This window comes from Streptomyces himalayensis subsp. himalayensis (assembly GCF_013778455.1).
Classification (GTDB): Bacteria; Actinomycetota; Actinomycetes; order Streptomycetales; family Streptomycetaceae; genus Streptomyces; species Streptomyces himalayensis.
Map to the genome: position 1 here is coordinate 57,672 of NZ_JACEHE010000016.1, position 57,671 is coordinate 115,342.

General features: G+C 68.9%; 47 protein-coding genes and 1 pseudogene (1 of these 48 only partly in view). 30 read left to right on the forward strand and 18 right to left on the reverse strand.

Features of this window, described 5'->3' with window-relative positions; genetic code table 11:
• Together H1D24_RS24880 and H1D24_RS24885 are read left to right on the forward strand one after the other, a co-directional pair.
• Positions 1–4,413, forward strand: partial view of a golvesin C-terminal-like domain-containing protein gene (locus H1D24_RS24880; RefSeq protein WP_258564293.1) — the 3' portion only. The gene continues 4,734 nt to the left of window position 1, outside the view; 4,413 of the gene's 9,147 nt are visible here — the last part of the coding sequence; the start codon falls outside the window, past its left edge; the stop codon is at positions 4,411–4,413.
• An 86-nt stretch (positions 4,414–4,499) separates the two neighbouring features.
• Positions 4,500–4,955 (forward strand): hypothetical protein, encoded by a 456-nt coding sequence (locus tag H1D24_RS24885; RefSeq protein WP_181659901.1) that lies wholly within the window; start codon positions 4,500–4,502, stop codon positions 4,953–4,955.
• A gap of 248 nt (positions 4,956–5,203) precedes the next feature.
• Here the strand turns inward: H1D24_RS24885 and H1D24_RS24890 are convergent, their stop codons facing one another.
• Entirely contained in the window at positions 5,204–6,259 is a 1,056-nt protein-coding gene (locus tag H1D24_RS24890; protein WP_309484432.1) for a hypothetical protein, read from the reverse strand.
• A gap of 199 nt (positions 6,260–6,458) precedes the next feature.
• Between H1D24_RS24890 and H1D24_RS24895 the strand changes: the two genes are divergently transcribed.
• A complete protein-coding gene (locus tag H1D24_RS24895) occupies positions 6,459–7,052 on the forward strand; it encodes an SUKH-4 family immunity protein (protein WP_309484433.1) in 594 nt (197 codons plus the stop codon).
• 123 nt (positions 7,053–7,175) lie between these two features.
• On the forward strand, positions 7,176–7,826 hold the full coding sequence (locus tag H1D24_RS24900; RefSeq protein WP_181659902.1) for an MOSC domain-containing protein: 651 nt from the start codon (positions 7,176–7,178) through the stop codon (positions 7,824–7,826).
• A gap of 118 nt (positions 7,827–7,944) precedes the next feature.
• Here the strand turns inward: H1D24_RS24900 and H1D24_RS24905 are convergent, their stop codons facing one another.
• Together H1D24_RS24905 and H1D24_RS24910 are read right to left on the reverse strand one after the other, a co-directional pair.
• Entirely contained in the window at positions 7,945–9,108 is a 1,164-nt protein-coding gene (locus H1D24_RS24905; RefSeq protein WP_181659903.1) for an acyltransferase family protein, read from the reverse strand.
• A gap of 496 nt (positions 9,109–9,604) precedes the next feature.
• Positions 9,605–10,531, reverse strand: coding sequence for a class I SAM-dependent methyltransferase (locus H1D24_RS24910; RefSeq protein WP_181659904.1), 927 nt, complete (start codon positions 10,529–10,531; stop codon positions 9,605–9,607).
• Between the two features lie 332 nt (positions 10,532–10,863).
• On the opposite strand from H1D24_RS24910, the gene H1D24_RS24915 reads away from it, so the two are divergent.
• The 3 genes from H1D24_RS24915 to H1D24_RS24925 are packed head-to-tail and all read left to right on the forward strand — an operon-like array spanning position 10,864 to position 16,451.
• On the forward strand, positions 10,864–12,375 hold the full coding sequence (locus H1D24_RS24915; RefSeq protein WP_181659905.1) for a glycosyltransferase family 29 protein: 1,512 nt from the start codon (positions 10,864–10,866) through the stop codon (positions 12,373–12,375).
• On the forward strand, positions 12,372–14,735 hold the full coding sequence (locus tag H1D24_RS24920) for a glycosyltransferase (protein WP_181659906.1): 2,364 nt from the start codon (positions 12,372–12,374) through the stop codon (positions 14,733–14,735). Before H1D24_RS24915 ends, H1D24_RS24920 begins: the two co-directional genes overlap by 4 nt.
• Positions 14,736–14,738: 3 nt before the next feature.
• Positions 14,739–16,451: a hypothetical protein gene (locus H1D24_RS24925; protein WP_181659907.1), complete on the forward strand. Its 1,713-nt coding sequence runs from the start codon at positions 14,739–14,741 to the stop codon at positions 16,449–16,451.
• A 66-nt stretch (positions 16,452–16,517) separates the two neighbouring features.
• Here H1D24_RS24925 and H1D24_RS24930 read toward each other — a convergent pair whose 3' ends face one another.
• The 5 genes from H1D24_RS24930 to H1D24_RS24950 form a co-directional block, all read right to left on the reverse strand.
• The gene (locus H1D24_RS24930) at positions 16,518–17,786 is read right to left on the reverse strand and encodes an NAD(P)/FAD-dependent oxidoreductase (RefSeq protein WP_181659908.1); all 1,269 of its coding nucleotides are present in this window, start codon (positions 17,784–17,786) and stop codon (positions 16,518–16,520) included.
• A complete protein-coding gene (locus H1D24_RS24935; RefSeq protein ID WP_309484434.1) occupies positions 17,783–18,223 on the reverse strand; it encodes a GtrA family protein in 441 nt (146 codons plus the stop codon). Before H1D24_RS24935 ends, H1D24_RS24930 begins: the two co-directional genes overlap by 4 nt.
• On the reverse strand, positions 18,213–19,259 hold the full coding sequence (locus H1D24_RS24940) for a glycosyltransferase family 2 protein (protein ID WP_181659909.1): 1,047 nt from the start codon (positions 19,257–19,259) through the stop codon (positions 18,213–18,215). The genes H1D24_RS24935 and H1D24_RS24940 overlap by 11 nt, the downstream gene beginning before the upstream one ends.
• A gap of 260 nt (positions 19,260–19,519) precedes the next feature.
• Positions 19,520–20,848, reverse strand: a complete 1,329-nt coding sequence (locus H1D24_RS24945; protein WP_181660046.1) for a polysialyltransferase family glycosyltransferase — start codon at positions 20,846–20,848, stop codon at positions 19,520–19,522.
• A 95-nt stretch (positions 20,849–20,943) separates the two neighbouring features.
• The gene (locus H1D24_RS24950) at positions 20,944–21,942 is read right to left on the reverse strand and encodes a glycosyltransferase family 2 protein (RefSeq protein ID WP_181659910.1); all 999 of its coding nucleotides are present in this window, start codon (positions 21,940–21,942) and stop codon (positions 20,944–20,946) included.
• A 198-nt stretch (positions 21,943–22,140) separates the two neighbouring features.
• Here H1D24_RS24950 and H1D24_RS24955 point away from each other — a divergent pair, with 198 nt between their 5' ends.
• The 4 genes from H1D24_RS24955 to H1D24_RS24970 all read left to right on the forward strand — a co-directional run bounded on the left by H1D24_RS24955 (position 22,141) and on the right by H1D24_RS24970 (position 26,969).
• The gene (locus H1D24_RS24955; protein WP_181659911.1) at positions 22,141–23,472 is read left to right on the forward strand and encodes a DUF6716 putative glycosyltransferase; all 1,332 of its coding nucleotides are present in this window, start codon (positions 22,141–22,143) and stop codon (positions 23,470–23,472) included.
• A gap of 73 nt (positions 23,473–23,545) precedes the next feature.
• On the forward strand, positions 23,546–24,805 hold the full coding sequence (locus H1D24_RS24960; RefSeq protein ID WP_181659912.1) for an N-acylneuraminate cytidylyltransferase: 1,260 nt from the start codon (positions 23,546–23,548) through the stop codon (positions 24,803–24,805).
• 14 nt (positions 24,806–24,819) lie between these two features.
• Positions 24,820–25,758 (forward strand): N-acetylneuraminate synthase family protein, encoded by a 939-nt coding sequence (locus H1D24_RS24965; protein WP_181659913.1) that lies wholly within the window; start codon positions 24,820–24,822, stop codon positions 25,756–25,758.
• A 14-nt stretch (positions 25,759–25,772) separates the two neighbouring features.
• Positions 25,773–26,969 (forward strand): hypothetical protein, encoded by a 1,197-nt coding sequence (locus H1D24_RS24970; protein WP_181659914.1) that lies wholly within the window; start codon positions 25,773–25,775, stop codon positions 26,967–26,969.
• 139 nt (positions 26,970–27,108) lie between these two features.
• Here the strand turns inward: H1D24_RS24970 and H1D24_RS24975 are convergent, their stop codons facing one another.
• Positions 27,109–28,422 (reverse strand): IS256 family transposase, encoded by a 1,314-nt coding sequence (locus tag H1D24_RS24975; RefSeq protein WP_258564294.1) that lies wholly within the window; start codon positions 28,420–28,422, stop codon positions 27,109–27,111.
• A 336-nt stretch (positions 28,423–28,758) separates the two neighbouring features.
• Here H1D24_RS24975 and H1D24_RS24980 point away from each other — a divergent pair, with 336 nt between their 5' ends.
• Positions 28,759–29,130 carry a DUF6188 family protein gene (locus H1D24_RS24980; protein WP_181659915.1) on the forward strand — a complete coding sequence of 124 codons (372 nt, stop codon included), beginning with the start codon at positions 28,759–28,761 and terminating at the stop codon, positions 29,128–29,130.
• Positions 29,131–29,304: 174 nt separating this feature from the next.
• Here H1D24_RS24980 and H1D24_RS24985 read toward each other — a convergent pair.
• Positions 29,305–29,892, reverse strand: a pseudogene (locus H1D24_RS24985) (site-specific integrase); the annotation flags it as partial.
• 19 nt (positions 29,893–29,911) lie between these two features.
• On the reverse strand, positions 29,912–31,249 hold the full coding sequence (locus tag H1D24_RS24990; protein ID WP_220137198.1) for a tetratricopeptide repeat protein: 1,338 nt from the start codon (positions 31,247–31,249) through the stop codon (positions 29,912–29,914).
• 853 nt (positions 31,250–32,102) lie between these two features.
• Here H1D24_RS24990 and H1D24_RS24995 point away from each other — a divergent pair.
• Both H1D24_RS24995 and H1D24_RS25000 read left to right on the forward strand, forming a co-directional pair.
• On the forward strand, positions 32,103–33,575 hold the full coding sequence (locus tag H1D24_RS24995; RefSeq protein ID WP_181659916.1) for an asparagine synthase-related protein: 1,473 nt from the start codon (positions 32,103–32,105) through the stop codon (positions 33,573–33,575).
• Positions 33,576–33,601: 26 nt separating this feature from the next.
• On the forward strand, positions 33,602–34,318 hold the full coding sequence (locus H1D24_RS25000) for a class I SAM-dependent methyltransferase (RefSeq protein WP_309484435.1): 717 nt from the start codon (positions 33,602–33,604) through the stop codon (positions 34,316–34,318).
• Positions 34,319–34,548: 230 nt separating this feature from the next.
• Here the strand turns inward: H1D24_RS25000 and H1D24_RS25005 are convergent, their stop codons facing one another.
• Positions 34,549–35,739 carry an ISAs1 family transposase gene (locus H1D24_RS25005; protein ID WP_181659918.1) on the reverse strand — a complete coding sequence of 397 codons (1,191 nt, stop codon included), beginning with the start codon at positions 35,737–35,739 and terminating at the stop codon, positions 34,549–34,551.
• Positions 35,740–35,860: 121 nt separating this feature from the next.
• A complete protein-coding gene (locus H1D24_RS25010; RefSeq protein WP_181659919.1) occupies positions 35,861–36,697 on the reverse strand; it encodes an alpha/beta fold hydrolase in 837 nt (278 codons plus the stop codon).
• A 71-nt stretch (positions 36,698–36,768) separates the two neighbouring features.
• Between H1D24_RS25010 and H1D24_RS25015 the strand changes: the two genes are divergently transcribed.
• The 3 genes from H1D24_RS25015 to H1D24_RS25025 all read left to right on the forward strand — a co-directional run bounded on the left by H1D24_RS25015 (position 36,769) and on the right by H1D24_RS25025 (position 39,106).
• The gene (locus H1D24_RS25015) at positions 36,769–37,734 is read left to right on the forward strand and encodes an ArsR/SmtB family transcription factor (protein WP_181659920.1); all 966 of its coding nucleotides are present in this window, start codon (positions 36,769–36,771) and stop codon (positions 37,732–37,734) included.
• Between the two features lie 409 nt (positions 37,735–38,143).
• The gene (locus tag H1D24_RS25020; protein ID WP_181659921.1) at positions 38,144–38,653 is read left to right on the forward strand and encodes a hypothetical protein; all 510 of its coding nucleotides are present in this window, start codon (positions 38,144–38,146) and stop codon (positions 38,651–38,653) included.
• Positions 38,654–39,106 (forward strand): hypothetical protein, encoded by a 453-nt coding sequence (locus H1D24_RS25025; RefSeq protein WP_181659922.1) that lies wholly within the window; start codon positions 38,654–38,656, stop codon positions 39,104–39,106.
• 448 nt (positions 39,107–39,554) lie between these two features.
• Here the strand turns inward: H1D24_RS25025 and H1D24_RS25030 are convergent, their stop codons facing one another.
• Genes H1D24_RS25030 through H1D24_RS25040 form a run of 3 tightly spaced genes read right to left on the reverse strand, consistent with a single transcriptional unit; the run spans position 39,555 to position 40,897 of the window.
• Entirely contained in the window at positions 39,555–39,788 is a 234-nt protein-coding gene (locus H1D24_RS25030) for a DUF397 domain-containing protein (RefSeq protein WP_181659923.1), read from the reverse strand.
• Positions 39,789–39,843: 55 nt separating this feature from the next.
• Positions 39,844–40,029, reverse strand: coding sequence for a DUF397 domain-containing protein (locus H1D24_RS25035; RefSeq protein WP_181659924.1), 186 nt, complete (start codon positions 40,027–40,029; stop codon positions 39,844–39,846).
• Positions 40,030–40,042: 13 nt separating this feature from the next.
• On the reverse strand, positions 40,043–40,897 hold the full coding sequence (locus tag H1D24_RS25040) for a helix-turn-helix domain-containing protein (RefSeq protein WP_181659925.1): 855 nt from the start codon (positions 40,895–40,897) through the stop codon (positions 40,043–40,045).
• Between the two features lie 253 nt (positions 40,898–41,150).
• On the opposite strand from H1D24_RS25040, the gene H1D24_RS25045 reads away from it, so the two are divergent.
• The 12 genes from H1D24_RS25045 (at position 41,151) to H1D24_RS25100 (ending at position 53,726) form a co-directional block, all read left to right on the forward strand.
• Positions 41,151–41,669 (forward strand): ATP-binding protein, encoded by a 519-nt coding sequence (locus H1D24_RS25045; RefSeq protein WP_181659926.1) that lies wholly within the window; start codon positions 41,151–41,153, stop codon positions 41,667–41,669.
• Positions 41,670–41,674: 5 nt separating this feature from the next.
• Positions 41,675–42,304, forward strand: a complete 630-nt coding sequence (locus tag H1D24_RS25050; protein WP_181660049.1) for a Uma2 family endonuclease — start codon at positions 41,675–41,677, stop codon at positions 42,302–42,304.
• Positions 42,305–42,461: 157 nt separating this feature from the next.
• Complete coding sequence (locus H1D24_RS25055; RefSeq protein WP_181659927.1) at positions 42,462–43,715, forward strand: amidohydrolase; 1,254 nt, start codon at positions 42,462–42,464, stop codon at positions 43,713–43,715.
• A gap of 319 nt (positions 43,716–44,034) precedes the next feature.
• Complete coding sequence (locus H1D24_RS25060; protein WP_181659928.1) at positions 44,035–45,081, forward strand: BMP family lipoprotein; 1,047 nt, start codon at positions 44,035–44,037, stop codon at positions 45,079–45,081.
• 236 nt (positions 45,082–45,317) lie between these two features.
• Positions 45,318–46,367 carry a BMP family lipoprotein gene (locus H1D24_RS25065; RefSeq protein WP_181659929.1) on the forward strand — a complete coding sequence of 350 codons (1,050 nt, stop codon included), beginning with the start codon at positions 45,318–45,320 and terminating at the stop codon, positions 46,365–46,367.
• A 265-nt stretch (positions 46,368–46,632) separates the two neighbouring features.
• Positions 46,633–48,219 (forward strand): ABC transporter ATP-binding protein, encoded by a 1,587-nt coding sequence (locus H1D24_RS25070; protein WP_181659930.1) that lies wholly within the window; start codon positions 46,633–46,635, stop codon positions 48,217–48,219.
• Positions 48,219–49,355: an ABC transporter permease gene (locus H1D24_RS25075; protein WP_181659931.1), complete on the forward strand. Its 1,137-nt coding sequence runs from the start codon at positions 48,219–48,221 to the stop codon at positions 49,353–49,355. Before H1D24_RS25070 ends, H1D24_RS25075 begins: the two co-directional genes overlap by 1 nt.
• Positions 49,352–50,617: an ABC transporter permease gene (locus tag H1D24_RS42590; RefSeq protein ID WP_181659932.1), complete on the forward strand. Its 1,266-nt coding sequence runs from the start codon at positions 49,352–49,354 to the stop codon at positions 50,615–50,617. Before H1D24_RS25075 ends, H1D24_RS42590 begins: the two co-directional genes overlap by 4 nt.
• Entirely contained in the window at positions 50,614–51,030 is a 417-nt protein-coding gene (locus H1D24_RS25085) for a cytidine deaminase (RefSeq protein ID WP_181659933.1), read from the forward strand. The genes H1D24_RS42590 and H1D24_RS25085 overlap by 4 nt, the downstream gene beginning before the upstream one ends.
• A 271-nt stretch (positions 51,031–51,301) precedes the next feature.
• The gene (locus tag H1D24_RS25090) at positions 51,302–52,579 is read left to right on the forward strand and encodes a thymidine phosphorylase (protein WP_181659934.1); all 1,278 of its coding nucleotides are present in this window, start codon (positions 51,302–51,304) and stop codon (positions 52,577–52,579) included.
• Positions 52,580–52,698: 119 nt separating this feature from the next.
• A complete protein-coding gene (locus H1D24_RS25095; protein WP_181659935.1) occupies positions 52,699–53,292 on the forward strand; it encodes a Uma2 family endonuclease in 594 nt (197 codons plus the stop codon).
• A gap of 47 nt (positions 53,293–53,339) precedes the next feature.
• A complete protein-coding gene (locus tag H1D24_RS25100) occupies positions 53,340–53,726 on the forward strand; it encodes an STAS domain-containing protein (RefSeq protein WP_181659936.1) in 387 nt (128 codons plus the stop codon).
• Here the strand turns inward: H1D24_RS25100 and H1D24_RS25105 are convergent.
• Entirely contained in the window at positions 53,637–54,623 is a 987-nt protein-coding gene (locus H1D24_RS25105) for a sigma-70 family RNA polymerase sigma factor (protein WP_181659937.1), read from the reverse strand. The genes H1D24_RS25100 and H1D24_RS25105 overlap by 90 nt on opposite strands.
• A 232-nt stretch (positions 54,624–54,855) precedes the next feature.
• Positions 54,856–56,133 carry an MFS transporter gene (locus H1D24_RS25110; protein WP_181659938.1) on the reverse strand — a complete coding sequence of 426 codons (1,278 nt, stop codon included), beginning with the start codon at positions 56,131–56,133 and terminating at the stop codon, positions 54,856–54,858.
• Between the two features lie 63 nt (positions 56,134–56,196).
• Between H1D24_RS25110 and H1D24_RS25115 the strand changes: the two genes are divergently transcribed.
• The gene (locus tag H1D24_RS25115; protein ID WP_181659939.1) at positions 56,197–57,150 is read left to right on the forward strand and encodes a LysR family transcriptional regulator; all 954 of its coding nucleotides are present in this window, start codon (positions 56,197–56,199) and stop codon (positions 57,148–57,150) included.
• The last annotated feature ends 521 nt before the right edge of the window (positions 57,151–57,671 follow it).

Below are 57,671 nucleotides of genomic sequence, written 5' to 3' on the forward strand. Positions count from 1 at the left end.
TACGAATACAACACCTACGGTCAGCTGACCAAAGCGACGGACGCCAACGGCAACCCGACCACCAACAGCGGGTTCGGACCGACCGGCTACCCCGCCACGATCACCGACGCGCTGGGCGCCGACTCCTCGTTCACCTACGACGAACGCGGCAACGTCACCAAGATCGTCAACGACAAGGGCGCCGAGGTCACCCAGACCTACGACGTCTACGGCCGCCCGCTGACCAAGAAGGAGCCGAAGGACCAGGCCGCCGGCCTCTTCATCACCACACCGGCACCGGTCTACGACGCCAACGACAACATCGTCCAGGTGTCGCAGCCGAACGGCACGGTCTCCACTTCGGTGTACGACAAGGCCGACCAGGTCACCGAGACCGTCCTGCCCAAGGACGAGCCTACAGACCCGGTCCGGAAGACCACGACCACGTACGACAAGGTCGGCAACGTCCTGACCACCACCGAACCCAAGGGCAATCTGACGCCCGAGGCCGGTGACTTCACCACGACCGTCCGCTACGACGCGGTCTACCAGCCGATCGAGACGGTCAATGCCAGCGGCGACAAGGTGACGACGACGTACGACAACGTCGGCAATGTCACCAAGGTCGTCGACGCCCGCAAGAACGCGACGGCGGATCCCGACGACTACGCCGTCAAGTACACGTACGACCTGAACCACCGGGTCGTCACATCGATGGACGCTGCAGGCAACACGACCTCGTCGAAGTTCGACCTCGACGGTCTGAGCGTGTCGATGACCGACCCCGAGGGCAATGAGTCGCTGGCGAAGTACGACGAGCGGGGCGCTCTCGTCGAGTCCAAGGTCGTGCGCGACAAGGACGGCTCCGGCAACCCGGTGTACCGCACGGTCCGCTACGAGTACGACGAGGTGGGCAACCCCACCAGGACCGTCACCGCGCGTGGTGTGGCCACCACGGACGACCCCGACGACTTCGTCTCGGAGACCCGCTACGACGCGCTGAACCGGGTGAAGGAGGAGATCTCCCCTTACGACAAGGACGATCCGAAGTACGGCACACCGGACCGCACCTTCTACTTCTACGACTCCGTCGGGAAGCTCTCAGAGGTCTCGGCGCCGCCGTCCGACGGCCAGACCACCCGCAACATCACCAAGTACAGCTACTACGACAACGGATGGACGAGGACCTCGGAGGACCCGTGGGACATCGTGGCGTCCTACGACTACAACGACCTCGGCCAGCAGACGAAGAACACCCTGACCTCGGCGGGAGGCTCCCAGAGCCGGACAATCACCACCGACTACTACACGTCCGGTAACAAGAAGTCGCGCAGCGAGGACGGTATCCCGGTCGGCCTGGCCGCGGTGGTCGTGGACAGCTCCGACTTCAACAACACGGCGATCCAGGGCAACTGGACGCGTTCCCAGGCCGAGAAGCAGTACGGCTACGACACGTACTCGCATCCGGCCGGCACGGGCGCGGACAAGTTCGTGTGGCAGCTCAACATCCCGCAGAACGGTACCTACGAGGTCTTCGTGCGGTACCCGAACATGACGGGTGCGGCCACCGACGCCAAGTTCACGGTCGACCACGACGGCGGCAGCGTCACCAAGACCGTCGACCAGACCAAGAGCACCGGCACATGGGTCTCGCTCGGCAGCTATGCCTTCGTCGAGGACGGCCCGCAGAAGGTCACGCTCACGGACGCCGCCAACGGAACCGTGCTGGCCGACGCCGTCAAGCTGGTCCGGAACAACACGGGTGACACCGACAACGAGAAGAAGGAGTTCACCTACCGCTACGACGCCAACGGCAACTTGATCGAGGTCGGCGACCATTCGCCGAACCCGAAGACCGACACCTACCGGCTCGCCTACGACGGACTGAACCGGATCGCCAAGGTGGAGGAAGTCGCCGCGGGCTCGGTCAAGAACACCACCGCCCTCACGTACGACGAGAACGGCAATCCGCTCACCTCGACCCATGACCTGACCTGGTCGAAGTTCGAGTACGACATCCGGGACCAGGTCGTCAAGGTCACCAACGCCGACTCGCCGACCGCGGGGAACCAGCAGATATCCAGCTTCAGCTACACCGCTCGCGGTCAGCTGCTGAAGCAGACGAAGCCCAACGGCAACACCGTCGACTTCACGTACTACCCCGACGGTTCCATCAAGAAGCAGGTGGAGAAGAAGGCCGGCGGGACGACCGTCGCCCAGCACGACCTCGAGTACACGCTCAATGGCCATCGCGCCAAGGACGTGCTGAAGCTGATGAACGCCGACAACACGTCGGACTACATCGACAACACGTACACCTACGAGTACGACCCGCAGGACCGGGTCACCAAGGTCGCCAAGACCGGTGACTCCTCGTCCACGGAGACCTACAGCTACGACGGCAACGGCAACGTCGTCGAGCAGTCGGTAGGCGACGTCCCGACGACCCACCGCTACGACCGGAACCGCCTGCTGTCCTCGGCCTCCGGCGGTGTCACCAACACCTACAACTACGACCCCCTGGGGCGTCTCGACACGGTCTCGGCCGGCGGCCAGACCATCGAGAAGTACTACTACGACGGCTTCGACCGCACGGCGAAACACCGGGCCGGGTTCGGAGCCGCCGCGCGGACCACGACCTACACCTACGACCCGTTCGACCGCACCGTCACGCAGCAGACCGACGGGACGGAAGGCAAGACGACCGCGTTCACCTATCTGGGCATCGACTCGACGGTGCTGCGGGAGACGGTCGACGGAAAAGCCGACAAGTCCTACCAGTACGCGCCGTGGAACCAGCAGCTGACCCAGATCAAGCACAAGGACGACGGCACCAAGGAGCTGTCGCAGTACACCTACCACCCGCGTGGCGACGTCGAGGCCATCACCAAGGAGGACGGCAACACCCGCGCCACGTACGGCTACACCGCTTACGGCTCCGACGACAAGCAGCAGTTCTCCGGGGCGGACAAGCCCGATGAGGGCAACCCCGACAAGGAGACGTACAACGCCTTCCGGTTCAACGCGGCCCGGTGGGACAAGTCGAGCGGAACCTACGACATGGGCTTCCGCAACTACGATCCGGGGCTGAACAGGTTCCTCACCCGGGACATGTACGGCGGCGCGCTCGGCGACATGGCACTGGCCATGGACCCGTTCACCGGCAACCGCTACTCGTTCGCGGGCGGGAACCCGATCACGTTCGTGGAGCTGGACGGTCACCTCTTCGGAATGTCGTGGTCCGACATCGGTCACGCGGCACTCGACGTGGTCGGCCTGGTCCCGGTCGTCGGTGAGGTCGCCGACGTGGCCAACGGCCTTTGGTACCTGGCCGAGGGCAACTACGTCGACGCCGCCCTCTCCATGACCTCGGCGATTCCGCTGGCGGGATACGGCGCGACCGCCATCAAGGCAGGCCGGTACGTCGACAAGGGCATCGACGCGCTCGACGCGGCCAACGACGTCCGCAAGGCCGAGAACAAGGTCGACGGCGCGGTGGATGCCGCCACGCCGCCCAGGCCGAAGGACACCACCCCGGACGGTACGGCACCCAAGGACCAACCGGATGCACCGAGTTGCAAGGTCAACAGCTTCGTACCGGGCACACAGGTCGTCATGGCCGACGGCAGCACCAAGGCCATCGACGCCCTGGACGTCGGCGACGAGGTCAAGGCCACCGATGTGGAAGGAGACGACACCCGTACACGCGTCGTCACCGACACACGCTCGCACGAGGGCGACAAGAAGCTCGTCACCCTCACCGTGAAGTCCGAGGGGAAGACCGGCAAGATCACCTCCACGGAGGGGCACGAATTCTGGCTGCCCGACGCGGGACGGTGGGTCGAGGCCGGTGATCTCGAACCCGGAATGTGGCTGCGCACCTCGGCAGGCACCTGGGTCCAGATCACGGCGGTGGAGCACAGCAGCCGCCATGCCCGGGTGCACAACCTCACGGTCAGCGGCGTTCACGACTACTACGTGCTCGCCGGCGGCATCGAACTCCTCGTCCACAACGGCTGCGGCCCGGGCGGACAGGACCGGGCGCCGGCCGGCCACCAGTACCAGGGTGGTGTCTACAAGAACCTCAAGGACCCGGCCACCGGCAACAACGTTCCCGGGACCGAGATCAACCACATCCCGCCGGACTCGGTGACCGACTTCGCCTACGGCGACGGCCCGGCGATCCAGATGGACTACCTGGACCACCGCGCCGTGTACTCCACCGGTCGCTACCGCGCGTCGCAGGCCTGGCGCATGTGGCAGAAGGAGCTCATCGACGCCGGCCGCATCGACGAGGCGGTGCAGATGGATATCGATGACATCCGTCGTAGATTCGGCACCAAGTACGACGACGCCATCCGGCAGATGGTGGACGGGATGGCCAACAACCCGGCCTACCAGGCGCTGAGGACCGTACCGAGTCAGATCGGCTGACCGGCGCGTAAAGGTCCGTGATCGGTTCGTGGTGGGTCAGGGTGCACCAGCCCTGGCCCACCACGGTCATGTGAGGAATGAGGAACATGATTCTTGAAGTGACGCCCCCGTTCGGGGTGGGCCCCGTCCGGGTCGGGATGACCCTCGACGAGGCCGAGGCGGCCCTGCGCAGCGTCGAGGGCTACCGCGAGCCCGAGCCGACGGGCGTGCCGACGAGAGGGACCGCCGACTACGACAGCGGGATGTCCATCGGGGTGGAGACCAGCGGCGGTCTCGTCGAGGCGGTCCAGGTGTACCGCCCCTACGGCGACGTCGAGGTCAGCTACCAGGGCATCGACCTGCTGCGCACCCCGGCGCGGCAGGTGATCGAGCGGCTGGGAGCTCTGACGGAACTGGAGGAGGACGAGGGAGGCCGCAGCTACACGGCTCCGGAGTTGCTCCTCGCCTTGTGGCGTCCCTTCGTCGAGGACGAGAACCCGGCGGAGGAGCAGGGCCACTACTTTCAGTCCGTACTGGTCGCGCGGCCCGGCTACTACGACTGACGAGCGGCGGAAGGCCGGTGGCCGAGCCCGTGCCGCCCGACTCCGCCGGCTCGTACGAGTTGGGAGGGACCGGAGCGAGTGGCGCATGATGAACTCACTGCCCGCGGGGCTCGGCGGGATGAGCTGGGCGGCGGGCTGCCCGCCTCGGGCCGTACCTTCTAGCTATGTGGGGCGACTGGAGGAAGGCCCCGCCGAGAAGACGACAGCAGTCAGGCCGCCGGGACCCCCGCGAATGTCATACGGGTACGTCAGGGCGCGTCGGCGAGCTGCCACAGGTGGAGGGTGGTCTTGTCCTTGGAGACGGTGTACCAGGCGCCCTGCCCCGCCCATCGGGGCGATCCCGAGACGGGGAGTGGGTAGGCGATCCGGCCGCCCAGGGCCATCGTGTGTGGCTGGACGAGCCAGTGGCGGGGGACCTCCGCGTAGTGCTCGGTGCCGACCACGGCGGTGTCCTCGTACGGGAACGCCGCCTCGTAGTCCCAGCACACGCGGTCGTCCTCGCTTGGGGGAGGGGGCACGGCCTCCCCGGCGTTCAGACGCCGCAGTTCCGTGCCATCCTCCGCCCGGTGCAGGTAGAGGGCCCACTGCCCAGGATCGGTGGTCAGGAAGTGCTGCCCGGACGGGCTCACGGCGAGCAGGACTTCTTCCTCGAACCGCTGGAAGGTGAGCTTCTCGCCGTCCCAGTGTCCCCACAGCACGGGGGAGTTCTCCTCGCCCTCGAGGACGGTCAGTCCCATGTACGCCGGGTCCGGGTGGGGGAAGTGGATGGAACCCGACCCCACGGTCATCGTTGCGGCCCGGGTCAGTACCGTGCCGTCGGCGGGGTCGATGATCAGCCATTCCTCATCGGCGTCGTGCCCCGTGCAGTTGCGGATGTGGGCCCAGAGGAGCTTGCCGTCCGACGAGAAGGCCGCCGAGCCGCTGTCTGCGTGGCCGTGGTGGTAGTCGTCGGCGTTCTCGGCGAACGAGGCATGGGCCACGGTGCACACGGCGGCGGACCAGCAGCCGTGCCGGATCTCCCACCGCACGGCGCCGGTCGAGTCCACGGCTCGCAACGCGTGGACGCCGGCGAACACGGCGACGTCACCCGTGGGAGAGACCGTCACCGAGCCGTACCGGCGAGGCCAGGGCGCGGGGAAGCGGACCACCGTCCCCTCGCCGTCCAGGTCGTGGACGGCCAGCTCGGTGTCCCCGCGCTGCACGAGCAGCCTGCGTCCGGGCGAGTGCAGCATTTGGGGAGCGTCGGCTGACGCCGGGTCCAGCGGAGCCGCGACGGTGGAGACGAGACGAGCGGCGACGGTCACGGCGTCCTCCGGCACGGATGTCGCGAGGGTGTGGGAGCCTGACGCCGTCACCATACGGGGGAACCGCGGCGGCACAGGGGCGGGCGTCGTCGTCAGGACTGTGTGGACGATCGCGCAGACATTCGCAGGGGTGGACCTCGAATGTACGAACCAACTCTTCCCGACACTGTCGTAACCGACCTTCTCGAAGGGGGAGCCAGTGAAGTACGTGCTGCAGTGGCTGACGTCCACGTCATGGGATGAGGCCGGCATGCTCGACCTCGACACCGATGCTTCGGCGTCGGCGGCCGAGTGGCCTGAGCCTGTGCGAGAAGCCCTGGAAGTGGCGCGCGAGTACGGGCTGCCGGCCGAGGTGGACGGGATGTTCTACCCCAGCCCCCACGGCGGCGCGTTCTCAGCGGCGGGCGAAGGCGCTGTCGGGCGGTTCTGGCGGCTCGGCCAGCACGAATCGCAGCTCGGCGACTCGTACGTGTCCGAGTACGTGCTCGACGAGAAGGGACGGGTCGTGCTGCTGGACCCGTCCCTGCCCGAGCCGCGGTTGGTCAACTCGTCCCTGATGGCCTTCCTCGACGCGCTCGCCGCGTGGGACTACCGGACCGAGCACCTCGACGACTTCGACGACCTCGAGCCGGAGGATGACGAGGAGGAGGACGACCCGGCGGAACAGGCGCGGGTCGCCTTCGGAATGGAGATCGCCCGGAAGCTGGAGGAGCAGGATCCGGCCGCGTTCACCGGTGAGGGCGTCACCTGGTGGGACCGGGTGTACGAGGAGGTCGAGAACGACGTCATCTGACGGCGGGCCGAGACGCCCGTACTGACAACCGAACACTGAGAACTGCGGCCGGCTCGAGAGGGCCGGCCGCAGCATGTGAAATGTGTCGCCCTCCGAGGGCAGCGGACCGTAAAGTCGCCCCCCATGAAGCTGCTCTCCGTCAATGTCGGCAGGCCCCGCCCCAACCCGTGGAAGGGCCTCAGCGCGACGGGCATCGACAAGCGGCCCGTGGATGGCCCGGTCGCTGTGATCGCCCCCGGCCCCAAGGGCACCGGTACGGTCGGTCTCGTCGGCGACCGGGTCCACGACGTGAAGCACCACGGCGGCTCCGACCAGGCCGTTTACGCCTATGCCCGCGAGGATCTCAACGGGTGGGAGGCCGAGTTGGGCAGGCCGCTCGCGAACGGTGTCTTCGGGGAGAACCTCACGACCGTCGGCCTCGATGTCAACGGCGCCCTGATCGGCGAGCGCTGGCGCATCGGGCCGGACGTTGTTCTGGAGGCGTCGTGCCCACGGATTCCGTGCGCGACGTTCCAGGGCTGGCTGGAGCGTGACGGTTGGATCAAGCGGTTCACTCAGGCCGCGCTGCCGGGCGCGTATCTGCGCGTGATCGAGCCGGGGGAGATCCGCGCCGCCGATCCGGTGGAGATCGTGCGTCGGCCCGACCATGACGTGACCGTCGCGCTCGTCTTCCGCGCGATGACACGTGAGCCGGAACTCCTGCCGCGGCTGCTGGTCGCCGACGCGCTGCCGGAGGAGATCAAGGAACTGGCCCGCAGGCGTACCCACGCATAGACGCGAACTCGCAGGCGTACGCCCGCCCTTACGCGGACGTGATCGCGCACTGCTGCACGAACGACGACGCCGACCCGTCCTGACCTGCGGTACTCCCCGGCTTCGGCGTAATCCCGGCTCAGCGACCCCTGGTCGCCAGCCGCGACCGCAGCAGCGGGGTCATCCACCCCTCCACATACCGGTTCAGCAGCCACGCCAGCAGCAGCATCGCCGCGAGCGTCAGACCCAGGGTCGCGTACGACGGCAGGCCCAGGCCCCGGTGCAGCGCGGCCACCGCCACCCAGCCCAGGTGCTCGTGCACCAGGTAGAACGGGTACGTCAGGGCGCCCGCGACCGTCAGCCAGCGCCAGTTCGCCCAGTTCAGGGCGCCAAGTGCGATCGCGGCCACCGCCGCGAAGCCGAGCGTGACCACCAGGATGATGGCGAGCGACGAGCGGTACGAGAAGAAGTCCGGGTCCGTCGGCGCCTGCCACAGCCGCGTCACCGCGTAGTGCTGGCCGATCAGCCAGCTGACGGCGACGACGCCCCAGGCCGTGGCGTCGCGGCGGTCGCGGTGCACCAGGTACAGCCCGATGCCGCCGATGAAGAACGGTGCGTAATCGGGCATCAGGACGATGTTCAGCCAGGGCTCGTTCGCGGCGTCCGCGATGGCCGCGGCCATCGTCCACACCGCGCAGAACAGGAGGATGCGCTCGCGCGTGGCCCCGGGGAGCACGACGCACAGGGCGAACAGAGCGTAGAAGCGGATCTCAGCCCAGAGCGTCCAGCACACGCCGAGCACCCGGTCCACGCCCAAGGGGTACTGAAGCATCGTCAGGTTCAGCAGCGCATCGCTCGGCGACACCGCCTCGTAGGCGACCGGCGGCAGACCGAAGACCGCGGTGACGAGCACCACCGCCGCCCAGTACGAGGGCAGCAGCCGTGACGCACGGGAGGCGAAGAAGGAGCGCAGCGGCCGGCCCCAGCCGCTCATGCAGATCACGAAGCCGCTGATGACGAAGAAGATCTGCACGCCCAGAGAGCCATAGGCGAACCAGGTGTGGGCCGTGGGGAACTGTGTCCTTGTGGAGGATCCCCAGGCCTCGGATATCTCGCCGTCCCGGCCGCCGTAGTGGTACGCGGCGACCATCAGCGCGGCGACCAGGCGGAGCCCGTCCAGGGCGCGCAGCCGGCCTCCGGCGGACTTCCTCCGCGGCGGTACCGCGGTCGTGGCACCCCCCGGTCTCGCGAGACCCGTGGCGGCGGGCTGGGGCTTGGATGTGCTGACGACCGTCTCGGTCACGCTCGATACCTCGGATGCCTCGTACCGTCCGCGGGTCTGTTCGGGCGTCGTCGCGCCCGAGGCGCCGTCCTGCGCAAGGCACCCGCCACCGTCATGAGTCCGCAGGCGTCTGTCGCCGCCCTGCGGCCGGCGCCCTCGCGGCGCCGTTCGCCCACCCTAAGCGGCCGGTTGACGCGACAGCCCTCGATCAGGCCGGGCTTTGCCGGTCTGTCCCCAGCAGTTCACGTCGATGTCGCACGGGGGCCCGGGCGGGTGAAGTAGCCGGTGACGTAGTGGTGGTCCGGTAGAGACCGAGGCCGCAGCCGCATCAGGTCCTGGTGAACCCTGCGCCACAGTCAGCGGAATGCCCGGCTCCGAGTGTCCGGCGGTGCCCGGCTCCGAGTGTCCGGCGGTGCCCGGCTCCGAGTGGCCGGAGCCCATCACCCGCAACCGAGCGCCCGGAGCCCGGCACCCGCAACCGAGCGCCCGGATCCCGGCACCCGCAACCGAGCGCCCCTCAAGAAGCCCGCAGAAACGCCGAACGCGCCGCCCTGCCCAGGTACGTGAAGCGGGTGTCGCCCGCCAGGTGCTTGTCCAGGGCCTCCTTGATGCCCGGCCACTTGGGGTCGCTGTAGTCGTCGAGGACGACGATCCCGCCGGGGGCCGCGATCTCCTCCGCCCACTCGAGGTCCTTGGCGACGCCCTCCGCCGAGTGGTCGCCGTCCACGATGATCACGCCGTAGCGGCGGTCCGAGACGGCCGCGCGGGTCTCGGGGTCCTCCGAGAAGCCCTGGTGAATGCGGGCGGCGGCGCCCGCGGGGCCGGCCAGGGCCAGATTGGTGCGTACGGCGTGCTCGTCGACCGGCGTGCCCGTCGGGTCGGTGCGCTGATCGGTGCCGGGCTGGAGCTGCACGCCGGCGAAGGGGTCGACGATGGTCAGGCTCGGGCTGCGGCCGTTCCGCTCCATCATCCGGACGAGCCCGGCGGAGAACATGCCGTACAGCGTGCCGATCTCCAGGATCTCGTCGTTCGGCGGGTCGAGCAGCGGGATCGTGCCGAGCTTGCCGCAGATGTTCATCGTGCCGCCCGCGATCCGGCCCACGCCCAGCGACTCCAGCGCGACCAGCAGCCGGAAGGCGGCGGCCACATTGCGGACCGCCGCGTCGCGGTCGCCGCCCAGAGCCGCGACCTCGGACTGGAGGCGGTTCAGGGCGCTCGGGACGACCACGCGGGAGATGCCCGTCGCCCGGGGGCCGACAAGCAGGTCGAACGTCACCTGATGCTGCCTCAGGACCTGGACGTCACGCTGGACCGATTCGCTCGCCGATTGTTCACGGCGTACCGCAGAGCGGACCTGCCGCTCGATGCGCTGGTCGATGAGGTCGGCGAGGGGACGCAGCAGGCGCCGGGAGGCCGAACTGCGGAGCAGGGAGCGGCTTTTCATGGAACCGATGACCTCAATCAATCTCTCAAAGAGTTGACCCGGTGTCGCACGGATCACAGGTGGGGGAAAGGCTAGGCCTGTGTTCAACGAACGGAAGGCCCACGAAATTGGCCGATAGGGAAACTTCTGTCGAACTCCGAATGACGGCGGAACGGGGACGGGGGTGTGAAGGGCATTCACCCGCCCGACGGCGAATCCGCCGGGGAGACGATTTGCTCCCCGGTCCCACGCAGTTCACCGGAGTGTCGTCTTGGTTTCTTACCGTTCTCCGACCTTCCTCTACCTCTTGGCAGAGCCTTGCCATCTTTCGCCCCACCCAGAGCAGGAGCACCATGACGAGGGTTCGCAGCAGATGGTCACGTCCCCGGACCGGGGACCTGGCATCCGCGCCCACCGACGCCGGCCCGCCGACCGCCCAGGTCACACCGGCCGAGCTGGAGGACTGTCTGCGCGCATGCGCCGTGCACAGCGGCAAGCTCGTCGGGAGCCTCGACTCCCGGCGTACGGGCCTGGCGGAGAAGCTGCGCGAGCTGCTCGCCGTCTGGGCCTCGCAGTCGGGGGCCGCCCCGGCAGCCCCCGCGGCGGGCGGACTCCTCCGGCGCGGCGCCAAGGCCGTCAGCGGCGGTGGCGGCATCACCAACGACCTGCTCGACGCCCTCCTCGCCGTCGGCAACAAGGCCGTGGACTGCGGCTACGACGACGAGCTGAACCTCGCCCTGCTCATCAGCGACACCGTGCTGACCCAGCGCAAGAACTCCCGTGCCGGCTGGCGGCTGCGCGGCCGCCTCCTCGAGGCCATGGGCCGCCCGGCCGACGCGGCTGCGGCCTTCGAGCGCTACCTGGACCTGACGAAGGACGACGGCTTCGGCGTCCGCGCCCGGGTGACCGGCATCCGCACCGCGCTGGAGCGGCGCGCCGAGCTCCTCGCCCTGCTGGAGCGCACCGTCCCCGACGCCACCCGGTTCACCGCAGGACCGGCGACCGACGTTTGGGCCGACGGTCTCGCCGCGCATGCCGCGGGCGACTGGGACGGCGCCCAGGCCCGCCTGGTCGGCGCGCTCATCGCCATGGACCGCACCGAGGCCGCCGAGCAGGACTTCCAGGAGGCGCTCAGCCACTACCTGGACCTGTGCACCGGCATCGCGACCCGCCCCACGCCGGAGCTGACCGAGGCGATAGGCCTGTACGCCGAGTCACGCCGCATCCGCATGCGCGGCCCGGTGACCGACCCCCTCTTCGGGGGCGTGCAGTGGCTCAGCCTCGGCGAGTTCCGCAACCGGATCGCCGGGAAGTCGATCTGCCTCATCGCCAACTCCGCCAAGGTCGGCGAGAGCTCGATGGGCGCCGAGATCGACTCGTACGACCTGGTCATGCGCTTCAACTCGTACAAGATCGACCCGGTCCACACCGGCAAGAAGACGGACATCCACGTCTCCATCCATAAGCACGCCTTCAACTGGGACAAGCCGGTCGACATCCGCCTGATCACCGGCGGCAACTCGGCCGACTGGAAGTACTCGATGCGCAACAAGCTCGTCCCGGGCGCGCAGAACTATGTGGGCGACGAGTCGCTGCGCTGGCCGGTGCGCAACATCGGCGGCTGGACCACCGAGCAGTTCTCCGCCATCCCGACGTCCGGCTTCAACATGCTCTGGCTGCTCGACTTCCTCGACGTCAGCCCCACTCTCGATCTGATCGGCTTCGACTTCTACGAGAGCGGCGCCTACCGCGTCGCCGAGGCGATGAAGCTGCCGATCACGAACGTTCACGAATACAGCAGCGAGAAGGCGTGGGTCATGGAACGGGCCCAGAGCGTCTCCGGCGTGAGGATTTCCCTGCGATGAACGCGACCCAGACAACCGCCACCGTCCCGGCAGCGGCGCGTCCCGCGGCGGCCGCCCCCGATCAGGGCTCCACCCGCGCGCTCACCGGCAAGCGCCGCATCGCCTTCGCCAGCTTCGTCGACGAGAACTACCTGCCCGGCTTCCTCGTCCTGCTGCGCTCCCTCGCCCTGACCAACCCGGACGTGTGCGAGGACTTCATCGTCCTGCACGACGATCTGCGCCCGTCCTCCGTGGCCCGCATCCGCGCCCTGCACCCGCGCGTGACCTTCCGCCGTGTCGACGCCGACCACTACGACTCGTACAAGAAGGGCGACCAGGACAACTACCTGGTCCGCAAGGCGTACTTCATCCTCGACGTCTTCAGGATCCGCGACTACGACACCGTGATCACCCTGGACACCGACATGGTGGTCCTCGGCCCGATCAACGAACTGCTCGCCATGCGTGACGGACTGGCGGCCGTTCCGCAGTTCTTCTACGGCGACAAGACCCGCATGCTCAACAGCGGTCTGCTCGTGATCCAGAAGGAGTACCTGACCGACCAGTTCTGCGCGAAGCTGGACGAGATCGGCCGCAGCGGCTCGTACGAGCTCGACAAGCACGACCAGGGCATCCTCAACGCCCTGCTCGACGGCGACTTCGTCGACCTCGACCCGAAGTACAACTTCGTCAAGCGGCGCCTGTCCGGCGACCTGCCGGTGCCCGACGACACCGCGATCCTGCACTTCACCGGCCGGCACAAGCCGTGGCAGGGCGGCGAGGCCGGATACGAGCAGGCGCAGGAGCGGTGGCGCGAGTTCGACGTCGACGACGCCGAGCTGCACGCCTCCTACCTCTCCCGTCCCGGGACCCTGCACCAGGACCTCCTGGTGCACTTCGGCACCCCGCACGTGGAGCGCACCGGCGACGTCGACATCGCCCGCCGCGTCGCCCTCGCGCACATCGGCTCCGGCGACTACCAGGCCGCCGTCGACATCATGGAGCGGGTGCACATCCCGGTCGACGAGGCCTGGCCGCACGAGGTCTACGGGCACGCCCTCATGAGCGTCTCCCGCTACGAGGAAGCCAGGGTCCAGCTGCTGCTGGCCACCTCCGCGCCCAACCGCGCCGCCACCGCCTTCTCCCGCCTCGCCCAGATCGCGTGGGTCCACGGCGACGACACCACCGCGCGGACGTACGCGATGGCCGGACTCGGCGTCGACCCCACGCACCGGGCCAGCCGCATCTGGCAGCAGCGCACCATCGACGGTGTGCCGGCCCAGCAGAAGAGCGGCCCGGAGGACCAGCTGGCGCACGTCGCCTTCTACATGGACCGCCAGGGCAACGCGGGCGACAAGCTGCTCCCGGAGAGCGTCCGCCTCGCCTTCGACCCGGACACCACCTCGCGTCGCTGGCACTCGGTGCACGCCCACCGGCTGTTCGACGAAGCGGCCCTGGAGCGGGTCAACGCCCGCCGCGGCCTGGTCATCGGCGGCGGCGGCCTGTTCATCCCGGACACCATGCCCAACGGCAACAGCGCCTGGCAGTGGAACGTCCCCGACGAACTGCTGGAGCGCATCGACGTGCCGATCGCGGTCTACGCCGTGGGCTTCAACGCCTTCGACGGGCAGTCCTACCGGGCCGATCGGTTCCGCACCTCGCTGCGCAAGCTCGTCGAGCGCTCCGCCTTCTTCGGGCTGCGCAACCACGGCTCGATCGAGAAGGTGCGCGCCATGCTCCCGGCCCACCTGCACGACAAGGTGCGCTTCCAGCCGTGCCCGACCACGGTCACGCGTCAGCTCGTCGAGGGCTGGCAGGACCCGGCCCGGCGCGACGACACCATCCTGATCAACGCCGCCTATGACCGCGCCGGACTGCGCTTCGGCCACGACTACGCCTACTTCCTGGCGCAGATGGCCAAGGCCGTGAAGGACCTCGGCGACCTCGGCGAGGTGCAGTGCGTGGCGCACTCGCTCGACGACGAGAAGATCGCCTTCGATCTGCGCCGCGAGCACGGCATCTCGCTGCCCGTCATCCCGATGTACGACTTCGAGAACGACGAGATCCGCGACCTGTACGCGCGCACCAGGCTGGTCATCGGCATGCGCGGCCACGCGGGCATGATCCCGTTCGGCTGCGGCACGCCGATCATCAGCCTGATCTCGCACCCGAAGATGGCGTACTTCCTGCGCGACATCGAGCGCCCGGAGTGGGGCGTGTCGGTGCACGACCGCGACCTCGCCGCGGTGCTCGTGGAGCGCTCCCGGGACCTGCTCGCCGACCACGACAGGACCGTCGCCGACGTGCACGGCCGGCAGCAGGAGCTGTGGAAGGTCACCGAGGCGAACGCCGCCGAGCTGCGCACGGTCCTGGGCGGCTGAGGCATGGCGACCGTCCTGGCCGACGAGGCGCCGCCCGCCGCGCGACCGCGCGTCCGCCGGTCACCCCTGTGGTGGCCGGTGGTCGCCGTGCCCGCGGCGGCGGCCGTCGTGTACACCGTGCTCACCAGGCGCCTCACCGGTGACCTGCAGTACGTCCTCGGCGCGCTGCGCCTCGGCGGCGAGGCCGGCTACTCGCCGTCGGAGGTCTTCACCCACCGGCCGTTCTTCTACCGGTGGTTCGTCGCCCTCCTGGACGTGCCCACCTTCGGCGGGACGATCGCCCGGGAGACGCTCATCGAGGCGGAGGGCGCCCTGATCGCCGCCGCGGCCGCCTTCGCCCTGTACACGGCGTTGCTGCGCCGGGTCAGCGGGCGCGAGGCGGCCCTCACGGCGGGCGCCACCGGCCTGCTGCTCGTGCTGGCGCCGCGCACCGACTTCCTCCAGCCGGAGTGGACGGCGGTGGTGCTGACCGTGCTGGGCATCGCCGCGGCGCTCGGCCCGGCCCGGCCGTGGCCGGCGGCGCTGCTCGCCGCACTGCCGCTCGGGCTCGCGGTGATGATGAAGTACTCCACCGCCTCCACGGCCGCCGTCGGCGTCCTGCTCGTGTGGGCCGTCGACCGGGGCCGTGCCGTGCGCGTGGCCCTGGTCGCGGTACCCGGCGCGATCGCCCTGTTCGGGCTGAGCGTGCTCGCCGGGTCCCACGAGTGGCAGTGGACCGAGGACATGCCGCAGATCAACAAGTCGGCCCTCAGCCGCACCGGCATCGACCCCTCGTTCATCCTCGAACGCTCGGTGGACTTCCTCGCCGACCGGGCCGTGCTCAGCCCCGTGCTGCTGCTCCTGCCCGGTGCGCTGCTGCTGATCCTCGCCCGGGTACAGGGGCGCCTGCGCCGCCTCGAACTGCTCCTGATCGCCCTGCTCATCGGCGTGGGCGCCCTGGCCGTCGTGGTCGTGCAGGGCAACTGGTTCCTCTACCACGCGGTCCAGCTGACCGTCGTCGCCGCCGCGATGTGGGGCCTCGCCGTGGGTGGGGCGCGCCGCTCACCCCCGTGGTGCTTCGGCGTCGTATCGCTGCTGTTCGGGGCGCTGCCCGTGCTGTACGCCGAGGCGCCCAAGGGGCTGCAGCGGCCGGCGACGGTCTGGGCGCTGGGCCTGGTGGCCCTGCTGGCGGCCGTCGTGGACGCCCGGGTGGAGGCCCGTAGGCGGGCCGCGGCAAAGCCCGGTTCCCGGGGCGTGTGGCCGGCCGCGCTCGTCGCCCTTGCCGGTGTGGTGTGCCTGTCCGGGAGCATCTGGCCCGGCTCCCCGCACCTGGTCTCGCACGGCAAGGTCGGGTTGACCAGCGCGACGTTCCTGCGGAACTCGGAAACCAAGAAGGAGGACGCCGACCGGCTGCGTGCGCAGATCCCGGACGGCGCCCGGGTGCTGTACCTGGCCTTCGGCGACACCGTGTACTACGTCGACCACCCGGCCCAGTGCCGCTATCCGATCGCCACGTTCCTCCAGCGCTCCCGCTTCCTGGACGACGTCGCCGACCTGCCGTCGTTCAAGGAGAACGCCGACTGCGTCGACCACGACCCGGCGCCGTACGCGGTGCTCGACTGGTCCTGGTTCCGGCCCGGGAACGTCGCCCCGGAGCTGCAGCGGCGCATCACCGCGACGTACGACTGCCCGCCCGCGAGCGGCCGGTCGAAGACGGTGGTGTGCGTCCGCCGGTAAGGGACCGTGCAGGACAAGACAAGGGGCCCCGGTCGTGCCGACCGGGGCCCCTTCCGCATGACCGGGCTAGCGCGCCCCGATCAGCTTCGTCACCTTGCGGGCCAGTGCCACCGAGTAGCTCTGGCCGCGGTCCTGCGGGTAGATCTGCGCCATGGTGGCGAGCTTGACGCGGCTCATCGGCGTGTCGTGGCCGGGGATCAGCGACCGGTACTCGGGGGTCACGACCGGCTGGGCGAACCCGGCCTTCGAGAAGTGCCAGTCCTTGATCCAGGACTCGTCGAACTCCGGGTTGATCCGCTTCAGATACGGCACGAACGCCTTCAGCAGGTCGGCCGGCTCGGTCGTGAACCGCCAGTCCTCGCGCTCGACGTAGTTGCCCACGTAGAGGACGTGCCGGCCGCCGTACACGGACGGGTCGATCATCTTGGTGTGCTCGACCACCGCGAGGAACGGGAAGTCCGGCTCGTTGATGTTGAGCCAGTAGTACGGGATCACGCTGCGGTCCAGCTCCAGCACGAAGCAGGTCGCGCCCAGGTACTGGTTCTTCCACACCGTGTCGTCGGCGGGCAGTCCGGCGGCCTTGGCGAAGGCGGGCTGCGGGGTGGTGACGATCAGCTGGTCGAACTGGTAGCGGGAGCCATCCGCGCACTGCACGACCGCGGGTGCGGCGTCGCCGTCCTGCCGGATGGACTCGACCGCCTTGCCGAACTCCACCTTGCCGCCGCGCTCCTCGATGCCGTCGCGCAGCGCCGCGTACACGCGCTCGAACCCGCCGTCGACATAGCCGAGTTCGAACGTGCGGCAGTGGATGCGGGCCCACAGCCAGGCCATCGACACCTGCTCGGCGCGGTCGCCGAACTTGCCGCGCAGCAGCGGCTCCCAGATCGCCGCGGTCGCCTTCCGGCCCGCCCAGCGGCGCAGCCAGGACAGCGCGGTCAGGTCGTTGAACCGCTCACCGCCCCGGACCGCCTTCAGCAGCGCCGACGACCCGGCGAACCGCACCGCGTCCACCGGCGAGAACTCCGGGAAGCGCAGCATGTCGAACGGGTTGGTGAAGTCGATCAGCTTCCCGCGGCGGTAGATGCCCGTGGTCGGCTTGTGGAAGCGGAGCGCGTCACCGAGCCCCAGCTCCTCGATCAGGGCGATCATGGCCTTGTCGCTGCGGAAGATGTGGTGGTAGTAGCGCTCCAGCGGAACGCCGCCCACCTTCAACGACGCGGCCAGGCCGCCCAGTTCGTCGGCCGCCTCCAGGATGGTGACCTGGTGGCCGGCGCGTACGGCGTCCCAGGCGGCGGTGAGGCCGGTGGCACCCGCGCCGATGATGCCGAGGTTCATGCGAAGCTCCACTTTCTGTTGAGCACGAACTGGAGGGCCAGGACCAGCGGCAGCGAGCCCACCTTGACGATGTTGGCGTCGATCCCCAGCGCGTCGGTGAAGACGAGGAAGAGCAGATACGTCAGGACGATCCCGGTCAGACCGACGGCGTAGAAGCGCAGGAAGCGCACCACGATCCGGTCGCGCCGTTCGAAGGTGAACAGCGCGTTGAGGATGAAGTTGTTGGTGATGCCGAGCGTGGTGCTGATCGCGTTGGCGACCTGCTCGTGCATCCCCGCCCAGTTGTGCAGCAGCAGGAAGGCCACGAGGTCGAGCGTGACGCCGCTGCCGCCGATCAGGGTGTAGCGGATCAGCTGGCCCAGGGTGCGGCGCCGCTCGGCGGCCCGCTCCTGGGCCCGCGCCTCCGGCACGGCGTCGGCGACGGTCTCAGACGGCACCGGTGTCTCCCCGCTCGCCCTGCGGACGGCCGCCGGTCACCTCGCGCACCAGGTACAGCGGGCGCCCCTGGGCCTCGCTGTAGATACGTCCTACGTAGGTGCCGAGCACACCGAGGGACAGCATCTGGGTGCCGCCCAGGAACAGCACGACGCACATCAGCATCGTCCAGCCGGAGACGGTGATGTCGGGCCGGAAGAACTTCATGCCCAGCGCGTAGAGGATGCCGAGCAGCGACAGCGCCAGCACCAGGAAGCCGAGCCGGGTGATCATCTTCAGCGGCACCGTGGAGAAGCTGGTCACGCCGTCGATCGCCAGCTTGGCCATCTTCTTCAGCGGGTACTTCGTCTCGCCCGCGAACCGCTCGTCGCGGTCGAACTTCACCTCGGTCTGCGTAAAGCCCATCGAGGCGATGATGCCGCGGACGAAGCGGCTGCGCTCGCGGTACCGGCGCAGCTCGTCGGCGACGCGCCGGTCGATCAGCCGGAAGTCTCCGGTGTCCAGCGGGATGTCCACCTCGGCGCAGGAGCGCAGGACGCGGTAGTACAGCGACGCGGTGGCCCGCTTGAACGCGGAGTCCTGCCGGGTGCGGCGGCGGGCGTGCACGATCTCCGCGCCCTCGCGCCAGGCGTCGACCAGTTCGAGGCTGACGCGCGGCGGGTCCTGGAGGTCGGTGTCCATGACGATCACCGCGTCGCCCTCGGCGATGTCGAGTCCCGCGGTGATGGCGATCTGGTGCCCGAAGTTGCGGGCGAAGTCGACCACCCGGACGCGTTCGTCGTTCTTCGCGAGGTCCTTGAGGATGCCGAGCGAGCCGTCGGCGGAGCCGTCGTTGACGTAGACCAGCTCGTAGTCGAGCTCAGGGCGCTGGGCGAGGGCCGCGGTCAGCTCGGTGTGGAAGGCGGTGATGCCGTCCTGCTCGTTGTAGACCGGGAGCACGTACGAGATCAGTGGCCGCCGGCTTGGCCGCTGCCCCGGCAGCGTGAGCGGAACGGGGGCCGCGGTGTGGGCTGATGGACGGATGTCCTGCTGGGTCATCTCGGTCCGCCTGCCGGGTCGAACGGTGTCGGGGAGAAAACTGCTTGACGCATTGTCGGAAGCTATGGAGCGTTTATGAACCCCGGCCGAACAGACCACGTCCGGGAGTCGTCTTCCCTCTTTCTCTTCAGTTCTCCGGCTTTCCGATCACGGTAAAAGGTCCGCCCCCCGGCAGCCGGTCGGAGTGCCAAAGAGAAAGCGGGTGGATCAACCAGTGATCCACCCGCTCCTGTGCCGGTGCCCGGCTCCGCGATCGGCGCTCAGCGGCGTACCGCCTTGCGGAGCGCACGGGCCCGCCGCACGACCCGGCGCGCGGTGGCGCTGCGCGGCAGGAACGACAGCCGCTCCGGGATGCCGCCGGGCAGGCCGAGCGAGGTGAGCCGGCGGCGCTTGAAGTAGCGCTGCGTGCGGGGGCCGAAGTGCTGGGCGAGATAGCGTTCAGCGGCCGGACGCAGCCCCGACTGTATCTGCGGCTGCATGACGAAGCCGACGGCCGTGAGCAGGCCGGTCAACCCGCCCGCCTCCACGTCGAGTTTCTGGGCGTCGACGCCGGCGCGGTCGCCGAGGTCCGGCACCAGGGCGTCGACGATCGTGACCGGGACGCGGTTGCTGTTCTGGTACGGCGACAGGCGCTCCAGGAGCAGCTCGGTGCCTGTGCGGGCGATCGGCAGGTCGTAGAACGCGGACGCCGTGAGCAGGGCGGTGGAGAAGCAGCCGACGACGAGCGCGGGCCGCATCCGCTGGTAGAGGACCTCGGCGAGCACGGGCGTGTCGAGCACCGTGAGCTCGGCGCCGACCTTCTCCGCCTCCCGCTCCAGCGTCCGCGACCAGCGGGCCGGTGCGCTGGGGTGGGGCTTGAACACGATGCGGGTGTGTCCGAGCGCGAAGGCGCCGCGCAGCATGCGGGCGTGCAGGGCCTCCTCTTCCTCGGGGCTGAGGATGCCGAGCGCCGAGAGGTACTGGCCGAGCAGCAGCGCCGGTTCCGCCACCTTGGGCAGGGCGGCCGCCGACTCGTCCTCGCCCAGTTCCCCGAGCGTCTTCACGAACACATCGGTCGGTACGATCTCGGGCTCCACGCCGAACTCGGTGAGCAGCAGCGGCTTCAGACCCGGCACCAGGTCCAGGTGGAGCAGCCGCCGTACGCGCGTGCCGACCAGCGGGTCGATCTTGTTGCGGGTGGGGCCGTAGCTCATCAGCCCGTCCGCGTAGACGTCGACGGGGGCATCGGTGAAGATCTGCGCGATCGTCTGAGCGGGGTCGACCTGGAGGGACTCCACCGCCAGCTCGACGTCGTCGTCACCCAGGTTCCAGGCCAGCCGCAGATACCGCTCCCAGAGCGGAAGGTCCTCCGGGCGCGGGGCCCAACCGCCCGGGTGGAAGGGGAAGATGGTCTCGTTCCACGACAGGACCGAGTCGAAGCGGTCGCGCAGGCGGGCGAAGCCGGGCATCCGGTCGAGCGGGGTCGCGGTCTCGGGAATCGCCGCGTTGTTGGAGACGAGCAGGATGCGCCGCTCGGCGGGCGTGAAGCAGTTCGCGTCGACGGCGGCGGCCAGCGTGGCGGCACCGTAGAGCGTGGAGGCGTAGAAGATCTGGGTGGTGTGTCGACGGCCGCCGGGAGTGCGGGCGGAGCCAGCCGTGCGGGCGGAGCCAGCCGTGCGGGCGGAGTTCTGGAAGTCGGCCGTGCTCACGCCGCCGCCTCCCCGGCGGACACCGGCCGCCTGCGCAGACGGCGCAGCCGCGTCGCGCGTTCGACGTCCATGGCGTCGAGCGCCTCGTCCAGAACGTTCTGCGGCATGCGCTTCAGCGCCGCCGCACTCATGGCCTTCAGACTGCGCGCCACAGACGGTTCAAACCTTTCAATGGATCCCAAATGATGGGAAATAATGGCGCAATACGTGCGCACGGCCTTCGGCAGCAGGCTTTCCGCGTCGGGGTCGGCGGCTGTTTCCTCTACGACCTGGTCGAATGCCCGGATGAAATCCAGCTGGCGTACGTCGCCGATCTGCGTCAGGGACGACGCGACCCCGCGCCGGTAGAAAACGCCCAACAGGCTCACCGCGGCGAAGGATTCCGCCTCGCGGTGCAGCCGCCAGATCCACGGCCGGTCCTCCGCGGTGCGCAGCCCGTCGGTGAAGTGCAGCAGTCCCGCGTCGACGAGCCGGCGGTGGTAGATGCCCGCCCAGGCGTACGCGTAGTCGACGGACGTGGTCCTGTCGGCGGGCAGGATGGCGTCGCGCGACCGCATCACGACCCCGCGCATGCCGTGCGGCACACGATGAACGGTGCGGGCGCGGGCGGTGCACTGCACATGGTCGGTGCGCACGAAGTCACAGCCCAGCTCCTCGATGGCGGAGAGCAGCTGCGGGTAGTAACCCGGCGCGAGCCAGTCGTCCCCGTCCAGGAAGGTGAGGTATTCGCCGGTGGCGGCGTCGATACCCGTGTTGCGCGCGGTCGCGAGGCCCCCGTTCTGCTCGTGTCTGACATGAACGACACGGCCGGCGCCCCCGGCGCCCTGCAGTTCCTTCGCCGCACGCTCGAGGATGTTCGGGGTCTCATCCTTCGAGCAGTCGTCGACGAGAATGAATTCGAAGTCCTCCCGCGCGTTGGCGCGCAGGCTTTTCAATGTGTCGGGCGCGTATTGCTGGACGTTGTAGAACGGCACGATAACGGAGAGCTTGACCACCCCGGTGACGTTAGATGCCGCTCCACCCTGCGTCTTGACTCATGGCTTGATACCGGATGAACGACGTGTGGCGGAACGGTGAACGCAGGTTTTTTCCATGCCGTTCGGAGCTGGGTTCGCTGTTCGTCGATGTGCTGTTAACCGTTTGTTGCATTCGGGTTGGGCGGCGGCTCGGAATGCCTTCCTAGCGTCGTCGACGTGCCAGTAAGTACTTCGACGAAGTCCCCGCGGGTTGCCGTACTCGCCGATTCCGACACCCGGTGGAAATGGGGCGCGCTCACCGCGAACCGTACCGTTCCGGACAGTCGGCTGAGCGGTTTTCTGCTGCGTGGGCGTGCAACCCCGACGGCCCGCCAGTTGCGGGAAGTCGGAGTGCGCGCGGATGACCTGCGCGAGGTCACGGCCGTCGAATTCCTGCGGGAAATGGAGCGGGACCGCGCCGAGTACGACGTCGTCGTCCTCGCCCTCGTCGGCGGAGCCGTCCAGGCGATGCTGCACGGACTCGCCCGAACCTGGAAGGGACACACGAAGCGCCCCGTCGTCGTCACCGGCTATGTCGGCGTCGTCTACGAGAAGCTCGCCGACGGCCTGCTGCTGCGACACGGCGCCGACCTCGTCCTCGCCAACTCCCGCCATGACGCGGAGCGCTTCCGCGCCGTGTACGAGGGCGTGGGCGCCGACGCGTCGTCCGTCGTGGAGACCGCACTGCCGTTCCTCGGCGGCAAGCCGTACGAGAAGAAGGGCCAGGACGACAAGGACGACCCGTACACCGTCGTCTTCGCCGCCCAGCCCTCCGTGCCCGATACCGCCGCCGACCGTACCTATCTGCTGCGCCGCCTAGCCGAGCACGCACGCCTGCACCCGGACCGCGAGGTCCTGCTCAAGCTGCGTTCCAAGCCCGGCGAGCACACCACGCACATCGAGGAACTGCCCTACCAGAAGCTCGCGCAGCGGCTCCCCGGCGGACTGCCCGCCAACTGCCGCCTTGTCTACGGGCACATGGGCGAGGTCCTCGACCGCACCGACCTGCTGGTCACCGTCAGCTCCACGGCAGCGCTGGAGGCCTTGCACCGCCGCATCCCCACGGTCATCCTCACCGACCTGGGCGTGCGCGAGGCGCTCGGCAACCACCACTTCACCGGCTCCGGGTGCCTCGCCTCCTGGGACCAGCTCGACTCCGGCCACCAGCCCGTGACCGACGAGAAGTGGGTCGCCCGGCAGGGCGTCGCCGCCGACGGGGCGTACGAGACGGCCTTCGACGCCGCGCGCGAGCGCATCGCGACGCTGCTCGAATCGGCCGAGCTCCCACCCCTTCAGCCGTACTACACACCGGTCACCGCCCCCGGCTATCTGCCGCGCATCCTCGCCCGCCACCACCTCGGGCCGGACGGCGCCCCGCTGCCCGGAGCCCCCGTGTCCGACAAGGAGCCGGGCCGGGTGCGGCGGATCGTGCGCCGCGTCGCCCGAGGCGCCTACCGCCACGGAGTGCAGCGAGTGGCGCCCGTGATCCGGCGCATGGGCGAGCTGTGACCGCCCCGTCGCACGGCGGACTGTGACCGCCCCCGAAGACCACGCACCCCAAGGAACCGAGGAGACCTCTCCCATGACGCACCCCGAAGCGGGCACGGCGGCGCCAGTACGCCGGGTGCTCGCGGTGATCCCCGCACGCGGCGGCTCCAAGGGCGTGCCCGCCAAGAACCTCGCTCCGGTCGGCGGCGTGCCCCTGGTGGCCCGCGCCGTCCGCGAGTGCCGCGCCACCCGGCTCGTCACGGACGTCGTGGTGTCCACGGACGACGCCGCCATAGCGGCCTGTGCCCGCGAGGCGGGTGCCGAAGTGGTGCTGCGCCCCGCCGCCATCGCCGGTGACACGGCCACCAGCGAGGCCGCGGTCCTGCACGCGATGGACACCCACGAGGCCCTGCACGGCGCGGCGGTGGACGTGGTCCTGCTGGTGCAGTGCACGAGCCCGTTCCTGATCCGCGAGGACATCGAAGGGGTGGCGGCCGCGGTCGTGGAGAACGGGGCCGACACCGCGGTGACGGTGGCGCCGTTCCACGGCTTCATCTGGCGGGACGGGGCGGACCATCCTCCGGCGGATGGCGGGGAGTCGTCCGCCACCGCGGGCGGCCACGGCGTCAACCACGACAAGTCCTTCCGCCCCCGCCGCCAGGACCGCCCCCAGGACCTCCTGGAGACCGGCGCCGCCTACGCGATGGACGCCGCGGGCTTCCGCAAGCACAACCACCGGTTCTTCGGGCACACCGAGCTCGTACGCACCGACCCCGCCCGCGTCCTCGAGATCGACGACCCGCACGACCTCGCCCGCGCCCGCGCACTCGCACCGCTCTTCGACGCGGACCGGCCCGGCGCACTCCCGACCGCCTCCGACATCGACGCGGTCGTACTCGACTTCGACGGCACCCAGACCGACGACAGGGTGCTGATCGACTCCGAAGGACGCGAGTTCGTCTCCGTGCACCGCGGAGACGGCCTCGGCATCGCGGCCCTCCGCAAGAGCGGCCTGACGATGCTGATCCTGTCCACGGAGCAGAACCCGGTCGTCGCCGCCCGGGCCAGGAAGCTCAAGCTCCCGGTCCTGCACGGCATCGACCGGAAAGACCTCGCACTCAAGCAGTGGTGCGAGGAGCAGGGCATCGCGCCTGAGCGCGTGCTCTACGTCGGCAACGACGTCAACGACCTCCCGTGCTTCGCCCTCGTCGGCTGGCCCGTGGCGGTCGCGAGCGCCCACGACGTCGTGCGCGGCGCCGCACGCGCGGTCACCACCCTCCCCGGCGGTGACGGCGCGATCCGAGAGATCGCCAGCTGGATCCTCGGCCCTTCTCTCGACTCCCTCGACAAGTAAGGAATCTCTCCGTCATGAGCACCAACTCCCGTCTGCGCACCTTCGGTTCGAAGACCGCCGGCCCGGGTCAGCCCGTCTACATCACCGGCGAGATCGGCATCAACCACAACGGCGACCTGGACAACGCGTTCAAGCTGATCGACGCGGCCGCCGAGGCCGGCTGCGACGCGGTCAAGTTCCAGAAGCGGACCCCGGAGATCTGCACCCCGCGCGACCAGTGGGACATCGAGCGCGACACCCCCTGGGGCCGGATGACGTACATCGACTACCGGCACCGCGTCGAGTTCGGCGAGGACGAGTACCGCCAGATCGACGAGTACTGCAAGGAGAAGGACATCGCCTGGTTCGCGTCCCCGTGGGACACCGAGGCCGTCGCCTTCCTGGAGAAGTTCGACGTCCCGGCCCACAAGGTCGCGTCCGCGTCCCTGACCGACGACGAGCTCCTCCGCGCCCTGCGCGCCACGAACCGCACGATCATCCTCTCCACGGGCATGTCGACGCCGAAGCAGATCCGCCACGCGGTCGAGGTCCTGGGCAGCGACAACATCCTGCTCTGCCACGCCACGTCGACGTACCCGGCGAAGGCCGAGGAGCTCAACCTGCGCGTGATCAACACGCTCCAGGCCGAGTACCCGAACGTGCCGATCGGCTACTCCGGCCACGAGACCGGCCTGCAGACCACGCTGGCGGCGGTCGCGCTGGGCGCCACCTTCGTGGAGCGCCACATCACGCTGGACCGCGCCATGTGGGGCTCGGACCAGGCGGCCTCCGTGGAGCCGGGCGGCCTGCAGCGCCTGGTCCGCGACATCCGCACCATCGAGGCCTCCCTCGGTGACGGCGTCAAGAAGGTCTACGAGTCGGAGCTCGGCCCGATGAAGAAGCTCCGCCGCGTCCAGGGCGTCGTCGCCGAGGCCGAGATCGCCGCCGCCGCCGGCGAGCCGGTCGGCGTCTGAGCGGTACACGGCAGATGACTCCCCGAACCGGGTCGGCGGCCGGCTCCACCCTCGCCTTCGTCGAGAGCCCCGTACAGCTCCTCAACGTTCTGGAGTGGGCGCACACAGTCGCGCCCAGGGCCGCGCAGGAGCATGCGGAAAGCGCCGTGCCGCCGTCCGTACGGACACGGCACGAGGCCGCCGCCGACCCGGCCGGGGAGCAGGTCGACCGCGCCGCAGAGGCCCGCACCCGCACCCCCCTCACCCCCGGCGAACTCACGCTCGTCGTCCTGTCGCCCACCGATCCCATGACCCGCGGCCAGCTGCGCCGCATGGCGGAACTCGCCCGCAAAGAGGGCTACCAGGTCCGCTGGGAGGAGGCACGGGGCGGCCCGGCCGCGCCCTTCCAGACCATCGGCGGGCTCACCCCGCTCCTGCGGGTGGCCCGCCGGGTCGTCATCGGCGACCCGTTCTCCCGCTACGTACAGCTCCTGCTGACCATCACGCGCGCCCGCGACCTGGTCGTCGTCGACGACGGCACTGCCACCATGGAGTTCATCTCCCAGCTGGCCCGCGGCGAGCGCCTGGTGCGCTGGCACCGGCGCGGCGGGCGTCCGGGGGCGCGCGACATCGTCTTCGCCCCCGTGTCCGCATCGGCGCGCCGCCGTCTCACTCCGGGCGGCGGGCGGACGGTCGAGGTGTTCTCCTCCATGCCGATGGAGACCGTCCCCGAGGGCGTCCGCATCACAGCGAACGACTTCGCGTGGACCCGCTCCAGGTTCGGCCCGCCCCGGATAACCAAGGGCGCCGACCTGGTCGGCACATCGCTGGTCGAGACAGGCGTGGTGGACCCCGACCGCTATCTCGAGGCGGTCGCATCCCTCGCCCGCGCACACGGCGCCACGAGGTACTTCGCCCACCGCCGCGAAAGCTCCGAGAAACTCCACCGGTTGGCGGTCGAAACGGGCCTCGAGGTGGTCCGCCCGGACCTCCCCCTGGAACTGATAGCGCGCCGTGGCCCGATCGGCCGTACGATCCTGAGCTTCCCGTCGACGGTCGTCCACACGCTGCCACTGGCTTTGGCGGGCACGGAGGTGAAGGTCGCCGTGTGCGACATCGACCCGTCCTGGCTGACAGATCACGCCTCACCCCGAGCCCAGGGCTTCCTGTCCGGGGTCACGGGCACGGCTCGGGACGTGCACCGGTTGTCGACGGTGGCGCACACGGCCTGAGCCCGATCCTGGACCTGCGCATCGGCGGTGTACCGCCTCCCGGACGAGAACGGTTCGCCCGGCGGCCTGCCAGTGTGGGAGTGTCTCGGTTTTCGTGTATGCCCGATCTTTGATTTTCTGATGGTTTACTTCGGGTTGATCACTCGTTGGTAAGGGGGAGTCCGTCGAGGTCGACGCGGTCGCCGTAGAAGCCGGCGAGGACGTTTATGGCGGCTTTCCAGTTGTGGGTGCGTCCGGTCGGGTTGGGCCTGTTGGGCTCCCGGTGCCGGATGGCGAGGTAGAGGACCTTGAGGGCCGCTTCCTCGCTGGGGAAGTGCCCGCGGCGCCGACTGGCTTGCCGGACGCGGGAGTTGAGGGACTCGATCATGTTCGTCGTATAGACGATCTTGCGGACACCTGGCGGGAACTTCAGGAACTCCGCGAAATGCATCCAGTTCTTGCGCCACAGCCCGGTCATCGCTGGGTACTGCCCTGACCACTTCTCCTCGAACTCCGAGAAGAGCGCCTTCGCCGCGTCCTCGGTCGGCGCAGTGTAAACCTGCCGGAGTTCCTTGGTGATGGCCGACCAGTGGGCCCTCGAGGTGAACCGCAGCGAGTTGCGGACCATGTGGACCACGCACAGCTGCACGTCGGTCTGCGGCCAGATCGCAGTGAGCGAGTCGGGCAGGCCCTTCAGGCCGTCGCAGCACGAGATGAGCACGTCCTGCACACCTCGGTTGCGGAGTTCCGACAGCCACGTCATCCACTGTTTCGCACCCTCGCCCCCGGTGCCTACCCACATCCCCAGGACGTCACGCTCGCCCTCAAGGTTGATCCCCACGGCGATGTAGACGGGGCGGTTGGACACGGCACCGTCACGGATCTTCAACACGATCGCGTCGATCATGAGGACGGCGTAAATCTTGTCCAGCGGCCGGTTGCGCCACGCGTCGACCTCGTCCTTGATCTTGTCGGTCGCCCTCGAGATCAACCCGCGCGAGACGTCCATGTCGTAGATCTCGGCCAGGTGCTGCTGGATCTCCCCGGTCGTCAGGCCCTTCGCATACAGCGACAGGACCGCCTCGTCGAAGCCCTCGATCTTCCGCTGGTGCCGGGGCACGATCTGCGGTTCGAACGAAACGTCCCGGTCCCGCGGGACGTCGATCTCCACCTCGCCGATCTCGGTCCGCACCCGCTTCGACGACGTCCCGTTCCGCGAGTTCGCCACCCCACGGCCGGCCGGGTCGCCCTTCTCATAACCGAGATGCTCGCTCATCTCCGCCTCCAGCGCGCCTTCCAGCACGTGCTTCAACAGGCCCTTGAACAGGCTGTTGTCGCCGACGAGGTTCACGCCCTCCGCCCGGGCCCGCTCGACCAGCTGCCGGGCGATGTCCTTCTGCTCCTGCTGCTGCACCAACTCAGCCCCCGTCTGTACGACATCCGAACTGTTGTGGGAGCCACGAGAGTTGCCCATAATGATCCTTTCCAGCACCGGTCACCCCGATGCCATCCGGTCATACCGGGCATACACAAACTTCAGGACAGGCCCTCCCACTGGCGTGGGTGACGATTGGGTGGCGCGGACGGCTGATAACGGAAAGGGAAGTGTGTGGCAGAAGCCTGGTTCGACCGGAAATGCCGACATGCTTCGCGTGATGAATCCGACCGGCATGTACCCGAATGGCTATGTGCGGTTCTATAACAAGCACGGTCAGCCGATCGGGCTCGACGGGAAACCCGGATCAAAAGCGGCTACGCATATCCCGATGAATCCTGATGGCACTTATCCGCTTCCGGTGGGGTGGTAGGCATGAACCTGAACCTTCAGGGTCAAGCAGTTACCCGTGTCTGCTTCGATTCGGCTCTCACGGTCCTGACCAGCGGGGATTACGAGCTGCGCGTCGAGACCGAGGCGGTTCTTCAGGTCTCGTCCGGGGATCATGTGTCTTTCGATCCAGAATCCCCGGATGTTGTGGCCCCCTATCTCGTTCGGCTGGCCCGTGACGTGATTACTGGGGCCGAGGTGGGAAGGGTCGGGGATCTCGTGATCGAATTTGAAAGCGGCACGAATCTGATCGTCCGGCCGGATGATGATTATGAGGCTTGGGGGCTTGTCGGGCCGAAGGGGCGGCGCGTGACCTGCATGCCAGGGGGGGAGATTGCAGTGTGGAGTGGGGAGTGATATTCGGCCGTAGTCGGAAATCCTAACCTCCGCATCGCATCTCTTGGTGCGGGCAAGAGCAAATTTGTGGCCCCGCCGGGAAGCTCTCGGCGGGGCCACAGAGATGTCTGACGGCAGTAGTTGACGGCAACGTCAGTGGACCGTGGCTCCGCACAGGGCTGGGTCGTCGCCGTCGTCGGTCGATCTTCCCTGCGGAGTGGTGAACACGTACCCGCCGTGCTGCCACGGCTGTGTCACCGTCGCGCTGCTGTTCTTCGTGGTGATGCTTCAGCGAGGGGAGGCAGCGGGCGGGGAGGGCGATGCGGCGCTCGGAGGCCAGCGTCTTGGTGGGCAACGTGTGTCGAGGTCTTCCCAGCGCAGGCCGAGGAGTTCGCCCTTGCGGAGTCCGGTGTGGAGAGCGAGTTCGAACAGGGCGTGCAGGCGGTGCTCCTGGGCGGCGGTGAGGAACTGGCGGGCTTCGTCGGCGGTGAGGGGTTCGAAGCGGCCGGGCCTTGGGGTGCCGGTGCGGACGTTGCGGGCGACGTTGCGCGGGATCTCTTCTTCGCGTACGGCGTGCTCCAGCGCGGACTTGAGCACGGAGTGGATGTAGGTCAGCGTCAGCAGGGAGAGCAGCTTGCGGCAGCACTGGCCGACGGCGCAGCAGCGGGGCTGGTCGCGTGGTGCGTCGAGGCCGCGCGCGCAGCACTGGCAGGTGGTGCGGAGCTGGTTGAGCCAGGTGCGGACGTCCTTGGCGGTGAGCTTGGTGAGCTCCTTCTTGCCGAGGCTTGAAGGCGTGACGGGGTCAGGTAACCAGCGACGGTGGCGCGATCGTCCGTGCTCGGTCGTAAAGGTCGCGGGCGGGCGCGTTCTTCAGATGAGGGCGCAAGAGACCGAACATCGCCTTCACGCGGTCGTCGGCGCGGCCGGACTGCACCTTGGGGTAGTCGTCGAGGGCCTGGTGCCAGGTGGCGCAGGCCGCTTCCAGGTGGCCCAGTTCCAGCTGCCGCTCGGCCAACAGGCCACGACGGTGTACTCGTGTGCGCTGGTACACGCTGGGGCGGAGCCGGTCCGCTTGTTGCATGGCTTCGACGGCTCCGGCCTTGTCACCGAGTTCGTAACGGACCTGACTGACATGGTAGTTGAGCGAAGAGGGGTCGTACGAGCCGAACGCCTTTCCGCGTGACTCGGCGCGATCCATGGCTGCCTCGGCCTCGCGGATGTAGCGGAGCGCGCCAGTACGGTCGCCGGTCTGCGCGGCGGCATGCGCCTGTTGGCCGGCGAGGAAGGCCCGCATCCGGGGCCCGGCCTGTGGGGAGGCGGCGGAAGCGGCATCGGCCAGTTCCATGGCCTTCGCTCCGTGGCGGAGGTCGACGGCCTGGACGCTCATTCCTCGCAAGGTGGTGCAGTACGTAAGGTGGTCCTCTGCCGCGCCCGCCAGTTCCAGGGCCTTGACGTAGTAGCGCTGCGCGAGACCGTGCAGCCCTTCGTCCACGGCCATGTAGCCAGTCAGGTAGAGAAGGTCCGAGGCGGCGGACAGCATCGCCTTGCGTACGTCCTCGGGTGCGTCGGCGCGCAGGTAGGAGGCCACGGTGTTGACCATGAAAGAGGCCGCCATGGGGCGTGCGTGACGGCCGCCGAACTCGTCGTCCAGCTCCGAGACACGCTCGGTCATGGCGATGACCATGTCCACTTCGGTCATGCCGATGCGCGTCGTGCGGTCGGACTGGACGGCCTCGGCACGCCCGACCACATCAGGCCAGCCGGGAATGGTGACGGCCACGGAGAACAGGCCGACACCCAGGACACTGCGGCGGGACGGGTCCATATCCAGCCTCCCCAGGTCGATCACCCCTTCCACGGTATCCGCAGCCGAGGAGCGATCGCGGGGAACGGGCAGCCCGGCCTCGGCATGGGTGACGGGGCGGCCAAGGCGGCGCGAGAGGGCTTCGAGGATGCACGCGCGCACCGCACCGCGAGGGACGGTGCCGCCGAGCCAGTGGCTCACCGCCGAGTCGTCATAACGCAGGGGAGTTCCGGTCTCGGTGCCGATGCGGTTCACCGCCCGCGCGAACTGGCGGTGAGTCCAACGGCTCTCGGCGAGCAGGCGCCCGAGCGCCACGTTCGGTTCACGCTTGGCCATGCCCTCAACTCCCCGTGCTTTCAGGAACTTTCAAGGCTTTCAAGTCCTGGCGCTGCGGCAACGGTACCGCTGAGCGTGGTCGTGCGGTTGCGTAGAGACAACAGGGAACGGCGAGACCTCGCCGCGCAGCCGTCGTCTGAGGGACTCAAGGGATGAGAAGCGAAGCTCGGGCCCGACTGGCCCGGATGACCGAGAAGCGGGGCACGGACGGGATGTTGAGGATCGACACCTACGAGGACGCGGGCCTGCCACCGGGTTTGAATAGGTTCTCGCCGTGTCGCTGCCCGCAGCACCGCCCAACGTCGTCGGAGGACGGGGCAGCGAAGCTGAGCGCCGCAGTACGCGAGGTCAACGAGCGCAGTCGCGGAGAGCGACTGTGAGGCGGTTAGGCGCTGTCGTCGGCTGCTACGCCGGACGTCTCCTGATCACCACCATCTCTGGATCGGTCGGCTTCGTCCTCGGCGTGGCCGCCGCATCCACACCCACCTGACTCCTCCCCGTCACACATCCAGGCTCCCCACCCGTGACGAGGGAGGGCCCGCCGCCGGAAACGGCGGGCACCCCGCCCGGCTGCCTTCTTCGCAAGGGTCCGGAAGCCGGACGGGTCCAACTCCGCAGCACCAGCCGCGGAGTCCACTGAAAACCGTAAGGGAGAAAGCAATGAACGTGGACGAGCTGTTCACCGGCGACCTGATCACCGGCGTCCCGGCCGTCGAGGCCGCGCTGCTCGACAAGATGCCGGGCGGCGGCGACAACAACGGCGACCACTGCAGCAAGTGATCCAGGGCTGACGCCAGGCGGGGCGGGGCCGTACGCGGCCCCGCCCCGCCGCACGACATCGGAAAGGGACGACATGCTGTCGATGCGTCTGCGCTTGGACGATCTCCATGTGCCCAAGTGGAGGCCGGAAGGAGGCCGTTGGATCAACGGCGAGAGCTGGATCGAGCCCGCGAACGTGTCCACGTTGGTCATGGAGGTCAACGGCGACCAGGCGCCGCGCGTACGGGTCCGCGTGAAGGAGTGCAAGCGGGACGAGGCCGACTTCGTCGAACTCACCATGGAGCCCGAACAAGCCCGCCTGGCAGCAGGCGCTTTCGGCACAGCCCCGCTCTACCTGGCAGAAAGGGCCGGCGAGCTGCACGCCTCATGGGACCTGACACTGCTGCGGCCGCATCTGCGGGCTGACCGCCTCGTGCCGCGCGTCGTCGCCCGAACGCTGACGAGGCAGCACCGCTACACCTCCGAGACGCTGTTCGAAGGCGTCTACCGCCTCACCGAACGGGCGTCGGCCACGTTCACCACCTCGGGGCTCAGCATCCACTACCCGGAGTCGGCCCAACACGTACTTGAGCCCCGCACGCTGCGGCCCGGCGTGGACCCACTCGCCGCTCTGGACGAGTTGCTCACCGATGTGATCCGCCAGGCGTCGACGGCAACCGGGTGCGTGGGCGTCGAGCTGTCCGGGGGCGCGGACTCCGGGAACGTCGCCCTGGCCGTGCAGGCCGCTCGCTTCCCCGAGATGCACAGCTTTGGCCTGCTGGTGGGAGGAAGCACCGGCAGGCAACAGAGCGAGCGGCGCCGGGCACTTGTGGAGCACTGCGGCTTCCGGGACACGGCCACCCCCGCCATGCAGCACCCACCCTTCTGCCCGGGAGGCGTACGCGCTCTGCGCAAGCCGCACGATCCGGCGGGAGCCTTCTACCAGGAGGCATTCGATGTCGTGCGAGAGCAGGCAGCCGCCCGCCGGTGCGAGATCATGTTCACGGGCAGCGGCGGCGACGAAATCAACGCCCACCACTCCAGGACGCACGCCGAACTGCCGACGCCCGACCCCGTACCGTGGCTCGGCGGCAAGGCAGTCCGAGCGCTCGCCGAAGTCAACGAGCACCTCGCGCCCATCCCGGTACTGCCCGTACCGACCCTGATGGCGTTCGGGATGCACAACCCCGGATTCCTCCGGGCCGGGATCTGGCCGGTGAGCCCGCTCGCGCACCCGCGGATCGTGCGGTTCATGGAGCAGCTACCGCACGAACACAAGCGCGGCAAGGCGCTGTTCCGCGAACGGATCAGGGGGGCTGGGCTGCCCGAGTGGGTGGCCGCGCCGGCCGAACCGGAGAACTTCCTGGCCGTCCTGGAAAAGGGCCTGCGGTCCTATGGCCTGCCTGTCCTGGACAGCATGCTGAAGGAGTCCATCCTGGTGGACCTCGGATACGTTGACGGGAAGGCGCTTGCCGAGGCGCGGAGGAACGCCGACGCTGCCCCGGTCGTTCCCGATCTGCTGTGCGATGTGCTCGCCCTGGAGATCGGACTGCGAAGCCTCATGTGACCAGCCCCGACACGGAAGCCGAGCACGTGGAAGCTACCAACCTCCTGTACCGCGATCCGGCACTTTACGACGTGATCCAGTCCGACAGCACGGGCGCCGGAATGTGCCAGACCCTGATCGAGCTGCACCGGCCGGACGCCCGGACACTGGCCGACTTCGGATGCGGTACCGGCAGGGACCTGGAGATCCTGGCCAAGCGCTTCGAGTGCATCGGCGTGGACCTCCAGTTCGGCATGGTCGACCACGCCCACCAGGCCCGGCCGTGGCTGGACATCCGCACCGGGGACATGCGCACCGTACGACTCGGCAAGCGCATGGACGTAGTGACCTGCATGGGTAACAGCCTCGCCTACGTGCACGACAACAACGAGATCGGCCAGGTCTTCGCCACCTTCGCGGCCCACGCCCGGCCGGACGCGCTGCTCGTCCTGTGCTCACCCGTCGCCCCGATCACCCGGACCGAGCCGACCACCGCCACGGTGGACACCCCGAGGGGATCCGCGACCGTCACCATCCGCCATGAGTGGGACCTGCGGACCCAGATCAACACCATGCACCGGCACTGGGTGCTCCCCTGGGGCGACGAGGCGCGAGACGAGATCCGCAGGCGTGTGTTGTTCCCCCGCGAGCTGGAGCGCTACGCGGAGGGCGCTGGCTTCGAGGTCCTGGACATGCTCGACGGCACAGGGACAGGGCTCACTGGTCCAACCGCGTACACGGTGGCCCGATACAGATGGCGGTGACCGGCGGAACGGAAAACGGCGCCAGCGTCAACGGGCCAACCCCTGACGGCAGTAGCAACGGCAACACCCACGGATTTCCCCGCACACCACGGACGCCGGCGGGCCTAAAGAGGGCGCTGACCAGCGAAAAAGCAGGTAGAAGGGGTACCGCGTAGCACACGTACTATGTGCTGGCGGGCGAGACGCCGGTTCCAGGGCTTCGGCGTAGTCGCGTGACGTCCGGATTGCGATCATCCGAGGCCGAGGAGTGCAAGGGGGCGACGGGGGTCGCGGGCGTTGCGGCGGAGGCCGGCGGCGAAGTTCTTCACTCCTGCTGTCCGGAGGGCTCCTATGGCGAGGTTGCGCCAGGTGGCCATGGCGCGAGGCGCGTTGCCGGTCCGCAGTTGGGACGCGTCCTCGGCGAAGGTGGTATCGCGGACGTGGTGCAGGGCCTCGATTTTCCAGTGGTCGCGAACGAGTCTGGCGAGCTGGGTCGGGGTGGCCTGTTCCGCGGTCAGGCTGGTGACGGCGTAGATGGTCTTGACGGTGGTCTTGCCAGTCTTGCGGTCGGTGCGCCGACGCTTGACCTGGACGGCCTGGCGCGCTCCGGGGAAGAGGAGGTTGTTCACGGTGGCGACCTTGATCCGGCGGATCTCCGAGCGGCCGTGGCCAGCGTTCTTGGTGCGGCCCTGGAGAGGGATGTCGTTCCAGGGCAGGGACTTGAGCTGCTTGCGGAGCTTCTTCTGGTTGCCCTTGACGATCACGATGTAGTGGGCCTTGCGGGCGAGGAGGTAGTCGGCGTGCTCGCGCTGGATGTGCATCGCGTCGCTGGTGACCACGATGTCGGCGAGGTCGGTGACGGCGTCCAGCAGTGGCTGGAAGCAGGTGATCTCGTTGGTTTTCTCGCCGACGTCCAGCTGGGCAAGGACCAGGCCGCTGGCGTGGTCGAGGGCGGCGAGCAGGTGGATCTTCCGGCCCTTGGCCTTGGCCGCGCCGCGCAGGCTCTTGCCGTCCACGGCCAGGCCGCGCAGCCCAGGTGTCCCGGTCGCCTTCGGTCGGCGATCTGCGAGCCAGTGTCCGACGGCTCGGTCCAGCGCATCGGGATCGATGCGGGCCAGCAGCCGGCGGACCGTCGTCTCGGCGGGCAGAGTACGCCTGGGAATCAGCGGGTCGGGGCGGCCGCCGAGCTGCTGGAGCACGTGTGCCGGAGGATCAGCGATCCACTCTCCGACCGCCAGCAGCGAGGTTGCTCCGGACAACACGGCACACGCGGTGAGGGTGAGCACGACGGCCAGGGCATGGCGGACCCCACGAGGATCACGCGGGTCCGGCACCTCGGCCAGCCGCTCCAGCAAGCTCGGGACCTCCGGGGATACGACCTCGGGCTGCTCACGGAGCTGGTCAAGGGCAGGCGGGATCAGCGATGAAGCGTCGGCAGGCACGGTCTTCCAGTCGGATCACGGGGGGAGAGAGAACTCCATGATCTTGGAAGCCCGTGCCTGTCACACTTCCAGGCCCCCGCCACAGTTCTTCAACGGCTGAGGTAACAGCGGGGGCTGTCACCTATCCAAGGAACGCCGCGGTGGTGGCCACGAACCGGTCCGCGTCGTCGAGCCAAGGGAAGTGCCCGGTTCCGGGCTGGACAATGAGCCGGGCGTTAGGGAACAGCCCGGCGAGCTCGGCCATGGTGCGCGGCGGGGCACCGAGGTCGACCTCACCGGCCAGCACGAGCACCGGCGGTGCGAACCGGGCGAGAGAGGCACGAGTCGCGTCCGGATCGAAAGCGCCTTCGGCGCCGTAGGCCGCCATGACCTCCAGATTCTGCTGCTCCTGGTCAGCCGCCTGATGTGCCTGTGCCGCCGCGTCCCAGCGGCCGTAGGAGAACGGCGCGATCGCCTGCCAACTCTCGGCGGTGGCCTGGCCCGCTACGATCGCCTCCAGGGCCGCGAACGCCGCCGGAAACCACGGCTCGTCCCGGCGCAGCTGCGCGGTCTCGCGCCGGAGCTCGCCCGGGATCGCGATACCGACGGCCCGGACGCTCGCCGTGATCAGCGAAAGCTTGCTGACGTGCTCCGCATGGCGGGCCGCATACAGCGCGGCCAGATTCGCGCCGGCGCAGTGCGCGAGCAGATCCATCCGCTCCAGGCCCAGGTGCGCACGCAGGGCCTCCACGTCATCGACCAGGCGATCGCAGCGGTAGCTGGCGGCGTCCTCCGGCACCGCGGACTGACCGGTGCCGCGCAGATCCAGCATGATCAACTGCTGGTGCGCGGACAACCCACCGAGGTCGCCGAGGTAGGCAGAGGCCGTCGGCCCCCCTGGCAGACAGACCACAGGCGGGCCGTCGCCGAATACGTGGTAGGCGAGCTTGGTGCCGTCGTACGCGGTGAAGAAGTCCATGCCCGGCAGCCTGGGCGAGGCGGTGAGCGTTGGCTATCGTTTAGTCACAGCTACACGATGGGGGCGCCCGGATGGCGGTCGAGATCAGGTTCACCGCGGCGTCGGTCGCCAAGGTGCGGTTCGCCATCTCACCGCTGGGCGAGACGGTGCTGGCACTGCGGATCCTGATGGGCACGGGCGGGCATGCGGTCCACCAGCCGTGGGTGCGCCAGGCGCGGTCGCTGCTGGCGGTCGAACGGGAGCTGCCGCTGCTGCGTGCACTGATCGCGGGACCGTTGCCGTCGTTCCTCTTCCCGGTACCGGGAGAGCGGCTGCCATCGATGGCGACGGAGTTGGACCTGCTGCGGGCCACGGAGGAGGCATTCTTCCGGCGCGAGTACGGCGCGGCCCTGCGCGTACCAGCCGAGGAGGCCCCTGAGCCCGCGGCGGCGCTGCCGCGACTGGCGAAGGCGCTCCTCCGCTGCTACGAGCTGATGATCGCTCCGCACTGGGGCCGGATGCGCGCGGTGCTGGAGGCCGACATCGGCAGACGGGCGCTGACCCTGGTGGACGGCGGGGTGCAGGCACTGTTCGGCACGTTGCACCGGGATATCGCATGGGACGGCGGCCAGTTGGTGGTGCACGGCCGGCGGACCCCGCACTCCGTCTACACGGTGGACACCGGCGGACATGGCCTGGTCGTGCTGCCCAGCGTCTTCAACTGGCCGAACGTGGGTGTCGATAAGTCCCCGGTCACCGCCGCGTCGATCCGCTATCCGGCGATGGGCGTCGGCCTGCTCTGGGAGTCGTCCCCGCCCACACTGGCGGGCCTGGCCCCAGTGCTGGGCCACACGAGGACGGCGCTGCTGGCCGCCTTGGCCGAACCCTTGACGACCGCGGTCCTGGCCACACGATTGGGCGTCACCCCCAGCGCGGTCTCACAACACCTGGGCGCGCTACGAGGGGCAGGCCTGGTAGCGACACAACGCAACGGCCGCACCGCGCTCCACCTGCGCACGGAACGAGCCACCCATCTGTTGGGCACCACCACTCCGTAGAGCCGCTGGCAGAGTGCCCAAGCCTCAGTCATCCGATAACCCCCGGAATTGAGGATCTCTAGACGACAGATCGCTATAAACCGGACGTCCCTCGACTACGCCGAAGCCCTGACGCCGGTTCTCGTGCACAATGCGGGCGGGAGCGAGGATCCTGGCTCCTTCTCGGGAACGGTCTTCCGGGATGGAAAGTACCGGTTCCAGATCTACTCCAACGATCACGGCCCCGCACACGGGCACCTGATCGGTCCAGGGACCAAGGGAGACGGTATACAGATTGGGCAGAACGGTAAGCCGCTCGATCCCAAAATTCAGCTCAACAAGGATCAGCAGCGGGTAATCGACAGCAACCTGGGGGACATTCGCAAGGCCATCAGGAAGAGTATGGCCGCATATAGATTGGCTGGCGGCAATGGGTGCTCGTTTCTCGGACCTGGGGTCCGTCGTCCTGGAAGTTGCCCGTCGCACCGGCAGCGAGACCGTGGACCTGTCCAGTGGGCACGCACGTTGGGAGGTCTACCGGCGGGCCATGGAAGCACCGGCCGAATGGGGCCCGTTGCTGGAGATCGTCGGGCTGGAACCTGACCCGTCGATCGCCATGTCCGTAGTCTTGCAGATGCTGGAACGGGTTCCCGAGGCCGAGAGGATTTCGTGGGCCGAGCGGATCTCGATGGAAGACAAGCGTTCGCTGGCCGTCCTGCGTGTGCGCGAACTGCGGATTCTGGACGTCCTGAGCGGCAACGTGGGAGCGGAATATGATCCAGCATCCGACGAGATTTCTGAATGGTCCGATTGGCTGCAACGTCGCGCTTCGGAAGAATCGACCTCGTCGAGGGTTCTTGAGCAGCTGAGTCAATTGGGGCGAACGAGGCGGGTCAGGCATCTCTCTGCAGAGCGGCTGCGCGCGCTGCGGCAGTGCTGAATGAAGTTCATCAAGGCTGAGTGGAATCCGGAATGGCGAGGGTACTGGACTGACCCCAGCGGTTACGTCGCAAAGCTGCCGAAGCTTGCCGACGACCTGCCGAAAGGGGCCCGCGCGTTCGCTTTGGATTCCGATCACTATGACTTCGGCAGCCCCAGGTGTATTAAGGATCTCAAGCTGATCGGCGCATCTTTGGCTGCAGGTGGCGGCGCGGACTTTGAGATCCGCTTCGGCCCCAACAAGTGGAAACATGAGTGCGGGCTCGTGATTAAGTATGCTCAAGTGTCGGAGCTTTATCTCGCTGTTAACGGATCCGGGTCAAGCGTCGATGATTTGGGATCCGTTCTTCTCGACGAGATCCTCCCGGCGAGGCGCGGGTGTAGTCAGGAGATTGTGTTTACAGGCGGTGTAATCTCGATTTCCTGTGCTGATCTTAATGCTGGCTGGGAGTAGGATGAAGCGCCTGGAGAATGTAGCGATTATTCGCTGAGTGCGCGAGGTATCCAGATGCCCAGAACCTCTGACTGGGCGCCCACGGATGGGGCTGCTTATCGCCCTTGACGGCAACGTCTGCTGCGATCTGTTGGGTTGGTATCAGTGGTGGTGAGAGTCGGTGGTGATTGGTCCCAGGGGGGCGGAAACGACTGCGGCGCCTGGACCCGCGGGATGCAGGCCGGTGAAGTAGCTGGTGTAGGCGCCGCGGTCATCGCCTCCAAGTCCGACAAGGACGTGCGGTTCTACCAGCGCCGGGTGAAGGACGGACGGGAGAGAGATGTGGCGCTTGCCCTCCTGGTCCGCCCCACCCGATCCCTACTCCGACCGCCCCCACCCGCCCATCCTGCTCGTGTTCACCAGACCGGGCCGCGTCCGGCCCGCAACACCATGCGGCAGATCGCCGCGCTCACTCAGCACTTCTGGGCAGGGCGACGGGCCTGACGCGCGCCGCACAGGGCTGTCTGGCGCCTGTCTTCACGGCCGCTATGAGCGCGGCCATCGCGTCGCGGCTCGTCCGCAGGACGACGTCTGGCTCGTCGCTCTCGCGCAGGCGGAGGGTGGTGTCGGGGGCGGTGGCGAGGTAGACGCAGGAGGAGGCCTCCGAGCTGAAAGAGGACTTCTGCCACTTCAGGTTGGTCACGCTTCCCCCTTGGTGCCCTGCGCCGCGTTGTCTTCTCCGGGCAATTCCTGCGCTGTCATCGTGTCGTGCCGGACTTGACGGCTGCTATAAGGGCGCCGAGTTGGGCACGGTCGGCCACCAGGATGACATCCGGTTCGTCGCTTTCACGCAGGCGGATCAGTCCGTCGACGGCGGCGGCAATGTAGACGCAGGAGGAGGCCTCCTGGCTGTAGGACGACTTCTGCCAGTGGAATTCGGACATGAGGTGGGCTCCTCTAGACGTTCTGGATCAGCTGGGCGATGAAGTCTCGGGACTTCGGCGGAGCGAGGGCGGCGGCTGACATGCGGTCCAGGACCAGGCGGTAACGCTCCAACTGGGCGGGCGAGTCGATGAGTTCCCCACCGTGGTCGGTGTCGATCTGGACGGTGTCGAGCTGGCGTACGGGGCTGTGGAAGTAGTCGATGCCCTGGCCAGAGGTGTGGAAGGGGCCGCTGTCGAAGGGCACCACCAAGACCGTGACGTGGTCGAGCTCGCTCATCTCGATGAGGTGGGCCAGCTGGGCGCGCGTCGTGGCCCGGTCGCCGAAGCGCATGCGCAGGGCGGCCTCGTGGAGGATCGCGGTGTACGGCGGCGGCTGCTCACGGTGGAGCACTGCCTGGCGCTTCACTCGGTGAGAGACCCGGTGTTCGATCTCGTGGGGCTTGAGGGCAGGGACCGTCTGCGCGAACAGCGCTCGCGCGTGCTCAGAGGTCTGCAGCAGCCCAGGGATGTTGATGACCTGGGCGACGCGCAGCGCCGTGGCGTGGTGCTCCAGCTCCGTGAGGTCCAGCATCGTGGGCGAAAGGATGTCGCGGTACTCCTCCCACCAGCCGCGTCGGCGTTCTCCCGTCATCGCGGCCAAGGCGTCGACCAGCTCCCCGTCCGTGCATGCGTAGTGACGGGCCAGGGTGCGTACGCGGTCGGCGCTCACCCCGTACCGGCCTGCCTCGATGTTGCTGATACGCGACTGTGTGGCACCCACGAGCACGGCGGCCTCCGTCGCGCTCAGGTCCGCACGCTCGCGCAGCCTGCGGAGCTCGGTACCGAGGCGACGTCGGCGCGCGGTCGGCAGAGGGCTCGGCTGGGGCATCGGCTGCTTCTCCTCGTTCGTACGCGCGATGCAGGCGTAACCCACACGCGCGAAACAGGGGCTGCATTCCCTGCATTGCATGGAATGCAGCCCACGTTACGTCCTACGGTGTGACTCATCCCGCTCAACCACCCAGCTCCGTAAGCCGGAAGCGCACCGCGCGTCAGCGCAGTGGAAGCTGAGACGCCGCGGCATGCCACCGTCGGATCGGAGTGGTCGAGCACATCAAGAGCCTTGCTCGCAGGAGGCGTTCATGGTCACCGTATCCCCAACACCCGCCCAAGCCTGGTCCTACGCCCTGCACCTGCCCCACGACCCCCGTGCCCCCCGCATCGCCCGCATGACCTTGCGGGCTGTCCTCCCGGCATACGGGATGGTGGAACTGCTCGACACCGCCGAACTGTTGACGTCCGAGATGGTCACCAATGCCTACCGGCACACGGACGGCCCGGCTGCCCTGCGGCTTCGCGCCACATCCGCGCGAGGCGTCCGAGTGAGCGTGTGGGACACCAGCCCGCACATCCCCGCTCCCTTCGACCGCCCGCCCGGGCGCCCGGGCGCGCCGTCCCCGGTCCCGCCGGAAGCGGACGGAGGTCGGGGCTTGGGCTTCGTACGGCAGTGGGCCGACGACTGGGGTGGCTTCCCACTTGGGGACGACCCGTACGGGCAGCGAGGAAAACTGCTGTGGTTCGAGCTCACCCAGCCGTGTACCGCTCCCGACGCTACCGTGGCGGCAGCGACATGCCCCGTAGTCAGTGGAGGACCGCGGTGACCGCCATGATCGAGCGGCCTGAATTCACAGCGGGTCCGGTGTCCGGAGACTTCGAGGAATTGCTCCGGATCGTCGAGGAACTGGAAACGCCTGACGGTCACAAGGCGGAGGTCGTCCGGGGAAAGATCGTCGTGTCGCCGTGGTGGGAGCCGCGCCATCTGCGTGCCATGCGAGCGCTGCGCCGCCAGCTGGAGCCCCACGCCCCGGAGGGGCACGACGTCGACGTCGCACCCGTCCTCTTCGCCTTCCCCGAGTCCGGGCGCGCCTTCGGCCCCGATCTGCACGTCGCAGACGAGACCGCCTTCGAAGCCAAAGGACGTCATGCCGACGGCACCGCGCTCTCCCTGGTGGCCGAGCTGACCTCCGAGTCGAGCAAGGACGTCGACTGGCTGGACAAGCTGGACACGTACGGGCGAGTCGTGCCCGTGTATCTCGTGCTCGACATGCAGGCCCAGGAGATCAGCGCGTTCTGGGATCCGTCGCCGAAGGGGTACCGGTCGCGGACTAATGTGCCCTTCGGGCGGCCGCTCCACGTGCCGGCGCCGTTCGACTTCGAGCTGGACACCTCAGGGTTCGTCACGCCGCCCGAGGCCGAGACCGAGGCCGAGAATGGGGAGGCAGGCGTGGACCAGTGAGGCCCGCAGGGCGCCACACCGGCCCGGCGGAAACCTGACTTTTTACCCAGCCGCGGCGGCGCGCATGCACATCCCGGCCGGATTTCTTACCTCAATCGGGCTGAAGTTTTGTTGATCGGAGTTCGGTCCGACCCCGATTCGCCCTACCCTTCAAAGGGTGAAGCAACTGACGTCCCGCGAGTCCGACGCCTCCGGAGCCGAGCCCGCGGCGGATGCCCTGGCAGGTGCGCTGCCCGACGAACTGCGCACCGAGCTGATCGCCTTCCGTCGTGACCTGCACATGCATCCCGAGCTCGGCAACCAGGAGTTCCGTACCACCGCGGCGATCAAGGCCCGCCTCGAGCAGGCGGGGCTGCGGCCGCGCGTCCTCGACACGGGGACGGGCCTCGTATGCGACGTCGGCGGCGGCAACCTCCCGGAACGGGACACCGTGCGCCCCATGCTCGCGCTGCGCGCCGACATCGACGCGCTGCCCATCCCGGACACCAAGAGCAGCTGCGCCTACCGCTCCACCGTTCCCGACCGGGCCCACGCCTGCGGCCACGACGTGCACACCACCGTGGTGCTGGGGGCGGGCCTCGTCCTCGCCGAGCTGGACCGCCAGGGCCGGCTTCCGCATCCGGTACGGCTGATCTTCCAGCCCGCCGAGGAGGTACTGCCCGGCGGCGCTGCCGACGCGATCGAGTCGGGCGTCCTGGACGGCGTCGGAAAGATCATCGCCGTGCACTGCGACCCGAAGGTGGACGCGGGACGCATCGGACTGCGGCACGGCCCGATCACCTCCGCCTGCGACCGGCTGGAGATCTCCCTCGACGGACCGGGCGGCCACACGGCCCGCCCGCACCTGACGACCGACCTCGTCACCGCGACCGCCAAGGTTGTCACCGAGGTGCCCGGGCTGATCGCCCGCCGGGTCGACGCGCGCTCGGGTCTCGCCGTGACCTGGGGCCGCATCGAATCCGGCCACACGTGCAACGTCATCCCGCAGCACGCCGAGCTGTCCGGCACCGTGCGGTGCCTCGACCTGGACGCCTGGCGACAGGCGCCCGACCTGGTGCACGCCGCGATCGACGAGATCGCCGGACTCCACCGGGCCAAGTCGGTGATCAACTACATCCGCGGAGTGCCCCCCGTAGTCAACGACCCCGAGGTGACCGAGCTCCTGCGGGACGCCATGAGCGCGCGCCGCGGGGTGTCCTCGATCGAGGACACCGAGCAGAGCCTCGGCGGCGAGGACTTCTCCTGGTACCTGGAGAAGGTGCCGGGCGCCATGGCCCGGCTCGGCGTGCGTACGCCGGGTGAGCGCGGCATCCGCGATCTGCACCAGGGCGACTTCGACGCCGACGAGTCGGCGATCACCGTCGGCGTCGAACTCTTCACGGCGGCCGCGCTGCTGGATGCCGGGATGTGATCCGCGGCGGTTCGGGATCCGCGGCGGTTCGGGACCGTCCGGAACCGTTCGGGCGGGCTCCACACGCCGCGTTCCGGCCCGCTCCACACGCCGCCGTACGCCCCTGCCTGACCCTCACGCAAACGCATGCATCCGTATGCGCAGCGTGAGGGTCGTGTCCTAAGCGCACCTTTCGATCCCATGGTTCACAGGGGCGTAACCGGTCATCGGCACGAATGGATAACGGCCTCGAGGAACCCCATTCCCTGGAGGGTCTACGCGCGTTAATGTGCGCCGAACTGAGCACCCACGCGGGGCTTTGGAGAATGGGGAACTTCAGATGCGGATATCCAAACTGACCCGGGCCGCGGTGGGGATCGCGTCGCTCGCACTCGCCGCCACCGCCTGTGGCAGCACCAGCGACCAGGCGGACACGAACGCGAGCAAGAGCAGCAACAAGGGCCTCGCCATCGCCTACGACATCGGCGGCAAGGGCGACCAGTCGTTCAACGACGCCGCCTACGCGGGCCTGGAGAAGGCGAAGAGCGAGTTCGGCTACGAGACCGCCGACATGGAGCCCACCGAGGGCGAGACCGACGCCGACAAGGAGCAGCGCCTGGCGTCGCTGGCCAAGCAGGGCTACAACCCGGTCATCGGTGTCGGCTATGCCTACGGCACCGCGATGCAGAAGGTCGCCAAGAAGTACCCGGACACCAGCTTCGGCATCGTCGACTCGGTCGTCGAGGGCGACAACGTGGCCTCTCTGGTCTTCGCCGAGAACGAGGCCTCGTACCTCGCCGGTGTCACCGCCGCGAAGGCGACCAAGACGAACACCGTCGGCTTCGTGGGCGGTGTGGACATCCCGCTCATCCACAAGTTCGAGGCGGGCTTCAAGCAGGGCGTCGAGGACACCAACTCCAAGGTCAAGGTGCTGTCGCAGTACCTGACGCAGACCGCCGAGGAGGGTGGCTTCTCCAGCCCCGACAAGGGCAAGGCCGCCGCCGAGGGTCAGATCGAGAAGAAGGCGGACGTCGTCTACCAGGCGGCCGGCCTGTCCGGCCAGGGCGTGATCGAGGCCGCTGCCGCCGCCAAGGTGTGGGCGATCGGCGTCGACTCCGACCAGTACAACCAGGAAGCCCTCGCCAAGTACAAGGACTACATCCTGACCTCCGCACTCAAGGACGTCGGCGGCGCCGTGTACGCGCTCGCGGAGTCCGTCGAGGCCGGCCAGGCGCTGACCGGGGTGCAGACCTTCGACCTGAAGGTGGACGGCGTCGGCCTCGCCGAGAGCAACCCGAAGTTCAAGGAGATCGACGGTCTCGCCGACGCCGTGGCCAAGGCCAAGGCGGGCATCATCGACGGCTCGATCAAGGTCAAGACCGAGTGACCTGACCACCTGTCGTGGCGGAAGTCACATGCGGCGGGCGGGCGTCCTCGACGCCCGCCCGCCCTTGTCTTCGCACGGCTTGGGCAGGGCCGCACACCTTCATCCGCCCGGCTTGGGCACGGGCGCATAACAAGGTGGACAGAAGGGGTTTTCTCGTAGGTCTACGCGCGTTACTCTGCGGCGGAGTTAGCGCCACAGCTGTACCGCCAGGCGCTTGTACGACAGGAGCACAACACATGCGCCGGGTTTCCCGCATCGCGGTCGCGGGCGCTGCGACCGCCTCTCTCGCCCTCGCCCTCTCCGCCTGTGGCGGCACCTCGACCTCCGTCGGCTCGTCGGAGTCGAAGGGCGACAAGGGCCTTGCCATCGCGTACGACGTCGGCGGCAAGGGCGACCAGTCCTTCAACGACGCGGCGTACGCGGGCCTGGAGAAGGCGAAGAACGAGTTCGGTTACAAGACCGCCGACATGGAGCCCACCGAGGGCGAGACCGACGCCGACAAGGCCCAGCGCCTGGCGTCGCTGGCCAAGCAGGGCTACAACCCGGTGATCGGTGTCGGCTACGCGTACGCGACTGCCGTCAAGGAGGCCGCGGCCAAGTACCCCGACACCACCTTCGGCATCGTGGACGACTCCACGATCGAGGCGGACAACGTCGCGGACCTGGTCTTCTCCGAGGAGGAGGCCTCGTACCTCGCCGGTGTCGCCGCCGCTAAGTCCACCAAGTCGGAGGTCATCGGCTTCGTGGGCGGTGTGGACATCCCGCTCATCCACAAGTTCGAGGCGGGCTTCAAGCAGGGCGTCGAGGACACGAACCCGAAGGTCAAGGTGCTGTCGCAGTACCTGACGCAGACCGCCGAGGAGGGTGGCTTCTCCAGCCCGGACAAGGGCAGGACGGCCGCCGAGGGCCAGATCGAGAAGAAGGCCGACGTCGTCTACCAGGCGGCCGGTCTCTCCGGCCAGGGCGTGATCGAGGCCGCCGCGGCGAACAAGGTGTGGGCGATCGGCGTCGACTCCGACCAGTACGCGCAGGAAGCCCTCAGCAAGTACAAGAAGTACATCCTCACCTCCGCGACGAAGGACGTCGCGAAGGCGGTGTACAACCTTGCGAAGTCGGTCGAGGACGGCAAGCCCGAGACCGGTATCGTCAGGGGCGATCTGAAGTCCGGTGAGGTCGGCCTCGCGGACTCCAACCCGGAGTTCAAGGGCGACACGGAGCTCCAGGAGGCCATCGAGACGGCCAAGGAGAAGATCATCAGCGGTGAGATCAAGGTCAAGACCAGCTGACACGGTCAACGACCGGCTGACACGGTCACCGACCGGTTGACAGGTCACCGGCCGGCTGACACAGCAAGACGACGAGCAGCCAGTAACCGCGGGGTTACGTCCGCTCAACGGGGTGCGGGGAGTCTGACTCCCTGTACCCCGTTGTCGCGGAGCATCGCCCCTTCCGATGCCGTAGGGGCGCTACACGCGTAGACGACCCCCTTCTACAGGAGAGTGCGCCATCAACGCGTCCAGCAGCCCTCCGGCAGACGCGGCGGGCGGTCAGGTGACCGCCGTCGAACTCGCCGGGATCACGAAGCGATTCCCCGGCGTCGTGGCCAACCATGACATCCACCTCACCGTCCGCAAGGGCACCGTCCACGCCCTCGTCGGCGAGAACGGCGCCGGCAAGTCGACGCTGATGAAGATCCTCTACGGCATGCAGAAGCCGGACGAGGGCACCATCGCGATCGACGGCGAGCAGGTCGCCTTCTCGTCGCCGGCCGACGCCATCGCCCGCGGCATCGGCATGGTCCACCAGCACTTCATGCTCGCCGACAACCTCACCGTCCTGGAGAACGTGGTCCTGGGCAGCGAGAAGCTGTACGGCATCGGCTCCAGGGCGCGCCGGAAGATATCGGAGATATCCGAGCGGTACGGCCTCGGCGTACGCCCCGACGTCCTCGTCGAGAACCTCGGCGTCGCCGACCGGCAGCGCGTGGAGATCCTCAAGGTCCTCTACCGCGGCGCCCGCACCCTGATCCTCGACGAGCCCACCGCGGTCCTCGTGCCGCAGGAGGTCGACGCGCTCTTCGCCAATCTGCGCGAGCTCAAGTCCGAGGGCCTGTCGGTCATCTTCATCTCCCACAAGCTGGGCGAGGTGCTCTCGGTCGCCGACGAGATCACGGTCATCCGCCGCGGTACGACCGTCGGCACCGCCGTCCCCTCCGAGACCACCCCGCGCCAGCTCGCCGAACTCATGGTCGGCAGCGAGCTGCCCACGCCCGAGACCAGCGAGTCCACGGTCACCGACCGCCCGGTCGTGACCGTCAAGGACCTGCGCCTGGTCGCCGACGGCGGCAAGGCGCTGCTCGACGACATCAGCTTCACCATCCACGCGGGCGAGGTTCTGGGCCTCGCGGGTGTCGAGGGCAACGGCCAGACCGAGCTGATCGAGGCGCTCATCGGCCTCCAGCACGCCGACTCCGGCACCATCACGCTGGCCGAGGACGAGATCACCGCCTGGCCGACGCGTAAGCGCCGCGAGCAGGGCGTCGGCTACATCCCCGAGGACCGCCACCGCCATGGCCTGCTCCTCGAGGCGCCCCTCTGGGAGAACCGCATCCTCGGCCACGTCACCGAGCGGCCCAACGCGCGCGGCATCTGGCTGGACCCGAAGGCCGCGCAGGCCGACACCCGCCGGATCGTCGAGGAGTACGACGTCCGCACCCCCGGCATCGATGTCACCGCCGCCTCGCTGTCCGGCGGAAACCAGCAGAAGCTGATCGTCGGCCGCGAGATGAGCCACAAGCCGCGCTTCCTCATCGCCGCCCACCCCACCCGCGGCGTGGACGTCGGCGCGCAGGCCCAGATCTGGGACCAGATACGGGAGGCCCGCCGCGAAGGCCTCGCCGTACTGCTGATCTCCGCGGACCTGGACGAGCTGATCGGCCTCTCCGACATCCTCCGGGTGATCTACAACGGGGCGCTGGTCGCCGACGCCGACCCCGCCACCATCACCCCGGAGGAGCTCGGCTCGGCCATGACCGGCGCCGCCTCCGGCCACCTCGAGCACGAAGAGCTCGCGGAGCAGGTGGAGCTCGCAGAGCACGCAGAGACCCCGGCAGACGCCCCGGAAGACGAGGCCCGCTGATGAAGAAGTTCGACAAGGAGCGGGTGCTCCTCGCCGTGGCCGGACCGGTCATCGCGCTCGTCGTGGCCGTGGCCCTGACCTCGGTCGTGCTGGTCGCGTCGGGCAAGAACCCGGTCGAGCCGTACCAGCTGATGTTCGAGCAGGCCACGTACTCCGACATCCAGGTCCTGATCATCAACCAGGCCGGGATGTACTACCTGGCGGCGCTTGCGGTGGCCATCGGCTTCCGGATGAACCTGTTCAACATCGGCGTGGACGGCCAGTACCAGCTCGCCGCCATGGCCGCCGCGATCGTCGGCACCCATATCGCGCTGCCGGCCGTCCTGCAGATCCCGCTGCTGGTGCTGACCGCGGTCCTGACAGGCGCGTTCTGGTCGGGCATCGCGGGTGTCCTGAAGGTCACCCGCGGCGTCAGCGAGGTCGTCGCGACGATCATGCTCAACGCGATCTCGACCTCCGTCATCGCCTACCTGTGGCTGCCCAGCGTCTTCGGCGTCAAGATCGGCAACAACAACACCACCGGCGAGATGGCGAAGTCCGGCTGGGTGCCCGGCATCGACATGGGCCCTGCCGGTGAGATCTACGGCTTCACGATCGTCGCCGTCCTCCTCGGCATCGGCTACTGGGTCGTCCTCAACCGCACCCGCTTCGGCTTCGATCTGCGCGCCTCGGGCGCGTCGGAGACCGCCGCCGCGGCCAGCGGTGTCGACCCCAAGCGCATGGTGCTCACCGCCATGCTGGTCTCCGGCGGCATGGCGGGCCTCGCGGGCCTGCCGATCCTGCTCGGCGCCTCGCACACCTACAGCGCGACCTTCCCCACCACCCTCGGCTTCACGGGCATCACCATCGCCCTTCTCGGCCGCAACAACCCGGTCGGTATCGCCTTCGCCGCCCTCCTGATCGCCTGGCTCGACAAGGCGTCGCCGGAACTGGAGTTCGCTCCCGTTCCCTACGACAAGGAGATCGCGGTCATCATGCAGGGCCTGATCGTGCTCGCGGTCGTCGTCTCGTACGAGGCCGTACGCACGTGGGGCCTGCGCCGCCAGCAGCGCCGCGTCGGCGCGGAGCTCGCCGCCGGCCACGTCCTCGGCGCCTCCGCCGACCACAACACCGAGAAGGAGGTGGCTGGCCGATGACCACGGCAACCGCTGTCAACCAGCCCTCGCTGGGGTCCGCCGCACCGGCCGGCCGCAGACTGTCTCTCCCCGTCCTGCTGCTGATCATCGCGGGCGCCCTCGCGCTGACCTCGCTCGTCCGCATCATCACCGGCGCGAACGGCATCACGAACGTCAGCCAGATGTCCACGGCGCTCCAGCTGGCCGTACCGATCGGCCTGGCCGGTCTCGGCGGCCTGTGGGCCGAGCGCGCGGGCGTCGTCAACATCGGCCTCGAAGGCATGATGATCCTCGGCACCTGGTTCGGTGCCTGGGCCGGCTACCAGTGGGGCCCGTGGACCGGCGTCCTGGTCGGCATCATCGGCGGCGCGCTCGGCGGCCTGCTCCACGCGATCGTCACCATCACCTTCAACGTCAACCACATCGTCTCCGGTGTGGCCATCAACATCCTCGCGCTCGGCGCCACCCGCTATCTCGCCCCGCTCGCTTTCGAGGGCGTCCAGGGCGGCTCCTCCAAGCAGTCCCCGCCGGTGCAGTCCCTCGGCGACTTCACGGTGCCAGGACTCTCCGACGCGCTTCAGGAACTCAACGCCAAGGGCTGGTTCTTCGTCTCGGACATCGCGGGGCTCCTCGGTGGCCTGGTCACCAACGTCTCCTGGCTGACCCTGCTCGCCGTCGCGCTGATCCCCGCCACCTGGTGGATCCTGTGGCGCACCGCCTTCGGTCTGCGCCTGCGGTCCTGCGGCGAGAACCCGGTCGCGGCCGAGTCGCTCGGCGTCAACGTGTACAAGTACAAGTACCTGGCCGTGATCATCTCCGGCGGCCTGGCAGGCCTCGGCGGCGTCTTCCTCTCCATCGTCGCCAACCCCTTCTACCTGGAGGGCCAGACCAGCGGCCGCGGCTACATCGGCCTCGCCGCGATGATCTTCGGCAACTGGATGCCCGGCGGACTCGCCCTCGGCGCCGGCCTCTTCGGCTACACCGACAGCCTCAATCTGCGCGGCGGCTCCGAGAACGTCCACGCGCTGCTGCTGCTCGGCGCCATCCTGCTGGTGGTCGGTTGGCTGTGGCTGACGCTGCGGAAGAAGTACGTCCCGGCCATGATCACCCTCGTCGTCGGTGCCATGGTGTTCACTTGGTACTCCGTCACCAACGAGGTGCCCAACCAGGTCGTCTCCGCCACGCCGTACGTCATCACGCTGCTCGTGCTCGCCCTGTCGGCGCAACGACTGCGGATGCCGAAGGCGGACGGCCTGCCGTACCGGAAGGGTCAGGGCAAGTGAGCTCCGTAGGCGGCGCCGCCCGGGACGCCGACGTCGACTGGGAGGCCCTGCGGGAGGCCGCGCGGGACGCCATGTCCCGCGCGTACGCCCCCTACTCGGGCTTCCCTGTCGGCGCCGCGGCCCTGGCCGACGACGGCCGGACCGTGACCGGCTGCAACGTCGAGAACGCTTCGTACGGCCTCGGGCTGTGCGCCGAATGCGGGCTCGTCTCGCAGCTGCAGCTGACCGGGGGCGGACGGCTGACGCACTTCACCTGCGTCGACGGCAAGGGCGACATCCTGATGCCGTGCGGGCGCTGCCGCCAGCTGCTCTTCGAGTTCGGCGGGCCCGAACTGCTCCTTGAGACCCCGCAGGGGGTCCTGCCCCTGTCGGCGGTGCTGCCGCAGGCGTTCGGGCCGGAGCGGCTTACGTAGGGCTGGTTTTTTCTCCCCCACCCCGCCCCTTCCCGTAACCAGGGGCGCTGCCCCTGGACCCCGTTGATCGGCGGCTGCGCCGCCTCGTCCTCAATCGCCGGACGGGCTGAAAATTCAGCCCGTCTGGGGGCACCTCCCAGCGTTAGCTGGGGGAGATTGAGGACCGGGGGTCCAGGGGGCGGAGCCCCCTGGTTACGGGAAGGGGCGGGGTGGGGGAAACCAAACCGCCACCCGCCACCCGCACCACCGGAACAAACCGGAAGGAACCCCCATGGACGCCATCTCCGTCATCCGCACCAAGCGCGACCGAGGCGAACTCACCGACGCCCAGATCGACTGGGTCATCGACGCCTACACCCGCGGCGAGGTCGCCGACGAGCAGATGTCGGCGCTGGCGATGGCCATCCTCCTCAACGGCATGAACCGCCGCGAGATCGCTCGCTGGACCGCCGCCATGATCGCCTCCGGCGAGCGCATGGACTTCTCGAAGCTCACCCGCCCCACGGCGGACAAGCACTCCACGGGCGGAGTAGGCGACAAGATCACGCTGCCTCTTGCGCCCCTGGTTGCCGCCTGCGGCGCGGCCGTCCCGCAGTTGTCCGGCCGCGGCCTCGGCCACACCGGCGGCACGCTCGACAAGCTGGAGTCGATCCCGGGCTGGCGCGCCCTGCTCTCGAACGAGGAGATGCTGAACGTCCTCGACACGACCGGGGCCGTGATCTGCGCGGCGGGCGACGGCCTGGCCCCCGCCGACAAGAAGCTGTACGCCCTGAGGGACGTGACCGGCACGGTCGAGGCGATCCCGCTGATCGCCTCGTCGATCATGTCGAAGAAGATCGCGGAGGGCACCGGCTCGCTGGTCCTCGACGTGAAGGTCGGCACAGGCGCCTTCATGAAGACGATCGAGGACGCCCGCGAACTCGCCTCCACCATGGTCGGGCTCGGCACCGACCACGGCGTCAAGACGGTCGCGCTGCTCACCGACATGTCCACCCCGCTCGGCCTGACCGCGGGCAACGCCCTCGAGGTCCGCGAGTCGGTCGAGGTCCTGGCGGGCGGCGGCCCCGCGGACGTCGTCGAACTCACCCTCGCCCTGGCCCGCGAGATGCTGGACGCGGCCGGGCTGCCGGACGCCGATCCGGCGAAGGCGCTGGAGGACGGCTCCGCCATGGACGTATGGCGCCGCATGATCGCCGCGCAGGGCGGTGACCCGGACGCGCCGCTGCCCACATCCCGCGAGCAGCACATCGTGACGGCCCCGGCCTCCGGCGTACTCACCCGCCTCGACGCATACGGCGTCGGTGTGGCCGCATGGCGCCTCGGCGCGGGCCGCGCCCGCAAGGAGGACCCGGTCCAGGCCGCGGCCGGCATCGAACTCCACGCCAAGCCGGGCGACACCGTCACCGAGGGCCAGCCCCTCCTCACCCTCCACACGGACACCCCGGAGCGGTTCGAGTACGCGCTCCAGTCGCTTGAGGGCACCTACGACATCGAGGCGGCCGACACGGACTTCACGCCGTCCCCGATCGTGCTGGAACGTATTGCCTGACCTGCGCCCGCGGCCAGAGGCCGCTGATGTCACGGCCCTTCCGGGTGAACGGGATCGGTGGACCCGCACCGATCCCGTTCGGCATGCTGGGATCGGTGACGCACCGATTGGAGACCGCCATGAGCGCACTCACCGTCGACCACGCGACGGCCAGCGGCCACGAGTGGGACGACCTCGTCCGGATCTGGGAGCAGACGGACGCGCCCGAGGGCTGCAAGGTGGAGATCATCGAGGGGATCGTCACCGTGGCACCACCGCCGTCCAACGCCCACAACGACATCGCTGACCGGGTGCAGCGGCGTCTGTACCAAGTGATTCCTGAGGACTGGGGCATCTACCAGACGCTGGGCACAGCAGTACCGTCGCGTGACGGCCTCTACATCCCCGACATTGCTGTGGCGCCCAGGGAGGCGCTGCACGCCGATGAGGGCACCTACATCCCCGCAGCCGCGGCCGAGCTCGTCGTAGAGATCACCTCGAAGTCCAACGCGAGCAACGACCGGATCAAGAAGGCCGCAGGCTACGCCCACGCCGGAGTCCCCCTCTACCTGCTCATCGACAGCTGGGCCCCCGGCGGCCCCACCGTCACCCTCTACGGCGAACCCAAGGGCGACGTCTACCGCATCCTGCACGCGGGCAAGTTCGGCGACCAGATCGCACTCCCCGAACCCTTCGATGTCACGCTCGACACCAGCGTGTTCCCTGTCGACTGACCGCACCCGCCGTGAGCCGTCCGGCGCGCGGACCGACGTCGGACGCGATGAGTTCTCCGCTCACGCCCGGTCTACCGACCGTGGACGCTCCGACACCTGCCCCCCTGGTCCTGCCTGGCACCGTCTGCCGCGCCGAGACGGACCGGCTGTGCGCGGACGTACGAGCACAGCTGCTGGCCACCGGCGCGGACGTCGTCGTATGCGACGCCGCGGCGCTGGCCACGCCAGGTCTCGCCGCAGTCGACCTGCTGGCCCGGCTGGAACTCGCCGCGCGCCGGGCAGGCGGCCGGATCCGGATCCGCAACCCGACCCCGCGGCTGCGGGAGCTGCTCCAACTCGCCGGGCTACGGCTCGAGATGGAGCGGCATCCCGAACAGCGGGAACCACCGCGCCGTGTCCAGGAAGCAGTGGAACCCGGTGATCCGCCCCTCTGATATCTCGATGACCTGCACCGCCCAGGGAACGAAGCCCTTCCCGTCAGGGTCCGGCTTGTACTGCGCGAACGCCGGCGTGCCGTTGGCGGCGACCGGCAGCAGCCGGGAGCCCTCGCAGGCCGCGCCCAGCGTGGTCATGAAGCCGGTGATGTCCCCGGACCCGCGCAGCCACAGGTCGAACGGCGGCATCGTCATCACCGCGTCCTCGTGCAGCAGGGCCGTCAGCGCCGCCATGTCGTACCCCTCGAAGGCCGCCACATAGCGGTCCAGGAGCTTGCGCTGCTCCTCGTCCAGCGGGTCGGCGGTCGCCGTGTCCAGCGAGCCGCCGCTCTCGGCCAGGGTCGCTCGCGCCCGCTGCAGCGCGCTGTTGACCGAGGCGACCGAGGTGCCGAGCAGCTCGGCGACCTCACTGGCTTTCCAGGCGAGCACCTCGCGCAGGATCAGCACGGCCCGCTGCTTCGGCGGCAGTTGCTGCAGGGCCGCCATGAACGCGAGACGCACCGACTCCTTGGCCACCGCGGCCTCCGCCGGGTCGCTGACCTGCGGCAGCACGCGCCCGTCCGGCATCGGCTCCAGCCAGGTGTGGTCCGGGCGCGGATTGAGCGCCGCCTGCGCCAGCGGCGCGGCCTCCGTCAGATCCATGGGGCGGGCCCGGCGGTTGCCCGCGTTCAGCATGTCCAGGCATACGTTCGTCGCGATGCGGTACAGCCACGAGCGCAGGGACGAGCGGCCCTCGAACCGGTCGTAGCTCCGCCAGGCGCGCACCATCGTGTCCTGCACCGCGTCCTCGGCCTCGAAGGAGGAACCGAGCATCCGGTAGCAGTACCCCGTCAACTCGACCCGGTACTGCTCCAGCCGGGCGTCCAGATCCGTCGTCGTCGCTGTGCTGTCACTCATTGGAACCCACCCCTGTGGCTTCTCCGTCGCCCTGTGCGGCGCCAGCATTCCGGAAGCTACAGGAGCCCACTGACAATCGGCCCAGACCCGCCGTTTCCGCGTACGAATGAGGGCCGGGCCGCGATACTGGCACCTCCCACGGCACCTCCTATGCCCCGATCCTCACGCCGCACCCCGCGCACCGCTAGTCGGCGGTACGCGGGGTGCGCGTCGGTACGAGACGCCGGCGACCTCAGGGCCGCGCAGGCGCCGCGATCAGCCGGGCGTGCCGCGCGGCCAGCGTTCCGGCGACCGTGATCGTCACGACACCGCCCACCGCGAGCAGTCCGAGCGCCACCGTCCCGAACCAGCCGCCGGCGTGGAACGCGACCGCGCCCAGCGTGCTGCCCGCGCTGGAGCCCACGTAGTACGCGGACTGGTAGAGCGCCGAGGCCTGCGCCCGGCCGTGGGTCGCCGTGTGGCTCACCGCCGAGGACGCGACCGCGTGGCCCGCGAAGAAGCCGGCGGTGATCAGGACCAGGCCCAGCAGGACCAGCGGCAGCGCGTCGGCGAGCGACAGCAGCAGACCCGCGGCCGTGGTGCCGCCCGCCAGGTACAGCGCCCCGCGCCGCCCCAGCCGGGCCACCAGCTCTCCGGCCGCGGACGCCGAGACCGTACCCACCAGATACACCAGGAAGATCGAGCCGATGATGCCCTGCGGAAGCGAGAAGGGCGCGGCCGTCAGCCGGTAGCCGATCACCGTGTAGACCCCGCCGAACACCGTCATGAACAGCGCGCCGATCGCGTACAGGCGGCACAGCAGCGGATTCGCCAGGTGGCCGCGGACCGTGCGCGCCAGGGCCTTCGGGTTCAGCGTGCCCGCCTTGAAGTGGCGCTGCGTCGGCAGCAGCGCCCGGAACAGCACCGCGCACACCACGGCGATCACGCCGATCGCACCGAGCGCGACACGCCAGCCCCACTCCTGCGCGACCCAGCCGGTGATGACCCGGCCGCTCATACCGCCGATGCTGTTGCCCGCGACGAACAGACCGACGGCGGCCACCAGCGCCTTGGGCCGCACCTCCTCCGCCAGGTACGCCATCGCGGACGCCGGAAGCCCGGCGAGCGCGGCGCCCTGAACGGCGCGCAGCGCGATCAGCGCGCCCATCGAGGGCGCGAAGGGCACCAGCAGCGCGACCGTCACCGCGACCGCGAGCGACGCCGTCATCAGCGTCCGCCGCCCGAAACGCTCCGACAGCGCGGACATCGGCAGGACGCACAGCGCCAGCGCGCCCGTCGCCGCCGACACCGTCCAGCTCGCCGTGCTCGCGCTCACGCCGAAGTCGTCGGAAATGAGCGGCAGCAGGGCCTGCGTGGAGTACAGCAGTGCGAACGTCGCGACGCCGGCCAGGAACAGGGCGAGGCTCATCCGGCGGTAGCCGGGACCGCCCGGGGTCATCCGGGAATCGGGAGCAGTAACGGCAGGGCGGGCGTCCACGATGGTGGACGCCTTGGTACTGGCAGGAGGCATGCCCCGAACGTACGACCACCTGCATTCATGCGTCCAATGCATGGAATCGCCATAATCGATCCCATGGAGCATGAGCAGAGGTCACAGGCACGACTGTCACCGTCCGGTGACACGCAAGACATTGCGGCGATACTCGCGCCGCGCCTCGCCTATTTCGCCGGCGTCGCCCGTACCGAGCACGTCACGCGGGCCGCGCAGGAGATGCAGGTGCCGCAGTCGACCCTGTCCCGGGCCCTCGTACGCCTCGAACGGGACCTGGGCGTCGACCTGTTCGCCCGCCACGGCCGCACCGTGTCGCTGACCCCCGCGGGCCGCACCTTCCTCACCTCGGTCGAGCGGGCGCTCGCCGAGGTCGAGCGAGCCGCCGAGGAGGTACGGGCGGACGTCGACCCGGCGTCCGGCAAGGTCGCCTTCGGCTTCCTGCACACCATGGGCTTCGAAACCGTGCCCGGGCTTATCCGCGCCTTCCGTGTCGACCACCCGCGCGTGCGCTTCAGCCTCGTCCAGAACTACGGCGAGGCCATGATCGAACGTTTGCGGGCGGGGGAGTTGGACCTCTGTCTGACCTCGCCGGTCCCCGATGCCCCCGACCTGGTCGCGCGCCGTCTCGACGAACAGCGGCTGCGGCTGGTCGTGCCCGACGACCACCGCCTCGCCTCGCGCAGGCGAGTCCGGCTCGCCGAGGCGGCCGAGGAGGCCTTCGTGACCCTGGAGCCGGGGTACGGGCTCCGCCGCATCACTGACGACCTGTGCCGGCAGGCCGGCTTCCGTCCGCGCATCGCCTTCGAGGGCGAGGAGGCCGAGACACTCCGCGGCCTCGTCGCCGCCGGCCTCGGCGTGGCGCTGCTGCCGCCGCCGGCGGTGCCGCGCCCGGGGGTTGCCGAACTCACGGTCACCGCGCCTCGCGCGGCGCGCGAGATCGGCGTGGCCTGGCGCGCGGGGATCCCCGACACCCCGCCGGTGGCGGCCTTCAAACGCTTCCTGCTGTCGCGCCGGGGCCACCTTCTGCCGGACTGAGTTCCCCGTACGGGGGCGGCCGTACGGGGGCGGGACCACGGTTGACGGCACCCGCGTCGTGGGGTGCGCCCACCCCGCCGGGGGCAGGGGCCATAGGCGGCGCCCCCGCCGTCGTGGGTGTGCCCACCCTCTCCCATTGCCTCAAGGGCATGGGAGGTGCCCCCAGCCCTGCGGAACGATTGCCCACAACAGGAGCGGCGCGGCTGTCCACCCGCCGCAGCGCAACGGCGGAACCGGCCACCGGCCGGTAGCCGCGAACGCGCCGAAGGGGACGTGCCGGGATGTGCGCCCGCTGGGGGTACCTCCCAGGCCCTTAGAGGTGCTCACAAAATGGGCGCCCGGCTCGAGGCGCCTGGCACGCACGCTCGCCGCGTTGCCGAAACACCCTAGTAGCTCCTCCCCCATTGCCTTAAGGGCATGGGAGGTGCCCCCAACGAGGGTCTTCCGGCGCCTTGCGATCGCACGCACCAGGCGCCTCGAGCTGATCGGACTCCCATTTTGTGAGCACCTCTTAAGGCACT

Excerpts from the sequence above, each read along its gene's own strand:
- H1D24_RS25105 (WP_181659937.1), bottom strand. The coding sequence starts at position 54,623 with ATGAGTGACAGCACAGCGACGACGACGGATCTGGACGCCCGGCTGGAG.
- H1D24_RS24980 (WP_181659915.1), top strand. The coding sequence starts at position 28,759 with ATGAACCTGAACCTTCAGGGTCAAGCAGTTACCCGTGTCTGCTTCGAT.
- H1D24_RS25110 (WP_181659938.1), bottom strand. The coding sequence starts at position 56,133 with ATGCCTCCTGCCAGTACCAAGGCGTCCACCATCGTGGACGCCCGCCCT.
- H1D24_RS24970 (WP_181659914.1), top strand. The coding sequence starts at position 25,773 with ATGACTCCCCGAACCGGGTCGGCGGCCGGCTCCACCCTCGCCTTCGTC.
- H1D24_RS24900 (WP_181659902.1), top strand. The coding sequence starts at position 7,176 with ATGAAGCTGCTCTCCGTCAATGTCGGCAGGCCCCGCCCCAACCCGTGG.
- H1D24_RS25060 (WP_181659928.1), top strand. The coding sequence starts at position 44,035 with ATGCGGATATCCAAACTGACCCGGGCCGCGGTGGGGATCGCGTCGCTC.
- H1D24_RS24910 (WP_181659904.1), bottom strand. The coding sequence starts at position 10,531 with ATGAAAAGCCGCTCCCTGCTCCGCAGTTCGGCCTCCCGGCGCCTGCTG.
- H1D24_RS24990 (WP_220137198.1), bottom strand. The coding sequence starts at position 31,249 with ATGGCCAAGCGTGAACCGAACGTGGCGCTCGGGCGCCTGCTCGCCGAG.
- H1D24_RS25020 (WP_181659921.1), top strand. The coding sequence starts at position 38,144 with ATGGGTGCTCGTTTCTCGGACCTGGGGTCCGTCGTCCTGGAAGTTGCC.
- H1D24_RS24925 (WP_181659907.1), top strand. The coding sequence starts at position 14,739 with ATGGCGACCGTCCTGGCCGACGAGGCGCCGCCCGCCGCGCGACCGCGC.
- H1D24_RS24995 (WP_181659916.1), top strand. The coding sequence starts at position 32,103 with ATGCTGTCGATGCGTCTGCGCTTGGACGATCTCCATGTGCCCAAGTGG.
- H1D24_RS24940 (WP_181659909.1), bottom strand. The coding sequence starts at position 19,259 with ATGACCCAGCAGGACATCCGTCCATCAGCCCACACCGCGGCCCCCGTT.
- H1D24_RS25015 (WP_181659920.1), top strand. The coding sequence starts at position 36,769 with ATGGCGGTCGAGATCAGGTTCACCGCGGCGTCGGTCGCCAAGGTGCGG.
- H1D24_RS25045 (WP_181659926.1), top strand. The coding sequence starts at position 41,151 with ATGGTCACCGTATCCCCAACACCCGCCCAAGCCTGGTCCTACGCCCTG.
- H1D24_RS25050 (WP_181660049.1), top strand. The coding sequence starts at position 41,675 with ATGATCGAGCGGCCTGAATTCACAGCGGGTCCGGTGTCCGGAGACTTC.
- H1D24_RS24885 (WP_181659901.1), top strand. The coding sequence starts at position 4,500 with ATGATTCTTGAAGTGACGCCCCCGTTCGGGGTGGGCCCCGTCCGGGTC.
- H1D24_RS25090 (WP_181659934.1), top strand. The coding sequence starts at position 51,302 with ATGGACGCCATCTCCGTCATCCGCACCAAGCGCGACCGAGGCGAACTC.
- H1D24_RS24920 (WP_181659906.1), top strand. The coding sequence starts at position 12,372 with ATGAACGCGACCCAGACAACCGCCACCGTCCCGGCAGCGGCGCGTCCC.
- H1D24_RS25025 (WP_181659922.1), top strand. The coding sequence starts at position 38,654 with ATGAAGTTCATCAAGGCTGAGTGGAATCCGGAATGGCGAGGGTACTGG.
- H1D24_RS25035 (WP_181659924.1), bottom strand. The coding sequence starts at position 40,029 with ATGTCCGAATTCCACTGGCAGAAGTCGTCCTACAGCCAGGAGGCCTCC.
- H1D24_RS24965 (WP_181659913.1), top strand. The coding sequence starts at position 24,820 with ATGAGCACCAACTCCCGTCTGCGCACCTTCGGTTCGAAGACCGCCGGC.
- H1D24_RS24930 (WP_181659908.1), bottom strand. The coding sequence starts at position 17,786 with ATGAACCTCGGCATCATCGGCGCGGGTGCCACCGGCCTCACCGCCGCC.
- H1D24_RS25075 (WP_181659931.1), top strand. The coding sequence starts at position 48,219 with ATGAAGAAGTTCGACAAGGAGCGGGTGCTCCTCGCCGTGGCCGGACCG.
- H1D24_RS24960 (WP_181659912.1), top strand. The coding sequence starts at position 23,546 with ATGACGCACCCCGAAGCGGGCACGGCGGCGCCAGTACGCCGGGTGCTC.
- H1D24_RS42590 (WP_181659932.1), top strand. The coding sequence starts at position 49,352 with ATGACCACGGCAACCGCTGTCAACCAGCCCTCGCTGGGGTCCGCCGCA.
- H1D24_RS24915 (WP_181659905.1), top strand. The coding sequence starts at position 10,864 with ATGACGAGGGTTCGCAGCAGATGGTCACGTCCCCGGACCGGGGACCTG.
- H1D24_RS25115 (WP_181659939.1), top strand. The coding sequence starts at position 56,197 with ATGGAGCATGAGCAGAGGTCACAGGCACGACTGTCACCGTCCGGTGAC.
- H1D24_RS25040 (WP_181659925.1), bottom strand. The coding sequence starts at position 40,897 with ATGCCCCAGCCGAGCCCTCTGCCGACCGCGCGCCGACGTCGCCTCGGT.
- H1D24_RS24975 (WP_258564294.1), bottom strand. The coding sequence starts at position 28,422 with ATGGGCAACTCTCGTGGCTCCCACAACAGTTCGGATGTCGTACAGACG.
- H1D24_RS25010 (WP_181659919.1), bottom strand. The coding sequence starts at position 36,697 with ATGGACTTCTTCACCGCGTACGACGGCACCAAGCTCGCCTACCACGTA.
- H1D24_RS25100 (WP_181659936.1), top strand. The coding sequence starts at position 53,340 with ATGAGTTCTCCGCTCACGCCCGGTCTACCGACCGTGGACGCTCCGACA.
- H1D24_RS25095 (WP_181659935.1), top strand. The coding sequence starts at position 52,699 with ATGAGCGCACTCACCGTCGACCACGCGACGGCCAGCGGCCACGAGTGG.
- H1D24_RS25065 (WP_181659929.1), top strand. The coding sequence starts at position 45,318 with ATGCGCCGGGTTTCCCGCATCGCGGTCGCGGGCGCTGCGACCGCCTCT.